Origin of the sequence: Micromonospora sp. NPDC049662 (assembly GCF_040675055.1) — a bacterium.
Taxonomy (GTDB): Bacteria; Actinomycetota; Actinomycetes; order Mycobacteriales; family Micromonosporaceae; genus Micromonospora.
Genome location: NZ_JBFAOC010000004.1, coordinates 123,040 through 179,138, shown reverse-complemented (window position 1 = coordinate 179,138; position 56,099 = coordinate 123,040). Strand labels below are relative to the sequence as shown.

Here is a 56,099-nt window from a genome sequence, read left to right as displayed (position 1 = left end):
GATCGGCGTGCAGGTGGTGCTCTACGTCGCCTTCGCCGCGCACTTCGCGGCGGCCGGGATGATGATCGGTAACGCCGTGTCCTACCTGGCGGCGGCGTTCGCCTCCGCGTGGCTGCTGCGCCCCCGGATCGGCCGGATCGGGATGGGCGCCATCCTGCGTACGCTCGGCCGGGTCCTCGTGGCCGCGTTGGGGGCCGCCCTGGTCGGCCTGCTCGTGGTGAGCCTGCTGCCCGGCGGCGACACGCCGAGCTGGATACAGGCCGTCCTTCAGCTCGTGATCGGTGGCGCCGTGATCGGCGGGACTTACCTCGGGCTCGCCATGGCGCTGCGGATCGGAGAGATCACCGAGGTTGTCGGCATGGTCCGTCGGCGTCTCGGTCGTTGAGCCACACCCACAGTCTCGGCCACACGGAACGTGACCGGCGATCACCAGCCTGGGGATGTCCCTGTGGATAACTCCGCGATTCACCGGTCAGCCGCCGGATCGGCCTGTGGATAACCAGCCGTACGGCTGAGCGTAGGCGTCCGATCGGCGGGAAACCGGCTGGTGGACGAGGGCGGCACGCCCGGCCCGGCCCCGACGTCGGTCACTTGTGGTGAAGCCGTAGATTAGCTAGTACATGTGCCAGCAACGTGGCTGACAACGGTCGTAACCGGACGACTTCCCCGATCCCCGGCACCCCGCCGGGTACGGCAAGAAGATGACATGTCGGGGAGACGGGCAACCCGGGTAAGGTCGCTCTCGACGGGTACGGCAGGCGCCGACACCGGTTGGCCGGTTCCTTCAACGGCAGAGCGGGAAGCCACATGCCCAGCAGTACGGGTCCATCGATCGACACGATCACCGAGGGAGGACGGGTGACCCAGGTCGGCGAGGGTCAGGAGGCGGACGAGAGCGCTCCTCCGATCATGACCTTCGGTGCTCCCACGGCCGGTGAGATCCTCGCCGAGCGTTACGAGCTGGTCGAGCACATCAACAACGACAGCGCGGGTCGGCTGGTCTGGCGCGGGGTCGACGTCATCCTGCGCCGCCCTGTCGCGGTGGTGCTGCGCTACCCGGGTGGCGACTCCGCCACCGAGATGCTTCAGGCGGCCGTCGCGGCCAGCCGGGTCATCCACCCCAACCTCGTCGGCGTGTACGACGCCATCGACGAGGCCGAGCGGGCGTACGTGGTCCGCGAGTGGGTGGACGGGCAGTCGCTGCGCGATCTGGCCGCCGATGGTCCGCTGGACCCGGCTCGCGCCACCGCTGTCGGCAACGCCGTCGCCAGCGCGCTGGCCGCGGTGCACGCCACCGGCATGGTGCACGGCAACGTCCACCCCGGCACCGTCATGATCAGCGATGATGGCCGCGTGGTCCTGGCCGACGCCCGCACCGACGGCGACGACAGCCAGGAGAGCGACATCCGGGCGGTCGGCGGCGTCCTCTACTTCGCGCTGACCGGTCACTGGCCGCACACCGAGGCGCCGCTGCGCGGGGCCACCGCCGGTCACGGGCGGGCCGCCATCCCCGACGCCGTCCGGGACGCCGGAGCCGCCCTCGCGGCGCCCCGCCAGGTGCGGGCCGGTGTGCCCGCGTACCTGGACGACCTGACGATGGACCTGCTCGACGCCGACATCGCGCCGCCGTCGTCCGACGTGCTGGCGGCCGAGTTGGCCCGGCTGGACGTGCCGGCCGAGGAGGAGCACTACCTCGACAACGGCGGGCCGCTGCGGTTCACCGCCGAGACCGGGGAAGAGCCGTCGCCGCTGGCCGCCGCGGGCGGTCGCAAGGTCGCCATCGGCATCGCCGGTCTGCTGGCGGTCGCGCTGGTCGGCCTGCTCATCGGCATCAGCGCGCTCGGCGGTGACGACAAGGACCCGCAGGAGACCGCCGGGGCGACGCCGAGTGCCAGCGCTCCGGCCGGCGAGGCCACCCCGGCCGCCGCCACGGTGCGCAATCTCAAGGTGCAGGACATCCGGATCATCGACCCGGACAGCGCCCCGCGGGACGAGCTCGACGGCGCCAAGAAGATGACCGATGGCGACAACGACAAGGGTTGGGAGACCGACCGCTACCCGAACGCCACGTACGGCAACCTCAAGTCCGGCATGGGTGTCTGGCTCGACCTGGGCGCCCCGCACACGGTGAAGTCGGTACAGGCCGTGCTCTCCGGTCGAGGCGCCACCGCGAAGCTGCTCGCCGGCACGACGACCTACCCGGCGACCTCCAACGGCGACAAGTCGATGGTGTCGAACTACAAGACGGAGATCGGTGTCCTCAAGGAGCACGACGGCACCACGATGACCTTCAACGGGTTCGACGCCGACCAGAAGTACCGGTACCTGCTGCTCTGGTTCACCGAGTTGCCGCCCAACGGCGACGACGGCGGCTTCAAGCTGGGAGTGCAGGAGATCACGGTCCAGGGTTCGTGAGCCGCACGGCACGCCCCGGACACCGCATCAGCCGGACGCGGTGATGGACGGGCGCGACGCGGCAACGGATCTGGAGCTGCTGCGCGCCCACGTCGCCGGCGACCGGGACGCCTTCGCGGCCCTGTTCCACCGGCACCGCGATCGGCTCTGGGCGGTGGCCCTGCGGACCCTCGGCGACCGTGAGGAGGCCGCCGACGCGCTCCAGGACGCCCTGCTGTCGGCGCACCGCGCGGCGGCCCGCTTCCGTGGTGACTCCGCCGTCACCACGTGGCTGCACCGGATCGTGGTGAACGCCTGCCTGGACCGCATCCGCCGCCGGCAGGCGCACCCCACGGTGCCGCTGCCCGACGGCAACCGGGCCGACGGGTCGGGCACCGGCGGCGTCGAGCCGGCCGCGCCCGTGCAGGACCACGACACCGCGCTCGTCGTTCGCGCGGCGCTCGCCGCGCTTCCGGTCGAGCAGCGGGCCGCCCTGGTACTGGTGGATGTGCAGGGCTACCCGGTGGCCGAGGTGGCCCGCATCCTCGGGGTCGCCGAGGGGACGGTGAAGAGCCGGTGCGCCCGGGGCCGGGCCCGGTTGGCGGTGCTGCTCGGGCACCTCCGCCCCCCGCCGACGCGCCCCGGACCGGTCGAACCGGACGTGCCCGACGTCACGACGGGGAACCCACGCCCGGCCGAGGGCGTCGGATCGGGGTCGGTTCGCATCCGGCAGGACGCCAATCAGGAGGACACGTGACGACCGAGGAGTTCCGGGAGGTCGACGCCGACCTGCTCGCTGACTACCTCGGCGGAGCGTTGGACGGCACCCCGCAGCAGGCCCGGATCGCCGAACTGGTGTCCACGGACCCGGCCTGGGCTGAGGCGTACGCGCTGCTGGCCTCCGCGGTGACGCAGGTCCGCAGCGACCTGACCCGGTGGGCCGAGCCCGCACCGGAGCTGCCGTCCGCCGTGGCCGAACGAATCGCCGCCGCGCTGGTGGCGGCGGACACCCCGCCGGCCGACGCCACACCGGTGACCGTGCCGGCGCAGGGTGGACGTCGGCCCACCACCTCGTTCCCCGCCGAGTCGGGGCGCGGCCCCACCGGCCCGGGTCGTCGGCGGCGTCGCTGGGTCCGCGCCGCCACCCCGGTGGCCGTCGCGGCCGCCGCCGTCGTCGCGGTCGGTCTGGGGCTCAGTCACCTCTCGACCAACACCGCGGACAGCGGTGCCATGGAGCGTCCGGTCAACGCGCCTCGTGACCTCGCCGCCGGCGGGACGGTCCGCACGTCCGGCCCGACCCTGCACAGCGGTACCGACTACACCCCGCAGAGCCTCGGCGGCACGCCGAGCCCGTCGTCCCCGTTGCTGGGTTCGAGCGGCAGTGGCCCCCGTGAGCAGCCCGGGGCGGACACCGGAGGTGAGCGACGACCTTCCCCCGACGGGTCGAATCAGCTCGCCCGGCTCACCACCGAGGCCGCGTTGAGCACGTGCCTGTCGTCCGTGGCGGCGGAGCACGGCTCGGGTCCACTCGCCGTCGAAATGATCGACTACGCGCGGTTCCAGGGCGAGCAGGCGCTCGTCATCCGGTTCACCGACGCGACCGGATCGCGCTGGGCCTGGGTGAGCGGCGCCGAGTGCGGCGTACCCGGGTCCGGCTCGGACAGCCGGTATTCCGCGCGGGTAGGGTGAATCCGCAGCACGATGAGCGTCCACGTGACCTGACCCACCGGTTGCCCGGTTCGGGAATCCCCGCTTCGTACGATGACGTTCTGGAAGTCAGCTGCCGGCACCCCCCAGGCGTCGGCACTCGGATCAGCATCGGTGCGCGCGCCGACGCCGAACACACACAACTCGGGAGACGGCAGTGGACGAGGTCCGCAACCTGATCATCATCGGCTCCGGCCCGGCCGGTTACACGGCGGCGGTCTACGCGGCGCGCGCCAACCTCAAGCCGCTGATCATCGAGGGCTCGCAGTCCGGCGGCGCGCTGATGACCACGACCGAGGTGGAGAACTTCCCCGGCTTCGCCGACGGCATCCTCGGCCCCGAGCTGATGGACAACATGCGCAAGCAGGCCGAGCGGTTCGGCGCCGAGTTCCTGACCGACGACGTGACGCGGGTCGAGCTGGTCGACACCGGCGACGCCGGCTCGGGCGCGACGAGCACCGTGTGGGTCGGCGAGACCGCCTACCGCGCCCGCGCCGTGATCCTCTCCACCGGTTCGGCCTGGCGTCCGCTGGGCGTGCCGGGCGAGCAGGAGTACCTGGGCCACGGTGTTTCCTCGTGCGCCACCTGTGACGGCTTCTTCTTCCGCAACCAGCACATCGTCGTCGTCGGCGGTGGTGACTCGGCGATGGAGGAGGCCAGCTTCCTCACCCGCTTCGCCGACTCGGTGACCATCATCCACCGACGCGACTCCTTCCGGGCCAGCAAGATCATGGCCGACCGGGCGCTGAGCAACGAGAAGATCAAGGTCGAGTGGAACAGCACCGTCGAAGAGGTCCTGGGCGCTGACGGCAAGGTCACCGGCGTACGGGTCCGCAACGTACACAGCGGCGAGACCAAGGTGCTGGACGTGACCGGCGTGTTCGTGGCCATCGGCCACGACCCCCGCAGTGAGCTGTTCCAGGGCCAGGTCGAGCTGGACGACGAGGGCTACGTGAAGGTCCAGGCCCCCAGCACCCGGACGAGCGTGCCCGGCGTCTTCGCCGCCGGTGACGTGGTCGACCACACCTACCGCCAGGCGATCACCGCGGCCGGCACCGGCTGTGCCGCCGCGCTCGACGCCGAGCGGTTCATCGCGACGCTCAGCTGAAACAGGAAACACATCCCGGAGGAGGGCAATAGTGGGAAATACCAAGGCGGTCACGGACGCGAGTTTCGTCGCCGACGTGCTGCAGGCCGACAAGCCGGTGCTGGTGGACTTCTGGGCCGAGTGGTGCGGGCCGTGCCGTAAGGTGTCGCCGCTGCTCGAGGAGATCGCGGGCGAGATGGGCGACCAGGTCACCATCGTGAAGCTCAACATCGACGAGAACCCGGAGACCGCCCGGGCCTACCGGGTCATGTCGGTGCCGACCCTCACCGTCTTCAAGAACGGCCAGCCCGTGCAGTCGATCGCCGGCGCCAAGCCGAAGGGTGAGCTGGTCCGGCTCATCGAGTCGGCCCTCTGATCAGCGCAGACACCACCGAACCCCGTGCCCGCTCGTCGGGTGCGGGGTTCGGTGTTTTTCCCGGCCCGAGCCCGTCACCGGTCCGGAACGCATAGCCTCAAGCTCAGGGCCGCCGCCCGGCCAGCCAGACTCGTGCAGAGGGGGTCGTGCGTGCGTCCGATCCGACCCGGAGACCGGGGACCTGCGGTCACGGAGATCCGTACCATCCTCACCGGCCTCGACCTACTCGCCGCCGCCGGCCCGCACAGCGACGAGTTCGACCTGGACACCGAACGCGCGGTCCGCGCGTTCCAGCAGTCGCGGGGGCTCAGCGTGGACGGCCGGGTCGGCTCGGAGACCTGGGGCGCGCTGGAGGCCGCACGCTGGCGACTCGGTGCCCGCACCCTCTACCACGCGGTCCCCGAGCCGCTCACCGGCGAGGATGTCCGGTCGCTGCAGGAACGGCTGCTGGAGATGGGGTACGACGTCGGCCGCGCCGACGCCATCTACGGCATCCGGACGTCCCGGGCCGTGGCCCAGTTCCAGCGCGAGGTGGGTCTCACGCCCGACGGCTCCTGCGGCCCGCACACGATGGACGCGCTGCGCCGGATCGGTCGCAAGGTCGTCGGCGGTCGCCCCCAGTGGTTGCGCGAGTCCGACGCGATCCGCCAGTCCGGACCGGCGCTGGTCGGTAAGACGGTGGTCATCGACCCCGGCCACGGTGGCACCGACCCCGGGATGGTGGTGCCGGACGGCCCGCTGCGCTGGACGGAGGCCGACCTCGTGCACGACCTGGCGAGCCGGCTGGAGGGACGACTCGCAGCGTCCGGGGTCCGGGTTCAGCTCACCCGGGGTCCGGCGCCCGACGCGTGCCTGCCGGACACCGACCGGGCGTTGCTGGCGAATTCGCTCGGTGCCGACGTGTTCATCTCCCTGCACCTCGACGGGCACGCCAACCCGGACGCGGAGGGGGTGGCGACCTACCACTACGGCACCGACAACGGGGTGACCTCGGCGACCGGTGAACGGTTGGCGGGTCTGGTGCAGCGGGAGATCGTGGCGCGGACCGGGCTGCGGGACTGCCGTACGCACGCCAAGGCGTGGGACCTGCTGCGACTGACGAGGATGCCGGCGGTCCGGGTCGAGGTCGGCTACCTCACCTCGCCCGTGGACCGCGCCCGGCTCGTCGATCCCCGCTTCCGCGACCGGGTGGTGGAGGCGATCGTTGCCGCCGTCCAGCGGATGTACTACCCGATCGAGCGGGACGTGCCGACCGGCTCGCTCGACGTCAGCGAACTGCGTGCGGTCGTGGCCGCCGGCACCGTGGTCGACTGATCCCGCTCAGCCACCGGTGGAGCGGGTGGCCGGGGCGGGCCGGACCGGCCGGAGCAGCGTCTCCGGGCTCATCGAGCCAAGCAGCTTCTCCAGCGCGTATTCGACGTCGGACTTCCAGCTCAGCGCGGTACGCAGTTCGAGGCGCAGCCGGGGAAAACGGGGATGCGGACGTACCGTCTTGAAGCCGACGGAGAGGAAGAAGTCGGCCGGTGCCACGCAGCCGCCGGCCGGATCGTCGGCGTCACCGAACTTGGCGTCGCCGAACGCCTCGATCGCCTTGATGCCACGCTTCGTCAGGTCCCGTGCGACACCCTGCACCAACATCCGGCCCAACCCGCCCCCGGCGAACGCGGCGACCACGTTGGCGGTCATCAACAGCGCGGCATCGGCCGAGACCGGCGACGTCGGGAACGCCATCGAGCGGGGAACGTAGGCGGGTGGCGCGTACATCACGAAGCCCGCCGGCATCCCGTCGACGTACGCGAGCTTGCCGCAGGACCCCCACTCCAGCAGGGTCTGGGAGACCCACGCCTCCTTCTCCAGGCCCGGGTCACCGGCGGCGCACGCCCGGTCCGCGGAGACCGGATCAAGCTCCCAGTAGACGCACTGGCGGCAGGGGCGCGGAAGATCCTCCAGCGTGTCGAGGGTCAGGCTGACCAGACGTCGCGACATATGGCGCATCCCCACAATAGGCTCGGTGGTGAGACCGGCACGGAACGACAGCGCCGCCTTCCTGCCCCCGACGAGCGATCGTACGCCGCCGATCGACCGTACGGGAGGGGATGCGCAGATCCCCACCCCCGGCCGCAGGGTCCGCCATGTGGTCGATCCGTTCCGGCACGGCGGCAACCAGGCCTCGGCGGACTAGGATCGACAATCGGTGTGCCGCCGCCATGGACACGAGCAGGCGGGGTACCCGGGGCGGTAGCCACCCGAGCAGTGATCGAGGTGAGGTCATGACCGGCACGACACTCGACGACTACACCGACCGGTATGCCCGGCGCGTGCGCGGGATGACCGCCTCCGAGATCCGAGCACTCTTCGCGGTGGCCAGTCGACCGGAGGTCGTGTCGCTCGCCGGCGGCGCCCCGTACATCGCCGCGCTGCCGCTCGACGCGGTCGGCGAGATGCTGGGCAGGCTCGGCTCCGAGCACGGGGTCACCACCCTCCAGTACGGCATCGGCCAGGGCACCCTGGAGCTGCGCGAGCGGATCTGCGAGGTGATGGCCCTCTCCGGCATCGACGCCGCGTGCGGCGCCTCCCCCGAGGACGTGGTGGTCACGGTCGGCGGTCAACAGGCGCTCGACCTGGTCGCCCGGCTCTTCCTCGACCCAGGCGACGTGGTGCTCGCCGAGGGCCCGACCTACGTGGGCGCGCTCGGGGTGTTCCAGGCCGCCCAGGCACAGGTGGCGCACGTGCCGATGGACGCCGACGGGCTGATTCCCGAGGCGCTGGAGACGGCCATCGCCGACCTCGCCCGGGCCGGCCGACGCGTCAAGTTCCTCTACACGATCCCGACCTACCAGAACCCGGCTGGCGTGACGCTCAGCGAGGAACGCCGCGAGCGCGTACTCGACATCTGCGAACGCGCCGGCCTGCTCGTGGTCGAGGACGACCCGTACGGCCAACTGGGTTTCGAGGGTGAGGCCCCGGCGCCGCTGCGGGCCCGGCGGCGCGACGGCGTCTTCTACATCAGCACCTTCTCCAAGACGTTCGCTCCCGGCCTGCGGGTGGGCTGGATCCTGGCGCCGCACGCGGTCCGCGACAAGATCGTCATCGCCAGTGAGGCGCAGATCCTCTGCCCCAGCGTCTACGCCCAGTCCGCCGTCTCCACCTACCTGGGCACGATGCCGTGGCGGCAGCAGCTCAAGGTCTACCGCGAGGTCTACCGGGAACGCCGTGACGCCCTGCTCGACGCGTTGGCCGATCTGATGCCCGAGGGCACCAGCTGGACCACCCCGGCCGGCGGGCTCTTCGTCTGGGCCACCCTGCCCGAGGGCCTGGACTCCAAGGCCATGATGCCGCGCGCCATCGCCGCCCGGGTCGCCTACGTGCCCGGCACCGGCTTCTACGCCGACGGCACGGGCACCGACGCGATGCGGCTGAACTTCAGCTTCCCGCCTCCGGAGCGCATCCGCGAGGGCGTACGCCGGTTGGCGGGCGTCATGGAGCAGGAACTCGCGACGCGGCGCGTCTTCGGTGCCGTCGGCGGTGTCGCCGGCCGCCGCGGCCGGCCCGGCTCCGACGTGCCGGGTCCCGACTTGGCATGATGCCGGCATGGGTACGACCGCTGCCGAGCGCTTCTCCGTGACCGATTCCGCCGTCGCGGCCGACCTGCGAGTGCTGGTCCTCGCGGGCGGACTCTCCTACGAGCGGGACGTGTCGTTGCGCTCCGGTCGGCGCGTGCTCGACGCCCTGCGCGCCGTCGGCGTCGACGCCGAACTGCGGGATGCCGACGTGGCCCTCCTGCCGTCCCTGACCACCGATCCGCCGGACGCCGTCGTGATCGCTCTGCACGGCGCGACCGGCGAGGACGGCTCACTGCGAGGAGTGCTGGACCTGTGCGGCATCCCGTACGTCGGCTGCGACGCCCGGTCCTCCCGGCTCGCCTGGGACAAGCCCTCGGCGAAGGCGGTGCTCCGCGAAGCTGGCATCCCCACCCCCGACTGGGTGGCCCTGCCGCACGACCGTTTCTCCGAACTCGGGGCGGTCGCCGTGCTGGACCGCATCGCCGACCGGCTCGGCCTGCCGTTGATGGTCAAGCCGGCGCAGGGTGGCTCCGGTCTGGGCGCCGCCGTGGTCCGGGACGCCGCGTCCCTCCCGGCCGCGATGGTCGGTTGCTTCGCGTACGACCCGACGGCCCTCGTCGAGCGGTACGTGCCCGGGATCGACGTGGCGGTCTCCGTGATCGACCTGGGAGACGGTCCGCAGGCGCTGCCACCGGTGGAGATCGTGCCGCGCAACGGCGTGTACGACTACGCCGCCCGCTACACCGCCGGCCGCACCACCTGGCACGCTCCGGCCCGGTTGGAGCCGGAGGTGGCCGCCTCGGTGGCCGACGTGGCGCTGGCCGCGCACACCGCGCTCGGTCTGCGGGACCTCTCCCGGGTCGACGTGATCGTGGACGCTGAGGGCCGTCCGCACGTGCTGGAGGTCAACGTCTCGCCCGGCATGACGGAGACCTCACTGCTGCCGCTGGCCGTCCAGGCGGCCGGCCTGGACTTCGGCCGCCTGCTCGGCTCACTGGTCAGCCGGGCCGCCGCCCGCCACCCGTCCTGACCCGACCGATCGGGTACCTTCGGGCACCCCTCGTGACACCCTGCACGCCCGTGAACCTGGTCCTCGATCGCGCACGGGGTAGGTGAGCAGGCACCTGGTGGAGAGCCGGAGCGGTACCGGCTGGTGGCGGCGTTCGCGGCGGCCGAGCGCGCTCCAGGCAGCAACCGGTGAGCAGCGTCAGAGATCGTCGGGTTCGTGTCGGCTGATCCGCGTCGCCTGGTCCTCCTGCACGTGGCGGGCAGTCTGCAGGAAGTGAAGGATCGTGGCGAGCTGGTCGAGGCTGTACTCGGCAAGCGCTTGCGCTCCGGCGACACCGACCGGTGCGTATATGTCTCGCTCAGCGGCGCGAGCCGCGTCGGTCGCGGCAACGAGGACGCGTCGTCTGTTGTTCGGGTCGGAGATCCGGTTCGCGAATCCGGTGCGCTCAAGTCGGTCCATGACAGTGGTTGTGGCGGCCGGGCTGAGTTTCAGGGCCTGGCTGAGTTCGCCAGCCGACAGGCAACCCTCGCCGGCCAGAAGCAGGTCCAACGCTCGCAGGTCCGTTCGGTTGAGCTTGAGGGTGGTGGCGGCGGCCTCGTCGAAAGCGTCGAAGCTCTGCTGCAGCAGCCGAAGTTCGGCGGCCACCAAGCCGACCAGTTCATGTTTCGACACTCGAAGACTCCTGCTATCGTAAGGTTCGACCATCGAATAATACTAGAGGGGTGTAGCCATGGCTACCGAAGACCACGAGATCACAGCTCTCTTCCACCGCCTCAAGCAGGCCTGGACGGACAACGACGCTGTCGCCTACGCAGCCTGCTTCACCGAAGACTCCGACTACGTCTCGTACGACGGCACCCGCGCCATCGGGCGAAAGCCGATGCAAAGCGCCCACGACCAGCTCTTCCGGGGCGTGCTCGCCGACTCGGCACTCGTCGGTGACATCGAATCCATTCGCTACCTCAGCCCCGACATCGCCATCGTCCATGGCACCGCCTCGGTCCAGATGCCGTGGCGTTCTCGACTACCGAAAAGGCGCCTGTCCCGCCAGACTCTCGTTGCGGTCCACACGCCCGAGGGATGGCGGTTCACCGCGCTGCACAACGGCCGCGTGCGACCGGTCACCATCCCAGCCCCGGACTCCGTGCCTTCCCGACTCGCCCGAACCATGGTGAGGCTCACCCGTGCGCTCGGCATCGGCAGCAAGGCTGCGGTCCACGCAGATTAGGCAGGCAACCACCTCGACGGAGTCCCGACATGAGGGTCGTGAGTCACCGCCGGCACTACCGAGGCCATTCGGATCTCCGCGATCCGCGCGTCTGACGCTGTAGTCAAGCGTCGCCGTCCGCCCGCGACGGGTCAGCGGGGCGCGGTGTCGAGAGGCGGCTGAGTGTCCAGCGCGAGAGACGTAACTTGGCGGCTCGGGTTTGTCCGGCACCGAGCCGGATGCGAGCGTCGGTGATCTGCTCAGGGCTCGGCGCGCGAGGGCATTTCCGAGCGTTGGTCCGCACCCGGCATTGCCGCCGCCCGCCGCGGCGAGCGTGGGGGTGGCTCGACATCCGGACTGTCGTCCGCCAACCCCCACGCGCAACCGGTGATCAGCGCGGTGCGCTCACGCCGGGCGGGGTGGCTCCGCCGTCGCTGGCGTCGTCGGCGGGGGGCCTCCGCTGGGCTGGGACGACCGGAATCCCCGGTGCCGGATCCTCGGCGTCGCGTTCCGGCTCCGAGGTCGTCGTGCCGTCGGCGACCGACTCGACCGCAGGGGCATCGAGTACCGGGCTGACGGGCGACTTCGGCTCGGACGCTGTGGCGGCTGTCGACCCGTCGGCGTCGTCAGCGACGGCCGTTACCGGGTCGTCGCTGTCCACAGACTGGTCCTCCGCCGCAGCCGGCGACTCGGAACCGAGGTCGCCATCGACGTTGCCGTCTGCGTCCTCGACTGGCTCGGGGATCTCCTCGGCCGCCTCGATGACAGACACGGCGTCATCCTGAGCGGCTGCGGCATGCGCGGCCGCCGCCGCGGACTGGGCCAGCAGACTCGACGGGGCCTGCCACTGGATGCGGGGCGGCTCGGCCAACGGTCGGCCACCGAACTCGGCGAGCCAGGCGGCGACGAGCGCCAGATTCTCCCGCCACTGCTCCTCGGAGATCGGCGGCAGGATGGAGTCCCACAGGGACAGGAAGGTTCCCCGTAGTTGGAGCCGACCGTACGGCCGGGCGAGGAACCACATGTGCAGGTGGGCGGAGCCGTCGCCCCACCGGTTCACGTGCACCCGCGCCACGCCGTCCAGCGACCGGATGGCCCGCTCGAGACGAACCGTCATCACCCCCAGCTCGGCGGCGAGCAGGTTCGGCAGGTCACCCAGGTCCAGGTGGCTCCGCGATTCGAGGATGAGCACCATCGGCAGGCCGGTCGGCCGGTCCATGGCACGGACCCGCCACCGCTCTCCCACCCAGATGTAGGCGTCGTCGGGTGCGTTGCAGGCGGTGCATTCCCGGAGACCCTCGCCCTTGCGGGGCGGTTCGACCGGGACCGGTTCTTCGAGCTGCTTCACCCGCAGCTCGCCCTCGAAGGGAAACGAGGGCCACTGGGTGAAGTCCGGGACTGAGGGAGGGGTGTCGCGCACGACGCTGACCCTAACCGAGTCTGGCACCGCTGTCCCTACCTGTTCGACCGGTTCCAACCGCCACGATCAGCGTCCGACGTCGATCGCCGGGGCCCGTCGTCGTCGGCCGGCGAGTCGATATCCACAGGCTGCCGAGGGCGTCCATACATGCGGTCATCCACAGGCTGTCACCCGCTTTCACGCGGCGTTTCACGTGAAACGGGGGGTGCCTGTGGACAACGGGTGTGGATAACTTTTCGGCCCCTCGATCGTTGCCCGCCCGCCGGCCGGTCGCGCTCAGGACCACCACTCCCGGCGGTGCCGGCATGCGTGGGTGCCCTCGCCCGCCGAGGGGCGTTTCACGTGAAACGCGATGACTTACCCGCGGAGCCGGACGCCGCGACCCGGGCCCCGCAAGCGGTGGCCCGCGCGCCGCCTGAGCGGGTCGCTGCCGCCCTCGGGCGGCAGAGGGGACCTCCCGGCTCACCCGGCCGTCTGGGACGCCCTCGTGGGCCGTGGCGGGTGAACGCGTTCGGCCGGCACCTCGGCGACGCCGGGTCGAGATCCAAGAGCCGCTTCGGGCGCCGGTTTCACGTGAAACGAGGCCGTACGCGCGAGGGCCGCGCCCCCCTGGAGAGGCGCGGCCCTTGACAGAAGGTCGCGGACGTCAGTCCTGCGACCCCTCCTCCGGTACGCCGATGATGCCGACGATCCGTTCCAGATCATCCACGGTGGCGAACTCGATGGTGATCTTGCCCTTGCTCCGACCGATGTCGACCTTCACCCGCGTGTCGAAGCGGTCCGACAGACGGTCAGCGAGATCCGACAGGGCGGGCGCGTGGGGCTTCGGTCGCCGCTTGGCGGCCGGTCCCTTCGCCGGGCCGTCGTTCAGCGTCAGAGCCACGATCTCCTCGGTCGCCCGTACCGACAGCCCTTCGGCGACGATCCGCAACGCCAGCTGTTCCTGGGCCTCGGAGTCGTCGAGGCTGAGCAGAGCGCGGGCATGGCCGGCGGAGAGGATGCCGGCGGCAACCCGGCGCTGCACCTGGGCCGGCAGGTTGAGGAGCCGGATCGTGTTGGAGATCTGCGGCCGGCTGCGGCCGATCCGACGGGCCAGTTCCTCGTGGGTGGCGCCGAACTCCTCCAGCAACTGCTGGTACGCGGCGGCCTCTTCCAGCGGGTTCAGGTTGGCGCGGTGGATGTTCTCCAGCAGCGCGTCCCGGAGCATGGCGTCGTCGCGGGTGTCCCGGACGATGGCCGGGATATTGTCCCGTCCCACCGCCTGGGCCGCGCGCCAACGGCGCTCGCCCATCACCAGCTCGTACTTCTCGTCGTCGAGCTGGCGCACCACGATCGGCTGCAGGAAGCCAACCTCCCGGATGGAGGTCTTCAGCTCCTCCAACGCCTCCTCGTCGAAAACCTGGCGCGGCTGCTTCGGGTTCGGCATGATCGCGTCGACCGGGATCTCCGCGAACCGAGCGCCCGGCACGGGGCTGAGCTCGGGCTCCGGTTGGTGGGCGACGGCGCCTACCGGGGCCGTGTGGAGGGCAGTGGGGGTCACGCCCTCGTCAGCGTCGACGCTCCCGTTCTCCGGCTCGGCAGTCACGGTGCCGGCGGCACCCGGCACGGGCCCGGTCGGGATGAGAGCCCCCAGGCCCCGCCCCAGACCGCCCCGAGGGCGGTTCTTCATGCCACGCCTCCCAGCGACTCGTCCCCACTACGCATTCCGGCCCACCGGCTCCTTGACGCCCCGCTCGGCGATCTCCTGGGCGGCCTCGAAGTAGCTCGTGGCGCCCCGCGAACCGGGATCGTAGGTCATGACCGACTGGCCGTAGCTGGGTGCCTCCGACACCCGCACGTTGCGGGGGATGACCGCCTGGAGCACCTTGTCGCCGAAGTGGTTCCGGACGTCCTGCTCGACCGCGTCCGCGAGGCGGGTACGACGGTCGTACATGGTGAGCAGGATCGTGGAGACGTCGAGCTTCGGGTTGAGGTGTTGCCGTACCAGGTTGATGTTGTTGATCAGCTGGTTGAGGCCTTCCAGCGCGTAGTACTCGCACTGGATCGGAATCAGCACCTCCTGCGCGGCGACCAGGGCGTTGACCGTCAGCAGGCCGAGCGAGGGCGGGCAGTCGATGAAGACGTAGTCGAACTGGCCCGGGTAGGCGGCGATGGCACGGTCGAGGCGCGACTCGCGGGCCACCACGGACACCAACTCGATCTCCGCCCCGGCGAGGTCGATCGTGGCCGGTACGCACCACAGGTTGGGGATGCCCTCGACCGCCTGCGCCACCTCGGCCAGCGGCACGCTGTTGATCAGGCAGTCGTAGACGTCTGGAATGCCGGTGTGGTGGGGCACGTTCAGACCGGTCGACGCGTTGCCCTGCGGGTCCAGGTCGACCACGAGCACCCGGTTACCGTGCAGGGCGAGCGCCACCGCGAGGTTGACCGTGGTCGTGGTCTTACCCACGCCACCCTTCTGGTTGGCGACGCACATGACCCGGGTCCGGTCCGGTCGAGGCATGGTCACCTCGCCACTGGGATTCAGGATCTGCACGGCGCGCATCGCCTCCATAGCCAACGGTGGGTCATCCTCTTCGCGCGTCGGGGTTTCACGTGAAACGTACGTGGGGTCGGTCGCGACCGCCGCCAACGACTCGGTCGACGCGACCGGTACGTCGGGAACCACCGGCGTGGCGTCGCGCGCCGCTGCGGCGGTGGGCTGGTGGGGCACGGCGGACTCGAAGCGCACCGCCGCAGCTCTGTTCCGCCGGCCCGGCGTCTGCCGCACGTCGGCGGCATTCGCGGGTCGACTCGGTCCGTCGGCCGCCCGCCGACCGATCGTCGGCTCCGGCCCGATGGTCGGAGCCACCGCCTCGTCCGGTGCGGAGAACACATCGTCGTCCACCGGAACGGACGCTCCGGCGACGCCGGGGGACCAGCTCGGGTAGTCGGTTTCACGTGAAACAGGGTCGCTGGTTGACCCGGTCACGCGTGGATCGTCGTACCTGCCGTCGTCATGCACCTGTCATCCCTGCCCGCTTCGGATGGTCGGTCCGCGCCCCGGTCAACTTGGCCACACCCGCTCTCGCACCCCGGAGCGTACGGCCCCTCGGGAGCGGTCGGAGTCCGCGACGTCCGTCGGCCGCTCCACATTATCGACGCGCGGCCAGCCTACGGCGGACGGGCGTGGCCGGTCCACGTCGGGTTCTCATTCCGTCGTCCATCCGTACCGATACAACGAGGCAAACCGTCGACCGGACGCCCGATGGCGCCATGGTCAGCGGCGGCGAGTCCGCCCGCCGCGCGAGCGCTTGCTCGCCGCCGGTCGGGCCGGGCCGACCATCCGCTCCCGGACGATCTCCACCACCGTGGTGGGTGGGTCGATCACGCCGACGCCGCAGAGGTGCACGGCGGCCTCCCCGCCGCCGAGCCGTTCCACGACGGCAGCGTGCTCCTCGATCTCGGCCGCTGCGGACGATCCCTTGAGGGCAAGCAGTCGTCCACCGCGCACGGCGAGCGGTAGGCACCAGGCGGCCAGTCGGTCCAACGGCGCGACGGCGCGGGCGGTCACCACGTCACCGCTGATCGGGTCCCGGCCGCTCGACCCACTGGCGGCCTCGTCGGCGCGGCCACGGAACACCCGCACCGATCGGGTCAGGCCGAGCCGCTCGACGATCTCGATGAGGAACGACGTGCGCCGCGCGAGCGGCTCGATCAGCGTGACCGTCAGGTCGGGACGCGCGATGGCCAACACCAGACCGGGCAGCCCGGCGCCGGAGCCAACGTCGAGCACGCTCGCGTCGCTCGGAATGCGCTCGACCACGGCGGCACAGTTGAGGAGGTGACGGTCCCAGATCCGGGGCGCCTCCCGCGGGCCGATCAGACCGCGGACCACGCCGTCGGTGGCCAGCAGTTCGGCGTACGCGGCGGCGATGTCGAGCCGGTCACCGAAGAGGGTCAGCGCGGCCGGAGCCAGTTCGGGCGGCAACGCGGCATCGGCCGGCGACGGCGGACTCCCGTTCGCCGCGTCGTACCCCGCCGGGCTGTCGCTCCGGACAGCCGACGGCCCGGACGGCGTACCGCCCGGGCCGGTCACGGCATCAGCCGCGGTGTCGTCGTGGGTCAACGGAGTCAGTCCGCCGGCCGTACGACGATGCGACGGTTCGGCTCGACGCCCTCCGACTCGCTCGCCACGCCGGCCATGGCGTTGACCACGTCGTGGACGCACTTGCGCTCGAACGCGTTCATCGCCTCCAGGCGCACGGGCTCGCCGTACTCCTTCACCTTCTCGACTGCGTTCTTGGCAACGGCGGCGAGCTCCTTGCGACGGTTCGCCCGGTAGCCACCGACGTCGAGCAGCAGGCGGCTCGGCGTACCGGTCTGCCGGAAGACGGCGAGCCGGGTCAGCTCCTGGAGCGCATCCAGGGTGGCGCCACGCTGGCCGACCAGGTTCTGCAGCCGGGAGCCGACCACCTCGACGACGGGACGGCCGCTGGCCACCAACTCGTCGATGTCGCCGTCGTAGTCGAGGATGTCGAGCAGTCCCTCGACGTAGTCGGCCGCAATCTCGCTCTGCCGGAACAGGTCGCTCTCGCCCGCGCTCTTCTTCTCACGACCACCGGCCGGGGCCTCGGTGGCGTCGTCGGCCTCGGTGTCGTCGCCGTCCACCTCGATCGTCGCGGTCTCCTCCTCGTCCAGGGACTGGTCGGCGCGGGGGATGCTGGTCTCGGTCACGGTCTCATCTCCGTACTCGCTCGGCCGGACCGTCGGGTCCGCTGGTTTCCCGGGGCCGGCGGGAGGTCGCCGGTGCCCACGGGCACGTCTGTACGGGCAGTGTCGCCCGTGACCGCGCCGTGCGCGGCCGGTTCCGCCCGGCGCCGGCCATACGGCGGCTGCGCGGTGCGGGGCCCGGGCCGTCGCCGGTTGCCCGGCGACGGCCGCACGGCGGTCAGCCCTGCCGCTTGGCGGGGCGGCTCTTCTTCGGGTTGGCGGGCTTGGCACCCGGCTTCGGGCCGGCAACCTTCGGCGCGGCGGCCTTGACGGGCGCGGCCGGGGCGGCCTTGCCACGCCCGAAGAGCCCACCCGACTTGGCGGGCTGCACCGGATTGCGGCTGGCCGCGGGGGCGGTGGCCTTCTTCGCGGTCACCGGCGGCGGGAACTTCCGCAGCACCCACTGCTGCTGGCCGAGGGTGAAGAGGTTGTTCGTGACCCAGTAGATGATCACGCCGATCGGGAAGATCGCGCCCGAGATCAGCAGCGAGGCCGGGATGCCGTAGAGCATCAGGCGCTGGATCATCCGCTGCTGCGGGTCCTCGGCCCAGCCGGTCTTGAGGATCATCTGACGGCTGGTCAGATACGTGGTGGCGATCATCACCAGGACCAGGACACCAGCAATGATCTTCGTGGTGTTGCCGTTGGCGTTGAGCCGCGCCAGTTCGTCGGCGGTGGAGCCGAACTTGCCAGCGAGCGGGGCCGTGAAGAGCTTCGCGTGAGAGGCGCTATTGAACTGATCGACGGTCCAGCCGTAGATCGTCTTCTTGTCCTCGGGCTTGAACGGGTCGAGCCGCCGCAGCACGTGGAAGAGGCCGAGGAAGACAGGGATCTGGAGGAACATCGGAAGGCAGCCCATGAGCGGGTTGGCCTTTTCCTTCCGGTAGAGCTCCATCATCTCCTTCTGGAGCGTCTCCCGGTCACCCTTGTGCTTCTCCTGCAGCTCCTTGACCTTGGGCTGGAGCGCCTGCATCGCCCGCTGCGACTTGATCTGCTTGACGAAGACCGGGAACAGGATCACCCGGACGGTGACCACCAGGAAGATGATGGACAGGATCCAGGCGAAGTTCGTGCCGACCACCGCGCCGACCGGCACCCCGATGGCGTCCCACGCCGAGTGCCAGGTCAGCAGGATCCACGAAATCGCGTAGTAGATCCAGTCGAGACTCAGACTCAATTCGGGGCTCCAGTCACATCAGCACGACGGCGGCTGCCCGGCTCCGGAACCGGGTCATGTCCACCAGGGTGAAAGGGGTGGCAGCGCAGCAACCGGCGGACCGCCAGCACGACTCCCCGGAACGGGCCGTGCCGCACGAGCGCCTCCTGGGCGTACGCACTGCACGACGGGTAGAACCGGCAGCGTGCCGGCAGTGCCGGACTTATCCACCGACGGTACGCGATGATGGGCGCGATCAGCACCCGGGCACCTGTCGACGGCGGGCGTGTGGCGGTCGGATCGGCACTCACCGGGGCCGCCTCTCCCGTGGCGACCGGGCAACCGCGATGGCGGCGTCCAGGTCGGTGGTGAGCCGGGCGTACGACGCCTCGGCCGCGGCGGGCAGTGCTCGGACGACCAGGGTGCTGCCGTCGGGCAACGCGTCCAACCGTTCCCGGACCAGCGCCCGAAGTCGGCGCCGGACCTTGTTGCGGACCACCGCGTTGCCGACCGCCTTGGAGACGACGAAGCCGGCGCGGGCCGGAGCGGAGGGCTGCTCCGCGCCAGGCTCCCGCGCCGGCTCCGGCGAGGTCGTTGTGCTGTGGTCGGTGGCCGAAGGCATGGTCAGGTGGACCACGACGGCACCTCGGCCGACGCGTCGGCCACCGCGAACCGCTGCGGCGAAGTCAGTGCTGCGCCGCAGTCGCTGTGCGGCGGCCAGCACGACTGCCCACGTCCCCCGGACCAGCCCGGTCGGCTCAGGCCGACAGGGTGGTACGACCCTTGGCGCGGCGGCTCGAGAGGATGGCACGGCCGGCACGGGTGCGCATGCGCAGCCGGAAGCCGTGGGTCTTCGCGCGCCGGCGGTTGTTCGGCTGGTAGGTGCGCTTGCTCACGTCAGGCTCTCCGTTTTCGTACGCGCCCCGCGCGACGGGATCGCCGGGGTCGTGGGGTGGTCCAGGCCACCTCGACGATGGCCACCGTTCGGCGCTGCCCGGCGGAGCGGGACCGACGGTGCGGGGAAACGACCGCGGGCAGCAAGCACCCATCACCCTAGCAGAGGGCGAGAGAGCAGCCGCTCCAGCCTACGCAGGGGTGCAATGACCGTCAAACATCCACAGCGAGGAGGTCGGGACGCGCCCGGGACCGAAGGGGCGGTTTTCGCTGATGCCGACAAGGTCGCTGGGGCGTCGCCGGTTGATGGGGCAGGGACAACGCTGTTACCGTGCCCGATTGCGGTGAGCGTCGGATGCTCCGGTCGTCGCGCGCAGGCAAGACCGGACACGCTGGTGAATCGTTCGGCACGGTGAACCCGCTTCAACGGCCGTCCAGGCAGGGGCAGGTCCCGCGCCCGGGGGCGGCCACAATCGGTCGGTGCACAGGCTGTGGATAACCTGTGGACGAGCGCTGGTCAGTTGTCCGGGTGGGTGATGTTCCACCCGTGCACGCGGCGGGCCCGGGACGGGCGGCTGGCAGACAGCGGCGGCCGGGAGCAGAGGCGAGGGGGTGGCACGACGGTGGCCGGTACGACCGACCTTGCCGCGGTGTGGTTGGCGGCGACCGACGAGCTCGCCGACGAGATCATCTCCGCCCAGCAGCGCGCCTACCTCCGGTTGACCCGGCTGCGGGCGATCGTCGAGGACACCGCGCTGCTCTCGGTACCGGACGCGTTCACCCGGGACGTGATCGAGTCACGGCTGCGCCCGGCGATCACCGAGGCGCTGACCCGCCGACTCGGCCGGCCGATCCAGGTTGCCGTGACCGTACGCGTGGCGGAGGACGCCGCCGGCCGCCCGGCCGGCACCGTCTACCGCAGCACCCCGGAGCCTGGACCACTCGACGTCGACGAACCGCAGTCGGGCCCGCTCGGGAACGAGTACGCCGGACGGTCCGTGGCGAACGAGGGCATCGGTGACCAACTCGGGCCACGGCTGCCCGAGACCGCCGCCCCGCCGGCGCCGGCGGGTCCACCCCCCGCGCCGGTCGTCGACGCGCACCGGCCGGGGCTGATCCCGGCCAGCCGGGACGGGCAGGAGGCACTGTTCAGCACCGCCTTCGTCGAGCCGACGCGGTCGCCCCGACCGGCGCACGAGCGGCGCGGGTACGACGAGCAGGCGGCCCGACTCGATCCGCCCGGCCCCGACACCCGGCCGTACGAGCCCCGCTACCGCGAGGACGCCACGTCCCCCCGGGACCAGCACGTGATCCGTCCCCTGCCCCGCGACGGCGGAACGGACAGCGGCCCGGGTCGCAGCGGGATGGATCATCGTCCCGGCGGGCGTGACGAGCGCCGACTGCCTGGCGCCGACACCGGTGGCAACCGGTTGAACCCGAAGTACATGTTCGAGACGTTCGTCATCGGCTCGTCCAACCGGTTCGCCCACGCGGCGAGCGTGGCGGTGGCCGAGTCGCCGGCGAAGGCGTACAACCCGCTCTTCATCTACGGGCACTCCGGATTGGGCAAGACGCACCTGCTGCACGCGATCGGGCACTACGCCACGACGCTCGGCAACGCCCGCTCGGTCCGGTACGTCTCGACCGAGGAGTTCACCAACGACTTCATCAACTCGCTCCGGGACGACAAGACCAGCGCGTTCCAGCGGCGCTACCGCGACGTCGACATCCTGTTGATCGACGACATCCAGTTCCTGGAGAACCGCGAGCGTACGCAGGAGGAGTTCTTCCACACCTTCAACACTCTGCACAACGCCAACAAGCAGATCGTCATCACCTCCGACCGGTCGCCGCGTCAGCTCGCCACCCTGGAGGACCGGATGCGAACCCGGTTCGAGTGGGGACTGCTGGCCGACATCCAGCCACCGGATCTGGAGACGCGGATCGCGATCCTGCAGAAGAAGGCGGCACAGGAGCGGATGTACGCCCCGCCTGACGTGCTGGAGTTCATCGCCTCCCGGGTGTCGAACTCGATCCGGGAACTGGAGGGCGCGCTGATCCGGGTGACGGCGTTCGCCAGCCTGACCCGGTCGACTGTCGAGCTGTCCCTGGCCGAGGAGGTGCTCCGGGACTTCATGCCCGACGGCGCCGGGCCGGAGATCAACGCCGACCAGATCATGGCGTCCACCGCCGACTACTTCGGGGTGAGCCTGGAGGATCTGCGTGGCCAGTCCCGCTCGCGCGTCCTGGTCAACGCCCGCCAGGTCGCCATGTACCTGTGTCGTGAGCTGACCGAGTTGTCGTTGCCGAGGATCGGGCAGGCCTTCGGTGGCCGGGACCACACCACTGTGATGCACGCGGACCGCAAGATCCGCCAGCAGATGGCCGAGCGGCGCTCGCTCTACAACCAGATCGCCGAGCTGACCAACCGGATCAAGCAGAACACCTGAGGGGTACGACGCCGCACGACTCCCGGGACACGCCCGGCCGGATCTCCGGCCGGGCGTTCTTCTTGACGCCGCAACGCCGCGACCCGACTCCGGACGGTGCTCGCTTCGGCATCGGCGGCACCGATTTCGCCGCCCGACGAGGGCTTCGGCTTGACCCTCGACATGGTGTAGGCCACAGGATCGGTGCCGTGTCCACCTCGAAGCTCACTCGTTGTCCACAACTCGTTATCCACCGTCGGTGGATAACTACGGTCGGTCCCGCCTCAGTTACCCACAGGCTGTGGAGAAACCCTGTGTACGACGCTGTGGACGCCTGGGGACAACGCCGAAGTTATCCACCGATGATCGTCGAGGTGTGTACGAGCTGTTGAAGGTTCTGGGGACAACGCCAATGGTGATCTTCTCGGCTGTCCACAACCTTGGGGAGAAAGTCGGTGGATTACCGGTGGACAACCGGTGGACAACGGTGGACAACCGGCCCGCGCCGCCGGGTTGTGGACAGGTGACGCGGTTTCACACCCGGTTCTCCACAGCCAACCCACCGGTGGATAACCTGTCTGAGCTGCGCAGACCCGAGTTCTCCACAGTTTGCACAGGTGCGATGAAGACGATGGGTTATCTCTTCTAAGAGAACAAAAACCAATCATCACCGTTGGGCTTTCTGTGGATCGGGCCGAACGCTGCCGGACAGGCCGGTCAGCATCGACACGATCCATGGGGTCGGGCGCACAGCCGATGTCCCCGCGCCCTAAGGTGCGATGGACACCCGCACGGTCGGGCGGGACGGTAGGCAGCGGTCGGCATGAGAGAGTTGTCGCTGACGTCGACGCGGAGGCATTGATGAAGTTCCGAGTGGAGCGCGACGCGCTCGCCGAGGCCGTGGCGTGGACCGCGAAGAGCCTGCCCAACCGGCCGTCCGTACCGGTGCTCGCCGGGGTGATGCTCCGCGTCACCGACGGCAACCTGCGGGTCTCCGGTTTCGACTACGAGGTCTCCAGCCAGGTGACCGTCGAGGTGCAGGGTGACGCCGACGGCGCCGCGCTGGTCTCCGGCCGCCTGCTCGCCGAGATCACCAAGGCGCTGCCGGCCAAGCCGGTCGACATCGCCGCGGTCGGCGCCCACCTCGAGCTGGTCTGCGGCAGCGCGCGGTTCACGCTGCCCACCATGCCGGTGGAGGACTACCCCGCCCTGCCCGAGATGCCGCAGAGCGCCGGCACCGTCGACGCCGCGGCCTTCGCCACGGCGGTCGCCCAGGTGGCCATCGCCGCCGGCCGGGACGAGACACTGCCGATGATGACCGGCGTCCGCGTCGAGCTCTCCGGCAGCACGCTGTCGATGCTCGCCACCGACCGGTACCGGCTGGCGCTGCGCGAGATCCAGTGGCGACCCGACGACCCCGAGGTCAGCATCAACGCGCTGGTCCCGGCCCGCACCCTGAACGACACCGCCAAGGCTCTCGGTCCGCTGGGCGGCGAGGTCACCCTCGCCCTCGCCCAGGGCGCGGCGGGTGAGGGCATGGTCGGCCTCGCCGGTGGCACCCGTCGCACCACGAGCCGGTTGCTCGACGGCGCCAACTACCCGCCGGTGCGCTCGCTCTTCCCAGCCACCCACAACGCCGAGGCGCGGGTGTCGGTGAGCACGCTGATCGAGGTGGTCAAGCGGGTCGCCCTGGTGGCCGAGCGCACCACGCCGGTGCTGCTCAGCTTCAGCGCCGACGGCCTGGTGGTCGAGGCCGGCGGCTCCGAGGAGGCACGGGCGAGCGAGGCGATGGAGGCCACCTTCACCGGTGACGCGCTCACCATCGGCTTCAACCCCCAGTACCTCATCGACGGCCTGGCAAACCTGGGCGCGCAGACCGCCATGCTCTCGTTCGTCGACGCTTTCAAGCCGGCGGTGATCTCACCCGCTGGCGAGGATGGTGAGGTCATTCCGGGGTATCGGTACCTCATCATGCCGATCCGCGTCTCTCGCTGATCGGCCCAGCAACACCAGATCCACGGAGGTAGGAACAAATGCAGCTCGGCCTGGTAGGACTCGGCCGGATGGGCGGCAACATGCGCGAGCGGTTGCGGGCTGCCGGCCACGAAGTGGTCGGATTCGATCACAACCCGCAGCTGAGCGACGCGGCTAACCTCGCCGAGCTGGCACAGAAGCTCGAATCGCCGCGTGCCGTATGGGTCATGGTGCCCGCCGGCGTCACCGATGCCACGATCGACGAACTCGCCGAGGTGCTCGGGGACGGCGACATCATCATCGACGGCGGGAACTCCCGCTTCAGCGACGACGCTCCCCGTGCCGAGCGGCTGAACGCGCGCGGTATCGGCTACGTGGACGTCGGCGTCTCCGGAGGCGTCTGGGGCCGGCAGAACGGCTACGGCCTGATGGTCGGCGGCGCCCAGGAGCACGTCGACCGGCTCATGCCGATCTTCCAGGCGCTCAAGCCCGAGGGCGAGTTCGGCTTCGTGCACGCCGGCCCCGTGGGCGCCGGCCACTACTCCAAGATGGTGCACAACGGCATCGAGTACGGCCTCATGCACGCCTACGCCGAGGGCTACGAGCTGCTGACCGCCTCCGAGCTGGTGACCAACGTGCCCGGCGTGTTCAAGTCGTGGCGCGAGGGCACGGTCGTCCGCTCCTGGCTGCTCGACCTGCTGGACCGCGCTCTCGACGAGGACCCGGAGCTGGCCGACCTGAGCGGCTACACCGAGGACACCGGCGAGGGGCGCTGGACGGTCGACGAGGCGGTCCGGCTCGCCGTACCGCTGAACGTCATCACCGCCTCCCTGTTCGCCCGGTTCCAGTCGCGACAGGACGACTCGCCCGCCATGAAGGCCGTCTCCGCGCTGCGCCAGCAGTTCGGCGGCCACGCCGTCCACAAGCGCTGAGCGGTATCCACACCCTGTGTATGTCCGCCGGCTGGAACTTGTCGACTTCCGCTCGTACGAGCGGGTCGCCGTCGACCTCCAGCCGGGGGCGAACGTCCTGATCGGCGCCAACGGTGTCGGCAAGACCAACCTCGTCGAGGCGCTCGGTTACGTGGCGACCCTGGACTCGCACCGGGTCGCCACGGACGCGCCGCTGGTCCGGATGGGCGCCTCCTCGGCGGTGATCCGCTGCGCGGTCGTACACGACGGGCGCGAACTCCTGGTCGAGCTGGAGATCGTGCCGGGGCGGGCCAACCGCGCCCGACTGGGCCGATCGCCCGCGCGACGGGCGCGCGACGTGCTCGGGGCGCTGCGGCTGGTGCTGTTCGCCCCGGAGGACCTGGAACTGGTCCGGGGCGATCCGGCCGAGCGTCGCCGCTACCTCGACGACCTCCTGGTCAACCGGCAACCCCGCTACGCGGGCGTACGCGCCGACTACGACCGGGTGGTCAAACAGCGCAACGCCCTGCTGCGTACGGCGTACCTCGCCCGCAAGACCGGCGGCTCCCGCGGCGGCGACCTGGGCACCCTCGCGGTGTGGGACACCCATCTGGCCCAGCACGGCGCGGAGCTGCTCGCCGGCCGGCTGGAACTGGTCGCCGCGCTCACCCCGCACGTCGCCAAGGCGTACGACGCGGTGGCCGCCGGCCGGGGCGCGGCCGGCATCGCCTACCGGCCGACGGTCGAACTGGCCGAACCGACCACCGACCGGGCCACGCTCGCCGAGGCGCTGGCCGCCGCGCTCGCCGCCTCGCGGTCCGCCGAGATCGAACGGGGCACCACGCTCGTCGGGCCACACCGGGACGAGCTGGCCCTGTCGCTCGGCCCGCTGCCGGCCAAGGGGTACGCGAGTCACGGCGAAGCCTGGTCGTTCGCGCTCGCGCTGCGACTGGCCGGGTACGACCTGTTGCGCGCCGACGGCATCGAACCGGTCCTGGTGCTCGACGACGTCTTCGCCGAGTTGGACGCCGGTCGTCGGGAACGGCTGGCGGAACTGGTGGGCGGGGCGAGTCAACTGCTGGTCACCTGTGCCGTGGACGACGACGTTCCGGCCGCGTTGCGGGGCACCCGTTACCAGGTCGGCGAGGGGACGGTACGACATGTCGGATGAGCCAGAGACCCGGCCGGCGCGCGGCACGTCCACCGGCAGCGGCCGGCAGGCCGGGGATGCCGCCGGCGGGCGTACTCCACCTGCCGGGGCGACCGACGGGCAGCCGGAGGGGCCCAGCGGCCCGGAGTTGGCGCGGGCGGTGCTCGACGCCGCGCTGTCCCGCCGCCAGGCGGCGGCGCGCACCCGGCGTACCTCCGGCGGTGGCGCTGGCGCCGACGGCGCTGGCGGCTCGGGACGGCGGCTGCGTGGCTACTCGGGCCCGGGGCCTGACCCGCGCGACCCGCAGCCCCTGAGCGCGGTGCTGAACCGGCTGGTGAAGGCGCGGGGCTGGCAGCAGCCCGCGGCGGAGGCCACCGTGTTCGGCGCGTGGGAGCGGGTGGTCGGCGCGGAGGTCGCCCAGCACAGCCGGCCGGTCAAGCTGGAGAACGGCGAGTTGACCGTGGAGGCGCGCTCGACGGCCTGGGCCACCCAGTTGCGGCTGCTGGCCGGCTCGTTGCTCAAGCAGATCGCCCAGGAGGTCGGCCACAACGTGGTGCGCAAGCTGCACATCCACGGGCCGGCCGCGCCGTCCTGGCAGAAGGGTCCACGGCGGGTACGCGGGCGGGGACCGCGCGACACGTACGGCTGAGCCGGCCTGCTCAGCGCCGCCGCTGCGCCTCCCGGGCCGCACGCTTTCGCTCGCGCTGCTCCTGCGTGTAGCGCTTGCGCTCGGCCAGGTCACGTTTCCACGCCTCGCGGGCGGCCGTCGAACCGCCCTGCACCGCGCCCTGCACGCCGTCGGCCGGCCCGGCGAGGTGCCGGAAGGCCCAGCTCAGGAGTCGACCGCCCTCGCCGGGTGCTCTGGTGGTAGCGCCGTCCTCGCTCATCTGCCGCCCCTCCCACGTGCCGTCGCTCTAAGGTTGCCGCACCAATGGTTGGTGTACCAACGATCGGTACGATAGTTGCCGTGCGCGAGGAGAGCAACCGATGAGCGACCAACCGCAGGGCACCGATCCGCTGGCGCTGGAGCAGCAGGTCTGCTTCGCCCTGTCGGTTGCGGCCCGCAGCGTGGTGGCCGTCTACCGGCCCCTGTTGGAGCCGATGGGCCTGACCCACCCGCAGTACCTGGTGATGCTGGCGCTCTGGCAGCACGCCCCGCTGTCCGGCCGTGACCTCAGCCGCCTGTTGCAGCTCGACCCGGGCACCCTGTCACCCCTGCTCAAGCGGCTCGAAGCGGCCGGCTACCTGCGCCGGGAACGGGACGCCGCCGACGAGCGCAGCCTCGCCGTCACCCTCACCGCCAGCGGCATGGCCCTGCGCGCCCAGGCCGAGCGGATCCCGGCCGCGATCGTCCAGCGCCTCGGACTGCCCGTAGAGGACCTGCAACACCTGCACGCGGCGCTCACTCAGGTGATCGCCGCCGCCAACCGCCCCGCCGGCCCGGAGGTTCAGGCGTCGGCGTAGACGGCGAAGCCGCGCTCGGCGCACCGCCGGTAGAACGCCGCCAGCACGCCCAGCTCCGCACAGGTGAAGTTCCACTGCGGCGGATCACCGCTCTCGTCGCGCAACGCGTCGAGCCGGGTGTCCAGCCAGCGCAGCTGCTGCTCCGCCAGCCGACCGTCGCCGAGCAGCGACCGCAGCACCGTACTCACCGAGTCGAAGGTGACCGTCTCGCCGTACTCCCGGTGCCCGGCCACGAACCGTTCGATGCCACCGGCGATCCAGGCGCAGCCGTCCGGGTCGATCACCGGGTCCTCGTCCTCGGCCGCGGCGTCTGTGGCGTACAACACACCTTCGAGGCCGAGCAGGAGATCCACCAGCTCGGTGTACGCGGTCGCCCGGACGGTGCCGGTCTTCGCGATCAGCTCGGCCAGCGCCGCCGTCGGCGCGGAGATCCGTGGCAGGTCGACGATCTCGCCGAAGTCGACGAACTCGGCCGGCGCCACCGGATCGTAGAAGCGGCCGGTCCGCGGCCACTGCACCGCGACGTTGTCCAGCCCCATCTGTCACCTCTTAGAGAGCACGTGTCGGGTCGATCGGGTCGATCGTCCCGGTTCCGGCCGGTAAAGATCAAGGCCGCTTCCGGGGCGCCGCAAACGTACGGCACGGACGATCCGACCGCGACCCCCGACCCGCCCGAGCGCGGGTCAACCTGTCTGGGGGCGGCGCGTCCGAACAGGGCGTGGCGTGTGGGGGGAGTCGAGGGTAACGGGGTTCTGCCGGCTACGGACATCTCAGCCGCCTCGTTGAGGGTGCCGAGTGGTGGTTCTGTCCCCCGCGCACAGTAGGATTGACAGCGAGACGAAGACCCGGTGCGGGCGAGCGACGGGGCCGGTGGCCCCAAGTCATTCTCCACCCCGGGTCGAGCCGATCGCGATCCGCGGGCGACCGCGGCGACCGGCGCGTTCGACCCGCTGTCCGGAGATCTCCGGCACCGGTCCGCGCGCCGACGTCGCGTCATGTCCCGCCGAACCCGCGCCCGACGCGCCCCACCGGCGCCGACGACGCGAGAAAGTGGCCGAGGGTGGCAGCGCAGGACAAGCAGGAGTACGGCGCAGAGTCGATCACCGTTCTCGAGGGGCTGGAGGCGGTCCGCAAGCGGCCCGGTATGTACATCGGGTCCACCGGCGAGCGCGGTCTGCACCACCTCGTCTGGGAGGTCGTCGATAACGCGGTCGACGAGGCGATGGCCGGCTACTGCGACACCATCGACGTGGTGCTGCTCGCCGATGGTGGGGTCCAGGTCACCGACAACGGCCGTGGCTTCCCGGTCGACCTCCACCCGAAGCTCAAGAAGCCGGGCGTCGAGGTCGCACTGACCGTGCTGCACGCGGGTGGCAAGTTCGACGGCAAGGCGTACGCGGTCTCCGGCGGCCTGCACGGCGTCGGCGTCTCCGTGGTGAACGCGCTGTCGACGAAGATGGCAGTGGTGATCCACAAGTCCGGCTTCGTCTGGCGGCAGCAGTACACCAACTCCAAGCCATCCGCGCTGGAGAAGGGCGAGACCACCGACCGCACCGGCTCTGCGGTTTCCTTCTGGCCCGACGCGGACGTCTTCGAGACGATCGACTTCGACTTCCAGACCATCTACCGACGCCTGCAGGAGATGGCCTTCCTCAACCGGGGCATCACCATCCACCTGCTCGACGAGCGGGTCCCGGAGGACGAGGACGGCAAGACCCGCGAGGTCACCTTCCGCTACGACGGCGGTATCGCCGACTTCGTCCGACACCTCAACGCCTCCAAGAACCCGATGCACAAGACGGTGGTCGAGTTCGAGGCCGAGGAAGAGGGCATGTCCCTCGAGATCGCCATGCAGTGGAACGAGTCGTACGGCGAGTCGGTCTACACCTTCGCCAACAACATCAACACGCACGAGGGCGGCACCCACGAGGAGGGCTTCCGGTCCGCGCTGACCAGCGTGGTCAACCGGTACGGCACCGATAAGAAGCTGCTCAAGGGCGACGAGAAGCTCTCCGGCGAGGACATCCGAGAGGGCTTGGCCGCGATCATCTCGGTCAAGCTGACGAACCCGCAGTTCGAGGGCCAGACCAAGACCAAGCTGGGCAACACCCCGGTGAAGAGCTTCGTGCAGCGGGTCTGCAACGACCGGCTGGTCGACTGGTTCGACCGCAACCCGGCCGAGGCCAAGACGATCATTCAGAAGGCCTCCCAGGCCGCCCGCGCCCGGATCGCCGCGCAGCAGGCCCGCAAGCTGGCCCGACGCAAGTCGCTGCTGGAGTCCGGCTCGATGCCGGGCAAGCTGGCCGACTGCCAGTCCACCGACCCGCGCGAGTCCGAGGTCTTCATCGTCGAGGGCGACTCGGCCGGTGGTTCGGCCAAGCAGGGTCGCGACCCGCGCACCCAGGCGATCCTGCCGATCCGCGGCAAGATCCTCAACGTGGAGAAGGCGCGGATCGACCGGGTCCTCAAGAACAACGAGGTCCAGGCGCTGATCACCGCGCTCGGCACCGGCATCCACGACGACTTCGACATGGAGAAGCTGCGGTACCACAAGGTGGTGCTGATGGCCGACGCGGACGTCGACGGCCAGCACATCCAGACCCTGCTGCTCACCCTGCTGTTCCGCTTCATGCGTCCGCTGGTCGAGCTGGGGCACGTCTACCTGGCCGCCCCGCCGCTCTACAAGATCAAGTGGAACAAGAAGGGCGACGACGCTCAGTACGCCTACTCGGACCGGGAGCGGGACGGGCTCATCGCGCTGCGCCAGCAGAAGAAGCCGAACGCCAAGCCGGACGACATCCAGCGGTTCAAGGGCCTCGGCGAGATGAACTATCCCGAGCTGTGGGAGACCACGATGAACCCGGCGACCCGCACCCTGCGTCAGGTCACGCTCGACGACGCTGCAACCGCAGACGAGTTGTTCAGCGTCCTGATGGGTGAGGACGTCGAAGCCCGCCGGTCGTTCATCCAGCGCAACGCCAAGGATGTGCGGTTCCTGGACATCTGACGGACGTCGACGGGCCAGCCGGGCAGCACCTGGCTGGCCCGCCGGTCCACAGAGTTATCCACAGCTTGACGGCTATCCACAGCCGTTATCCACAGCACGAAAACGACTCTGAGTCTGATAAGGGTATACAGTGACCGATTCCCCCGAGTCCACACCGAACGAGCCCGAGGTCCCCACCGAGGCCATCGCCGCGGTGGTCGCGCACGACCGGATCGAACCGGTCGGGCTCGAGGTGGAGATGCAGCGCTCCTACCTCGACTACGCGATGAGCGTCATCGTCGGGCGCGCGCTGCCGGACGTCCGGGACGGGCTCAAGCCGGTCCACCGCAAGATCCTCTACGCCATGTTCGACTCCGGCTACCGGCCGGACCGCGGCTACGTGAAGTGCTCCCGCGTCGTCGGCGACGTGATGGGCCAGTTCCACCCGCACGGCGACTCGGCGATCTACGACGCGCTGGTCCGGATGGCGCAGCCGTGGTCGCTGCGCTACCCGCTGGTCGACGGCAACGGCAACTTCGGCTCGCCGGGTAACGATCCGGCTGCCGCCATGAGATATACCGAGTGCAAGCTCGACCCCCTCGCGATGGAGATGCTGCGGGACATCGACGAGGACACCGTCGACCTGCAGGACAACTACGACGGCCGGGCCAAGGAGCCCACCATCCTGCCGTCCCGGATCCCCAACCTGCTGGTGAACGGCTCCGAGGGCATCGCGGTCGGCATGGCCACCAAGATCCCGCCGCACAACCTGCGCGAGATCGGCGCGGCGGTGCAGTGGTGCCTGGAGCACCCGGAGGAGGACGAGGAGACCACCCTCGAGGCGCTGCTCGGCATCGTCAAGGGCCCGGACTTCCCGACCCACGGTCTGATCGTCGGCACGACGGCGATCCAGGACGCGTACCGCACGGGTCGTGGTTCGATCCGGATGCGGGCCGTGGTGGAGGTCGAGGAGGACAAGCGGGGTCGTCCCTGCCTGGTCGTCAGCGAGCTGCCCTACCAGGTGAACCCGGACAACCTCGCCGAGCGGATCGCCGAGCTGATCAAGGAGGGCAAGCTCGCGGGGATCGCCGACATCCGCGACGAGTCCTCCGGTCGTACCGGTATGCGGATCGTGCTGGTGCTCAAGCGCGACGCGGTCGCCAAGGTGGTGTTGAACAACCTCTACAAGCACACGCAGCTTCAGGAGACGTTCGGCGCCAACATGCTGGCGCTCGTCGACGGGGTGCCGCGCACGCTCAACCTGGCACAGTTCATCAGGTACTACGTCGAGCACCAGATCGACGTGATCCGTCGGCGGACCGCGTACCGGCTGCGCAAGGCCGAGGAGCGGGCACACATCCTGCGCGGCCTGGGCAAGGCGCTGGACGCCCTGGACGAGGTGATCGCCCTGATCCGGCGGTCGCCGACGGTGGACGACGCCCGGCAGGGCCTGATCCGGCTGCTGGAGATCGACGAGATCCAGGCGACCGCGATCCTGGACATGCAGCTGCGCCGGCTCGCCGCCCTGGAGCGGCAGCGGATCATCGACGACCTGGCGAAGCTTGAGATCGAGATCGCCGACCTCAAGGACATCCTCGCCAAGCCCGAGCGGCAGCGGAAGATCGTCTCAGAGGAGCTGGGCGAGATCGTCGCCAAGTGGGGCGACGACCGGCGTACGCAGATCATTCCGTTCGACGGCGAGGTCTCGATGGAGGACCTCATCGCCCGGGAGGACGTGGTCGTCACGATCACCCGGACGGGGTACGCCAAGCGGACGAAGGTCGACCTGTACCGCTCGCAGCGGCGGGGCGGCAAGGGCGTCAGTGGCGCCACGCTGCGGCAGGACGACATCGTCAGCCACTTCTTCGTATGCTCCACGCACGACTGGATCCTGTTCTTCACGAACAAGGGCCGGGTGTACCGGGCCAAGGCGTACGAGTTGCCGGAAGCCAGTAGGGTAGCCAAGGGCCAACACGTGGCCAATCTGCTCGCCTTCCAACCGGATGAGCAGATCGCGCAGATCATCGAAATCCCGGACTACCAGGTAGCCCCCTATCTGGTACTGGCCACGAAGAACGGCCTGGTGAAGAAGACGCGGCTCGAGGAGTTCGACTCCAACCGTTCCGGCGGCATCATCGCGATCAACCTGCGCGATGAGGACGAGCTGGTCGGTGCTGCTCTGGTGGCGCCGGAGAACGACCTGCTGCTGGTCTCGAAGAAGGCGCAGGCCATCCGGTTCAACGCCTCGGACGAGGCGCTGCGGCCGATGGGTCGGGCCACCTCGGGCGTGATCGGCATGCGCTTCACGGACGACGATGTCCTACTCGCCATGGAGGTCGTCCGGGACGGTCTGGACGTCCTGGTGGCCACGAACGGGGGATACGCGAAACGTACCCCGATCGAGGAATACCCGGTGCAGGGCCGGGGAGGTAAGGGCGTGCTGACTGCGAAGATCACCGAACGGCGCGGTGGTCTGGTCGGTGCGGTGGTGATCGACCCGGACGACGAGTTGTTCGCGATCACCAGCAACGGTGGTGTCATCCGGACTCCGGTGAAGCCTGTACGCCGTACGCGTGACCGGAACACAATGGGGGTCAAGCTGATGGACCTCCCGGACGGCGTGACTATCGTGGCGATTGCTCGCAATGCCGACGAGCCTGACGAACAGGACTAGTTGAATGACGGAGACACAGGCGAAGTCGGGGAACACGGGGACCTCGGCCAACCCGGTCGACGAGGAGGCCGCCAAGGGCGGCACACCAGCGACCGGCCGCGCGGCCGTGGGCCGGGCCACGGTTCCCGCCGACGCGCCTGCCCCGAAATTCACCCGGGCTCCCGGCATGACACCCCCGCCGGAGCAGCCCGGCGAGGACGCGGGATCGGGTGACACCAAGGCCGAGAAGTCGGCCGGTGAGGCAGCGACGTCCACCGGGGCGGCCCCCACGGCGGCCGCCCCGAACCCGGCGCGGCCGACGACCACGCAGCCGATCAGCACCCGACCCGGTCAGGCGACATCGACCGGGGCTACTGGCACGCAGCCCCGGATCACACCGGGCATGACGCCGCCGGATCCGGGGCGTACGTCCACCGGTGGTCGCCCCGTGAGCGGTGGCGGTCTGCCGCCGGGGATCGGCAACCCGTCGGCCGTCGGGGCTGCCCGGGTCGGCGAGGCGGTCCGCGCCGCGCGGAGCTCGGTCAGCTCCGCGGCGTCCCGTGGGCCGCGCCGGGCCCGGCTGAACCTCAAGCGGATCGACCCCTGGTCCGTGATGAAGTTCGCGTTCGCCGTCTCGGTGGTGCTGTTCATCGTCGTGGTGGTCGCCACGTCGGTGCTCTACCTGGCGCTGGACGCGATGGGCGTGTTCCAGAGCGTCAACGACAGCCTCAGCGACCTGGTCAACGCGGGTGGTGGGCAGAGCACCAGCGGGTTCCAGATCACCGCCAAGGGCGTGATCCTCAGCTCGGCGCTGATCGGCCTGGTCAACGTGGTGCTGTTCACCGCGCTGGCCACGCTGGGCGCGTTCGTCTACAACGTCTGCGCCGACCTGGTCGGCGGGATCGAGCTGACGCTCGCCGAGCGGGACTGAGTGTGACCGGGGCGTCGGGGCCTCCGCGGAATGCGGTCGCTCCGACGCCCCGTACTCAGGTAGGTTTTGCGGGCGGCGACGACCCGGATCGCGCAGTCGGACCCCGATTTGGGGCCGGCGCGGCGGATGGGTTAATCTTGCTCGTCGCTACGCGGGGCTATAGCTCAGTCGGTTAGAGCGCAGAGCTGATAACTCTGAGGTCGATGGTTCGATTCCATCTAGCCCCACCGCACATCGTCCGACGGTAGTCGAGCGCAAGGGGTTGCCCCATGTTCAAGAAGCTGCTGATCCTGGCCGGCGTCGTCGGCGTGGCTGCCGTCGTCTTCAACAAGGTCAAGGCCGCCAACGACGAGCGCGCCCTCTGGCACGAGGCGACCACCGCGCCCGACCTGCGCTGATATCAAGATGGCGGCGATTTGGTCGCCGTCGTTGCGGGGCCCTAGCTCAACTGGCAGAGCACTGCCTTTGCAAGGCAGGGGTTAGGGGTTCGAGTCCCCTGGGCTCCACCAGCGCTTTCTTCGGCTGATCTCGGCCCTCGGTACAGCCAACCGGTCTGCGCTACGGTGCTCGCTGTGATCCGGCAAACCATGGCGGCCTCCGTAGACAAGCCGAGCGAGGTCGAGGCGGCTGAGGCCTGGTTGAACGCCAACCGAGACGCTCTCACCCACGCCGAAGAGGATGGCGGCTGCGGCTGCTGCGTCCGGGCCTGGAAGTTGGAAGGGCCTGCCGAGCTGTTGGCGACGATCCCCTACGAGGTCTCGGCCTCCTCCGACTGGGATACGGCCTAGCCGCTTCCTGGAAGCAGACCGACGGGTCGCGTCGCGGGCCCTACCACGACTCCCCGGCTGCGCCCGGCGGGAAGCGCCGCCCACCGCCACGCCGCCTCAGGCAGTCGAACCCTTTGACGTCTCACCGTGAGTGGTCATGGGTCGACGTGTGAGGTCCATTGCCTCGACTGCCGTTACCAGTGGCGCCAACTCGGGGTTCTTGGCGGCGTCGTCCAGCGCTTTCCGCAGGGCGGTGTCGTTGGTCGGCCGGGCCTCCCGCAGGAGCTTCAGGCCGGCGTCGGTGACGTCGGTGTAGATGCCGCGGCGGTCGGTCGGGCACAGGTAGCGGGAGAGCAGGCCACGGTCCTCCAGACGGGCGACCAGGCGGGTGGTGGCGCTCTGGCTCAGCACCACGGCGTCGGCGACCTGCTTCATCTGCAGATGGCCGCCTGCGCGGTCGTGCTGGCGGCTGAGCACGTCGAGCAACGAGTACTCCCGCACGCTGAGGTCGTGCGCGGACTGCAGAGCGCGCTCAAGGTGTGCCTCGATCCTGCCGTAGAGGAGGGAGAGGGCTGCCCATCCGCTGGCGAGGGCGGTTAGCGCGGGATCCGTGGCGGTCATGGTCCGGGTCTTCCTTTGGGGCGGGAGTTTCAGGGTAAGCCTGTTCCGGGAATGTCAGCTAGCGCCTACATCAGGCCCTTGCAAGCAAGTTTGGTGGCCGTCGCTGGATTCTCCACCCGGCCGCCGAACCGATCAGCCTGGTTCCTCGTGGAGCCGCCCGAACCTGGGCGTACCCGTTGAGGTGCCGGGCCACAGCGAAAGGTGCGTCATGACCGTCTCCGGCACTCCGATGAACCTCACCCGGGCCGCCCACGTCGGGATCTCAGTCTCGGATCTGGACGCCTCGATCGCGTTCTATTCCGCTCTCACCGGGCGGGAACCTGTGGCGGAGGGGACCATGGGCAGCGTGCGGTTCGGCATTACGCAAGGGCTGCCTACCGCGAAGCTGCGATACGCGACGATCAACCTGGACGGTCTCGGCATCGACCTGATCGAGTTCCAGGAGCCGGTCGGGGAACGCACGAACGGCATGGCGAACCGCCCCGGCTCCATGCATCTCTGCTTTCGGGTCGACGACTTCGACGCCGTGTACCAGCGGATGAAGGAAGCCGGCTACGACTTCCTCGGCGACGACTACACGTTCATCGCGGGCGAGGTCACCCCTGAGGCGGCGCTCGGCACCAAGGTCGCCTACTTCTCCGATCCGGACGGCACGAACCTGGAGATCATCGAGCCCAAGGGCGGCTTCGCGGGCTAGACAGCGGGCCCGCACCTCGCCGCCGATGGTCATCCGGTGCGCGGTTCACGGCAGGCGGGACTCACCTCTGGACGTCCGGAGGCGGGTCCCGCCTGCCGTATGGGCGACCCGCAGGATAATCGCCGCCGTCGGCGAGGGCCGTTCCCACAGTGGATCCTCGCCTGGGCGCCTCGACGAACTCTTCGGGCCTACCGCCAATTTGGCCGCTGACGACGACTCCGGTGGCCGCAACGGGTCGCTGACCTGCGCAAAGAAGCGCCGGCCCGACGATGTGTCGGGCCGGGCGCGTCCGGATCGAGCTACGCGACGAAGCGGGAACGGCGACGGCGTGCGATCACGAAGCTCGCGCCGCCGACGAGCAGGAGCGCGCCGCCGATGCCGGCCACTGTCGCGGTGTCGGCGCCGGTCACGGGCAGTCCGCCACCATCACCGCCGGCGGCGACCGGGCTGGTGGAGGTGGCCGCAGTCGGCGCGACGGTCGACGTCGCGCTCGCCGTGGGGGTGGGCTGCGTCGTCGGCGACGTCGTCGGCGTCGGGGTGGGCTGCGCCGCGCAGTCGAGCGCACGGGCGGCGTACAGGCCCTCGTTCAGGTAGGCCAGGTAAGGGTCGACTGTTTCGGCGTCGAGCGTCTTCTGCGCGGCCTCCTTCACCTTGGGGCCGGCGCCGGTCATCGTCTGGCCAACCTTGATCCGCAGATCGATCGTCCAGACGGCCTGTGCGTCGTTCTTGAGCCAGGCGCGCAGATCCGCCGAGGTGCCGTCCAGCCGCTTCTGAATGACGTCGGGCAGGGTGGGCAGGGCTTCGTTGTTTGCGGCGAACAGGATCCGGTTGGCCAGCAGCCGTAGCTGGCTGACATTGGCGGTGTCCAGGTCGAAGGTGAACAGCTCACGGATGTCCGTGAACGTCTTGCGCTCGACCGTCTGGCAGTTCTGGTCGAGCCCGGGCGACGCGCTCTGTGCCATCGCCGGCGCGGCCGGAACCATGAAGGCCAGCGCTATCGCGATGCCGGCCGGGATCTTGCCTCGCATGTGGATCGTCCTCCCCGTTGTAGATCAAAGCCTGCGGATACTACCGCCCACGGGCGTAGCGCATGGCCCCGCGTTTACCGGGACGGGAGGCGGGGATCCGCGATCGTGCGCATCGACGTGAACGAACCGAACTCGGCCGAGAATTTCTGGGAAGGGATGCGGGAGGTGGCCGCTGCCGCTACCCGGCACCAGGACGACGACCTGCTCGCAGCGGTCGTCAAGATTGGCAGAGCCGCGCTGGCCCAGGGCGTCGAACTCGTGCCATCCTCCGGATTCTTTCTCGCGTGTCCGGTGTGCAGCGCCGCGTCGGGGCAGCGCTGCATCAATTCGCCCGGTCACCCCCTTGGCGACGACAGACTTCATCCGGAACGCATCGAGTTGGCCGAGAAGGCGATGCGGGGCGAGGTGCCGCTCCCCGGACCGCTCCGGTAACGACGTGTCGGCCCGGGGGTCGTCCTTGTCAGGAGCGGGAGCGCCGCGCGCGCGTCAGCCGTTGGAAGCGCGGACCTGCCCGGAGCCACAGGAGCGACACCGCCAATCCGATGGCTCCCATGGCGACGATGACCCCGCGGGGCAGTTCGGTGTTGACCGGTTCCGGCATGCACCGGGACGGGGTGTAGTCGATGGTGAGCTGCTGGTGCAGCGGCGGTAGCCGCCGGTCGGGAAACGACCGTTCGTAGATGCCGCAGGTGGCGGGCCCATCGACGGCGTCTACCCGCAGCAGGACGTAGGGGCCGTCGGTGGTCCGGGCCGGTTCCACCGCGATCACCGTCGCCGGCGTCAGCACGCCGTCGGGTGGGGGCGGCTCGCGGTCGTCGGTGACACCCAGCAGTATCAGCAGGCCGCAGGGCAGCAGCAGCGCCAGCGGAAGACTTGGCCAGGCTTTCGGACGAGTTCCGTTGGCCAGGAACGACGGCATGCCGCCAGGCTAGTCAGCGAGATCAATGATGCCCGAGCCACCGGTCAGCGCTGCCGTCAGTCGCCGTCGACGGGCTGGGCGAGGTCGGGTCGGGCTGCCGGGAGATGCGCGACCAGCCTGGTGAGCGCGCCGTTGGCGAGGGTGGCGCCGAGCGCCGATCCGGCGCCGATGGTCCAGCCCACCGGCCCGAGCGGGGTGCAGCCGAAGAACTGACTCACACCCGGCGTCTGCACCACCACGACGAGCACTCCCAGCGACGCCGCCGTGGACGCCAGCACCGCCGGGCTGGTGCCGCCGGCCAGGATGGTCTGGCCGAGTTGGGTGCCGACCAGGGAGACGAGAGCGACGGTGCCGGCCCGGCGCTGCCGCCCGGTGTACCGGGCCAACGTCCAGCCGACCGTCGCGCCCAGCGTGGTGGACGCCGCGCGCAGGCCGATCTCCCTGCTGAGGGTCTCACCGAGGGACGCGTCCGGGCCCTCCCGAAGCAGTCCGTCGGTGCGGTCCGAGGCGGGTGGCCGGACCGCGATGGCCAGCGCCGGGGCCAGGTCGGTGAGCAGGTTGACCAGCAGCAGTTGCCGGCCGGTGAGGGCCGAGCGGCCGGTCGCCGCGGCGCTGAGCACGCTGAACGCGATTTCGCCGAGGTTGCCGCCGACGAGGATGCTCAGCGCGTGCCGGACCGAGGACCACATGGCACGCCCCTCGACCAGGGTGGCGATGATGGTCTCCAAGCGGTCGTCGGTGACCACCAGGTCGGCGGCCGCCCGGGCCGCCGGTGTGCCACGTTGGCCGAGGGCGATGCCGACGTCGGCCAGCCGGATCGCCGGGGCGTCGTTGGCGCCGTCGCCGGTCATCGCCACGGTCCGCCCGCACTTCTGCAACGCCTGGATGATCCGTACCTTGTGCGTCGGGGTGCAGCGGGCCACCACGTCGGTGGTGGCGAGCCGTTCGGCGAGCGCCTCGTCGTCCAGTTGGTCGAGTTCGGCGGCCGTGACCACCCGCTGCTCGTCGTGCTCGCTGATGGTGGCCGCGATGGCCTCGGCGGTGGCCGGGTGGTCACCGGTGATCATGATGGTGTGCACGCCCGCCTGCCGGATGCGGCGTACCGCCGGGGCGGCGCTCTCCCGGACCCCGTCCGCGAGCGCCAGGAACCCCACGAAGGTCAGCCCCTGGACCTCGGAGTCGGTGATCTGCGCGGCGTCCACCTGGCACTCGGCGACAGCGAGGATCCGGTGCCCGGCGCCCGCCCGGTCGGCCAACACGCGCTGAAGTTCCGCGCGGCCGGCGTCGTCCAGCGGCTCCCGTCGGCCGTCGGTACGCCGGTTCACGCACCGGGGCAGCACCGTCTCGGGGGCGCCCTTGACGCTCAACAGCAGGCGTCCGTCGGTCTCGCCGACGGTGGCGTGGTAGCCGCGGGACGGCTCGAACGGCAGCCCGCCGACCGCGCGCCAGCCGGTCGCCCCGGTCTGCTCGACAACCTGAGCCGTGGCGGCGCCCCGCCGAACCGCCCGGTCGGTCTGCAACGCCAATTCTTCCGGATCGGCCGCCGCCGGGGTGGCCCGCAGCGCGGTGGCGAGGGTCGACCGTAGGCGGTCATCGAGCCGGTCCACCGGCGCGTACCGGTCGCCGACCCCGTCGCCGACCCCCGCGAGGAGCAACTTGCCCTCGGTGAGGGTGCCGGTCTTGTCGAAGCAGAGCACATCCACCCGGCCCAACGCCTCGATGGTGCGCGGATTGCGGACCAACGCGCCGTGCTCGGCGAGGCGTCGGGCCGCCGCCAGTTGCGCGGCGCTGACCAGGAACGGCAGCCCCTCCGGCACCGACGCCACGGCCAGGTTCGCGGCGGTCGCCGCCGTTTCGGCCAGGGGTACGCCCCGGAGCAGTCCCGCCCCGGCGACGGCGATCGCCGAACCGGCGGCCAACGGGATGGCGGCGCTGGTCAACGAGCCGAGTCGAGCCTCCACCCCGCTCGTCGGGGGCGCCTGGCGGACCAGCGCCAGACTGCGGCCGGACTCGGTGTCGGCCCCGGTCGCCACCACGACGGCGGTGCCGTGGCCGGCGGCGACGGTGGTGCCCTCGTACAGCATCGAGTGGCGGTCGGCGATGGCCGCGGCGACGACCGCCCGGTTGCTCTTGGCGACCGGCAGCGACTCGCCGGTCAGCGACGACTCGTCCGCCTCCAATCCCACCGATTCGAGCACCCGGCAGTCGGCCGGTACCGAGTCACCCGGTTCGAGGGTGATGACGTCGCCGAGCACCAGGTCCTCGGCCGCGACGACCTGCTCGGCTCCGTCCCGGCGGACCCGGGCGGTCACCGCCGAGCGCGACAGCAGCTCCGCCAGCGAACGTTCGGTGTTGCGCTCGTGCACGGCGCCGACCAGTGCCGACCCGCCGACGACGCTGCCGACCAGCGCGGCGTCGACGAGCGAGCCGAACGACGCGGACAGCACCGCCCCGGCCGCCAGCACGGGTGTGAGTGGGTTGGACAGCTCGTCCAGGAACGCCCGCAGCAGCCCACCACCGCTGGGCGTGCCGCCGCCCGTGCCGTTGTCGTCATGCCGGCGGTGCGCCTCCGCGCTGGTCAACCCGTCGGGTGTGGTGTCCAGGTGGTCCAGCACGGTCCGTACCGGCATCAGGTGCCAGGCGGTCGCCACCGGCGCCGGCGCGTCCGACCGGTCGGGTAGCCGGTGGGCCCGCCAGACCCCGTTCGCGAACGCCAGCGCGGCCGCGCCGTTGACCGCCACGAGGGCCCGATGTGGCAGTTGGGCCGGCGGCGCGGTGAACGCGCCCAGCGCACCCAGTCCGGTGCCCGCCATGGCGAGCCGGATGTTCTGCTGGGTCATCCGCCGGGCTGCCCCGGTCGCCTCGACCAACAGTGCCACCACCCGAAGGTCGGCGCCGACCAGCAGGTGCGCTCCCCACGGGGGCAACTCCTCGGCGGCCGACATGCCGAGCCCGCAGTCGGACGCGCCGAGCGCCGCCCGGTCGCCGGAGACCAGCATGACCACCGCGCCGTCGCGCTGGAGCGCGCGTACGGAGTCGGCCAACCGGTCTCCACCGGGCAGCAGCGTGTCGGCGAAGTCGTACCGCTGCTCGTCGCCCCCGGCCACGACCAGCCTCAGTCCGGCGTGCCGCGCGGCGGCGGGTAGACCGTCGACTCCGGGCGCGGGCTCCGGTTCGACCCGCAGCAGCGCGGCCAGTCGTCCCGCGTTGGTCAGCCCGAGCAACTGCCCGCCCGCCGTACGCAGCCGCTCGCCGTCCGGTACGTCGCCGCGGGCGTCCTCGGGCAGCCGGTCCAGGGGTGCGAGCCGCCAACCGTCGGACTCCCGCGCGGTGGTCGGGTCGGCGGGGTCGAACAGCTCGAACGCCCGCTCCGCCACCTCGTCGACGTCCGCGTCGGCGGCCGGGGCCAGATCGGCGAGTACGCCCCGCTCCGACCCGAGCATTGCGGCGTCCAGCACCAGCGTGTCGATCCGGTCCAACTGCCGCAGCACACTGCGGTCCATCGCGATCACCCCGCGCCGGGCGAGGACTCGGCCGAGCTGCGCCGCGTACCCCTCCCGCCCGCTGCCCGGGGCCTTCGGTAGCGCGGAGAGTCCCAGCGCGGCGGCCCGTTTGGGTCCGGCGAGCGGCGTCGCCGCGGCTGCCGCCGCCGCGCCCGCGGCGAGCACCCGGTTGATGTAGCGCTCGACCGGGCCGTCCGGTTTCGGGCAGGGGCGCTCTACCGCCGGCCACCGGGCGGTGGCACGTTCCGGGTCACCGGTCAGCCGTGGCTCGGCCTCCTCCCAGGCGGCGAGCTGGGCCCGCGCCTCGCCCCACTGCACCATCCGTTGGGCGCCGTCGAGGACTATCCCCGTCCACCTGCCGGTCAGGCCCTGCACGACGGCTTCGGCCAGCGGGAAGATGACGTCGGCGCGGGGGTCGGAGCGCAGTCGTCTACCGACGAAGGCGTGCAGTTTCGGTTGCAGGTCGGCGGCGGCCAGCAGGCCGGCGACCTCACCGGGCAACGGTGTGAACGGCAGGATGCGGGTGGCCGCCGAGATGGTCAGACCCAGCGCGTCCGAGGCGAGCGCGCCGAGGGTGCGCGGCGTACGCGGCCCCTCTTCCGGCGGGTGCGGGGGTGGGATCTCCGGGTCGGGCTCGTGGTCACAGGTCCGCTCGACCCGGCTGATGGCGGCGATGAGGTCGCGCAGCCTCGGCTCGGGGGCCTGCACGGCCACCACGACCCGACCCGAGGGTGCGTTCACCCGGGCCCAGGCGACTCCGGGAAGCCGTTCCAGCGCGGCCTCGACCTGCCGGGCCAACCGGTCGCCGCCGTCCTGGCAGACACCGTGTACCTCGATGTGGTGGCGGCCCGGGCGCGACCAGACCCGGCGTCGGCTGAGGCCGGCGGTCCGGGCCAACCGGGTCGCGGCCGACCCGACGGTCCGGGACGCCTCACCGACCAGGTGCGGTACGCCGATGGACGGCAGGAGGCGGCCGGCGGCACGACCCGCCGCCGTCATCGAGGCGTACGGCCGGACGGACGCCGACCCGACTCCCCGTTGCCGATTGTTGTGCCGTCGGTCATCTCGTCCTCCCGCCGCCCTCGCGTCCGGCGGCCTGGCTTCCCGACCTGGCGTCCGTTATGCCCCTCGGCGGACCGGAACTTTGCGCGGCGGGCTGCGCATGGACGGGGTGGCCGGTGGAATCCGACGACCAGCACCGGACACGGGGAGGCCGGAATGAGCACGCTGACGCGACACCTCAACGGTTCACGCGAGAACGTCCAGATGTACAGCCGGCGGGTCGAGCTGCCCATACTGGGCGAGGTGGCCGTACCGCCACCGGACAAGGTCGCCTACTACGCCGGGCTCGGGGTCCTGGCCGCGTTGCAGGTGATCGAGTGGCCGCTCGCCTTGGTGATCACCGCCGGGCATCTCCTCGCGGACCAGCACTTCTCGGGACTGGTACGCGGCGTCGGGGAGGCGATCCAGGAAGCCTGACGAGATCCGGGTCACGCCCCGGTTGACATGAATCCGGGTTGAGGTCGCAGGCTCGGTGCATGTCGAGCCGAACCGCCACCCTCGCCCCAGCGCCCGTCGGGCTGTTCACGTCTCGGCTGCGGGCGATGACGGTCGGCAGCGTGGCGCTGGTGTCGCTGCTCGCCTTCGAGGCGCTGGCGGTGGGCACGGCCATGCCGACCGTGGCGCGCAGTCTGGACGGCCTGGCGTTGTACGGCATCGCGTTCGGCGGCCCGTTCGCCGCCGGTGTGCTGGCCATGGTCGTCTCCGGCATCTGGTGCGACGCGCGGGGACCCCGGGGGCCGATGTGGCACGGCGTCGCCTGGTTCGTGGTGGGACTGCTGATCGCCGGTACGGCGCAGGCGATGACGGCACTGGTGGTCGGCCGGGTGGTGCAGGGCTTCGGCTCCGGGCTGCTCTCGGTCGCGCTCTACGTCATCGTCGGGCAGGCGTACCCGGAGGAACTGCACCGGCGGATCTTCGCCGCGTTCGCGGCGGCGTGGGTCGTACCCTCGCTGGTCGGGCCGGCGCTGGCCGGGCTGATCGTCGAGTACCTGGGCTGGCGGTGGGTCTTTCTCGTGGTGCCGGCGGTGGCCGTCCCGGCGGTGCTGCTGATCCAGCCGGGCCTGCGGTCGCTCGACGCGACCGTGCGGACCCGGCCGCCGGTCGGCGCGGTCGCCCGCATCGGTTGGGCCTGCGGGGCGGGCGCGAGCGCCGCACTGTTGCACATCGGGGGGCAGCAGCGTGGCGTGGCGGCCCTGACGGTGATCGCGCTCGCCCTGGCCGGTCTGGTGATCTGCGCTCCGCGCCTGCTACCAGCCGGGTTCCTCCGGGCGGGCCGGGGGCTGCCCACCGTCGTCGGTCTGCGGGGTCTGGCGTCGGCGGCGTTCGTCGGCGCCGAGGTGGTCATCCCGTTGATGCTGTCCCGGGAGCGGGGACTGTCGCCGACCGCCGCCGGGCTGGTCCTCACCGTGGGCGCGCTGGCCTGGTCGGTGGGCTCCTGGATACAGGGTCGAATTCCGGTGCCGGCCTCCCGGGCCAGCCTGCCGCGCGTCGGCCTGTGCGCGATCACGGCCGGTACGGCGACGGTGGCGCTGGCCGTCCGACCCGAGGTGCCGGTGGCCGTCGCCGTGCTGGGCTGGGCGGTCGCCGGGCTCGGCATGGGGCTGCTCTACCCGTCGTTGTCGGTGCTCACGTTGGAGCTGTCCGCATCCGGTGAGCAGGGCCGCAACAGCTCGTCGCTGCAACTGGGCGACTCCCTCTTCGCGGCGACCGTGCTGGCGCTCACCGGCGCCGTTCTGGCTGCGGGGAGCGCGCCCGGCCCGTCGAGCTATCTGGTGACGCTCGTGGTGGCGGCTGGTCTGGCGTTGTTCGGCGCGTTGCTGGCCGGCCGGGTGGTGGTGCCGGGGAGTACCCGGCCGGGCGGGTGATCCACCGCCGATTCCGCGCATCGGTCCCGGTCGGGCGTCAGGATGGCAGCGGTGAGCTTCCTGACCGTCCTGCCGCTGGCCGTGGTGATGGTCGCCGGGACCCAACTGGTCGTGGCGATCTTCCTCGCCTCGTCCGACCGGCCCCGGGCCGCGTCGTCCGGCTTCCTCGCCGGCGCCGGACTGGTGGTGGTCGCCGGCGTGACGGTGAGCTGGTTGCTGACCCGGGTGCTGGGCGGGCTGGCGAACGACGCCAGCACGGCCGCCCGCAAGGTCGACAGTGGTCCGGCCATCGACCTGGTGGTCCTCGCGCTGCTGGTGGTCATGGCCGTGGTGATCTGGGTACGCCGCGACCGCTCCGGGCCGCCACGATGGCTGGGCAGCGTCAGTCACGCCGATCCGCGCTGGGCGGCGCGTACGGGCGCGCTGCTCTTCGTGGTGACACCCACCGACGACCTCACCATGGCCACGGTGGGCGCGACCGTGGCCCGGCACGACCTTCCGTGGTGGCACCTGGTGCCGTTCGTGCTGCTCACCGTGCTGCTGCTCGCCGTGCCGCTGCTGGCGCTGGTGCTGCTCGGGTCGAAGGCCGCGCGGGTGCTCGCCCGGATGCGGAGCTGGGCCGAGGGGCACGCGTGGATCGTCAACGAGATCGTGATCGCGTTCTTCGCGCTGCTCACGGTGTTGGACCTGGTCAAGTCGAGGTGAGGTCCCGGTGCCCCGGACACGTACGGGGGAACCGCGCGGAGATGAGAGATGCGCCGGTTCACGTTCGTCTTACGGTGACGCCATGTTCGTTGTCGTCACCACGGTGATCCTCTACGTCTTCGGTTTCGTGTTCCTCTACGGCGTGATCCGGCTGGGCGTCCGGCACGCGTTGGAGGACCTGGAGCTTCAGCGGGCCCGGGCCCGACGCGAAGAGGAGCTGGCGGCCGACCGCGACCGCTCGTTCATGCGCAACAACGCGTTCCTCGCGGGCAGTTGAGCCGCGACGTGGACGTGGCGTCGCGGGACGTCGCCGGTGTCGACGGGCGATCCGGCGGCACGGGTGCGAGGATCGCATCCGTGATGGGAACGTTGAAGACCGAACCGGCCCGTGCCCGCCTCGATCTGCTCGCCCCGCCGGTCGCGGAGGCCATCGCCCAGTGGCCCGCCGAAGCGCCGGTCGACGTCGACGACGTGCTGGTCGCGCCGATCGACGCCGACCTCGCCGACACGGCGGAGTTCTGTGCCGCGTACGAGGTGGGGTTGGACGTGTCGGCCAACTGCGTCGTGGTGGCCGGCAAGCGCGAGGGTGTGGTCCGTTACGCGGCCTGCATCGTGCTGGCGACCACGCGGGCCGACGTGAACGGGGTGGCCCGCAGGGCGCTGGACGTCCGCAAGGCGAGCTTCGCCCCGATGACCGACGCGGTCGAGTTGACCGGCATGGAGTACGGCGGCATCACCCCGATCGGGCTGCCGGCGCAGTGGCCGATCCTGGTGGACGCGCGGGTGATCGCCACCCCGCACGTGATCATCGGGTCCGGCGTACGGCACAGCAAGATCGCGCTGCCCGGACCGGCGCTGGGCGCACTGCCCGGCGCGCAGGTGGTGGAAGGCCTGGCCAGGCCGGCCTGACCAGGCATCAGCATCGATACCGTTGCACGTGAAACATCACGCCTGACCGGCAGCGGCCTCCCGCTGTTCGACCTCGGCCAGCGCGGCGAGCAGCGTGGACGTCTCCTGGGCGCCGCTTACCGCGTACTTTCCGGCCAGCACGAACGTCGGCACGCTGGTGATGCCCAGGTCTCGGGCGGCGGCCAGGTCGGCGGCGAGTTCCGCGGTCCGCTCGTCGGAGTCGAGGAACCGGCGGGCGTCGGCGGCGTCCAGGCCGATCGAGCCGGCGATCGTCGCCAACACCTCCCGGGAGCCGATGTCGAGACCCTTCGTGAAGTGCGCCTGGAACAGGGCGTCCACCATCTCGGCGGCCCGGTCGCGCTCGGTGGCGTAGCCGACGAGCCGGTGCGCGTCGAAGGTGTTCGCGGCCACCGCGTGGTCGTAGTCCAGCCGGAGCCCGTCGCCCGCCGCGACCTGGACCACCCGCTCGACCATCTGCCGCGCCCGGTTGGGACCGCCGAACTTGTCGGCCAGCGCGTCGACCACCGGGAGCGGTTCGGGCACCGGCGACGGGTCGAGTTGGAACGGCCGATAGCGGACGGTCACCTCACCGTCGTAGCGGGCAAGTGCCTCGTCCAGGCGGCGCTTGCCCAGGTAGCACCACGGGCAGACCACGTCCGCGTAGATCTCGATCTCCATGATCGGTGGCAACTGCCCGCTCAGCCGAGTTGTTCCCGGACCTGCCGCTTGAGCCGGCCCAGGATCGCGGTGCCCCCGCGTACCCGCAGCGGACTGATCGCCTGGGCCAGGCCCATCCGCTGGTAGAGATCGTCCGGAACCGCCAGCACCTCCTCGGCGCTCGCGCCGGCCAGCCCCTCGGCGAGGATCCCGGCGAATGCCCGGGTGGTCGGCGCCTCCGGCGGGCAGTCGAAGAGCGTCTCGACCACCCCGTCCGGCGTCACGGTGGCGCGCAGGAAGAACGCGGTCTGGCACTCGGGCACCTGCTCCATGCCCTCGCGCGCGGTGTCGTCGTCCGGCAGCAGGGGAATGACGTCCGCGTACTCCAGCAGCATCTCCAACACCAGGTCGCGCGGCGCGGCGGCGAACTCGTCGACGATCTCGGCCAGTCGGGCCGGCATGTCAGCCATGAGTCGAGGCTACCGCCGGCGCCGACGGCTCACGTGGTCGGCGACTGTTCGCTGATCTCACTCAATGCGCTGGTCGGGTCGAGCTGCATGGCCAGGTCACCGAGCGAGACGATGCCCACCAGCTTGCGGTCGCTGTCGCAGACCAGCACCCGCCGGATACCCCGGTCCCGCATGAGCGCCGCGGCCTCCCCGGCCGTGCAGTGCTGCTCGATCATGACCACCTCGCGGGTGACGATCGAGCCGATGGTGGTCGACGCCGGAGACGCGTTCTCGGCGACCGCCCGGACCACGATGTCCCGGTCGGTGAGCATGCCGGCGAGGGTGGCGCCGTCGGTGACCACCACGTCGCCGATGTCCGCCTCCTTCATCACCCTGGCCGCCTCGTCCAGGGTGGTCTCCGCCGACAGGTACACGACCTGCTTGGTCATCACGTCGCTGACCCGGTAACCGGTCATGAGATCCTCCGAAGACGCTTCACCCGATCCGACTGCACTACCCCGTGACGCGGCGGCTACACCAGGTTCGCACGCTCGCGGCCGACCTCGTCGACGATCCGCTCCACCACGGCGTCCACCGGCAGTTCCGTCCGCCGGTCACCGGCCCGCTCGCGCAGCTCGACGTACCCGTCGCTCAGACGGCGGCCGACCACGACGGCGCGCGGGATGCCGATCAGCTCGGCGTCGGTGAACTTCACCCCGGCCGAGACGTGCGTGCGGTCGTCGACCAGCACGCGCACGCCGGCGGCGGCCAACCGCCCGCCGAGGTCCAGCGCCGCGTCGAGCTGCGGGCCCTTGCCCGCCACCACCAGGTGTACGTCGCACGGCGCGACCGCCGCCGGCCAGCGCAGCCCACGCTCGTCGTGGTGCTGCTCGGCGATGGCCGCGACCGCTCGGGAGATCCCGATGCCGTAGCAACCCATGGTGGGTCGGACCGGCTTGCCGGCCGGCCCGAGCACGTCGACGGCGAACGCGTCGGTGTACCGGCGACCGAGCTGGAAGATGTGCCCGATCTCGATGCCCCGCCGGATGGTCAGCTCGCCGTCGGCGCAGTCGGGGCAGGCGTCGCCGGCACGTACCTCGGCCGCCTCGATCGTGCCGTCGGGCGTGAAGTCCCGGCCGCAGACCACGTCGGTGGCGTGCCGACCCGGCTCGTTCGCGCCCGTCAGCCATGCCGAGCCGGTCACCACCCGGGGATCGACCAGGTAGCGGATGCCCAGCTTGGCGAGCACCTGCGGGCCGAGGTAACCGCGTACCAGCTCCGGATGGTCGGCCCACTCCTCGAAGACCGTCACCTGCGCCGGCTCCAGCGCGGCGGCGAGCCGCTTCAGGTCGACCTCCCGGTCCCCGGGCAGCCCGACCACCAGGGGTTCGGCGCGGTCCGCCCCGGGCTGACGCACGGTCAGGACGACGTTCTTCAGGGTCTCGGCGGCGGTCCAGTCGTCGCGGTCACCCAGCCGCCGGCTGTTCGCCAGCTCGACCAGGCTGGCGATCGTCGGAGTCTCCGGGGTGTCGTGCACCTGCGCCGCCGGCTTGGCGTCGGGGTCGCCCGCAGCGGGCGCGCGGGTGACGACCGCCTCGGTGTTCGCCGCGTAGTCGCAGGCGGTACAGCCGACGAAGGTGTCCTCGCCGACCGGCGTCGAGGCCAGGAACTCCTCCGACGCAGAGCCGCCCATCGCGCCGGACATCGCGTGCACCACCGTGTGGTCCAGGCCCAGCCGATCGAAGATCCGCTGGTACGCCGCCCGGTGCCGGGCGTACGCATCCCGCAGGCCCGCCTCGTCCAGGTCGAAGGAGTACGCGTCCTTCATCAGGAACTCCCGGCCGCGCAGCACACCGGCCCGGGGCCGCGCCTCGTCGCGGAACTTCGTCTGCACCTGGTAGAGCGTCACCGGGAAGTCCCGGTACGAGGTGAACACGTCCTTGACCAGCAGCGCCGCCATCTCCTCGTGGGTGGGCGCCAGCAGGTGCTCGGCGCCGCGCCGGTCGGCGAGGGTGAAGAGGAGGTCGCCATACTCCGTCCACCGGCCGCTGGTGCGGTACGGCTCGGCGGGCAGCAGCGCCGGGAAGTGCACCTCCTGGTCGCCGATCGCGTTCAGCTCTGCGCGCACCACCTCGGTGATCCGGTCCAGCACCAGCTTGCCCAGCGGCAGCCACGTGTAGCCGCCCGGCGCGGCGCGGCGGATGTACCCGGCGCGCAGCAGCAGCCGATGGCTCGGCACCTCCGCGTCGGCCGGATCCTCGCGCAGGGTCCGCAGCAACAGGGTCGACATGCGTAGCAGCATTCGCGCAGCCTAGGGCCGGGCTGATCGTCCAGGCGACCCAATTCGCCCAGCGCGCCACCGGCCGGCCAGTCTCGTCGCGGTCGTCGAAACTGACCCGTCCGGGCGGCAACCACCGTTGCCCAGGGCGACGTCTGGAGAAGCATCATGTCTCTCCCGCACCACTACCCCAAGGATCGGCACGTGTGGACCCTCTGCTGAGTGAGTTCGACTCGTTCGTCCGTACCCGTACCCCGGCGCTGTTGCGCTCGGCCTACCTGCTCACCGGCGACCAGCACCTGGCCGAGGATCTCGTCCAGTCGGCGTTGGCCCGGACCCACCGCTCCTGGAGCCGCCTGCACCACAGCGGCAACGCCGAGGCGTACACCCGCAAGACCATGTACCACCTGCAGGTGTCCTGGTGGCGCCGCCGTCGGATACCCGAGTCGATGCCGGGCGACCTGCCCGAGCCACGCGGAGGCGGCTCGACCCCCGACCACGCCCACCAGACCAGCCTGCGACTCACCCTGCGGGCGGCGCTGGCGAAGCTCTCCCCGAAACAACGTGCCGTGCTGGTGCTGCGGTTCTTCGAGGACCGCACCGAGGCGGAGGCCGCCGACCTGCTCGGTGTCACGGTCGGCACCGTGAAGAGCCAGACGGCCAAGTCCCTGGCCAGGTTGCGCGCCGTGGCACCCGAGCTCGCCGAGCAGTACGTCCTGGAAGGAAGCAACCGATGAACGACGAGCGCCTCCGGCTCGACCTGGCTGCCCTGGCCGACGAGGTCACCTCGGTCGACCTGCGGGACCGTACGCTGCGCACGTCCCGCCGGCTCGGCGTCCAGCGCGCGGTGGCCACCTCGGCCGCTGCTCTGGTGCTGATCGCGGCGGCGGCCGGCACCGCGTTCGCCATCCGGCCGGACCAGTCCCCGAACCCGCTGCCCGCGGACGGCCCGTCGGTCACCGCAGCGCCGAGGCAGTCGCCCGCCCCGACGCCGTCAGTCAGCGTCGACGCCCCCGGCAGCCCGCCGCCCAGCAGTGGGTCCGGCACGAACGCCTCGGCCGTAGAGTTCGGGAAGCTCTTCTACGGCCGCTCCTCGGGGGTCGACGCCAGGAACGCGAATCTACGGTCCTGGCGCCCGGGGGACAGTGTGGTGCGACTGGCGGCTCTGCCGGACCCCGCGGCGTCGATCCGCGCGAACATCTCGCCGAACGGGCACCGGGTTGCCTGGGTGCAGCTCGACGCCGACGGCAACACCAACCTCTACACGGCCAACGTCGACGGCTCAGACCGGCAGCAGATGCGCAAGGAGGTCGAGCAGACCTGCGTCAACCCGGTCTGGTCGCCGGATGGGCGGTACCTGCTGTTCCGCGAGTGGGATCCGACGGTTGGGCCTGGCCGGGTTGGGGTGCTGGACACGCAGTCACCCAAGAAGACCGTGCGCTGGTGGGCCAACAAGAACACGGGATGTGGTGCTCGTTGGTCGTCTGACGGCGAGGTCATCGCGATGATCAACACCGATGGTGGTGTGACCCTCTTCGACAGCAGCGGCAACCGGAAGCGGGACATGCCGGGGCTGGGCCCGACGGGCACCTGGCGAAACGGGGACGTCACCAGCCTCTCGCCGAATGGCGATCGCGTCGCCCTGTACCAACCCGACCCCGGCAGCGAGTACGGGAACGTCGGCGTGGTGCGCGATACCCGAACGGGCGAGGAGATCCGACTGCCACTCGAGGGCCGAAAGTCGCGGCAGGTGTTCTTCCGCACTGACGGTTCGATGGTCGTGCGGGTCCAGTCCGGCAGCGGGTACGCCGTGCTGTTGGTGGACGAGAACGGCAAGAAGATCGCCGAGACCGCCGAACCGGCCAGCCTGAAGGACATTCGGATCCTCGCCGTCGTGAACTGACGACGGGCGGGAAAGGGCGGGTCATCCTCGGGTGGCCCGCCCTTTTGAGGTCCGCGTGACGGTCGTCGTCACGGCGTTGATCACGGCTGGTGAGCTGCCTCTCCGCGCTGTCATCCGGTGCCGGGAAGGCGGCCCTCGCAGCGCACGTCCGGATCGACCACCGGCCGGCGGGGCATCATCCAGTCCAGGGCGGTCTCCTCCACCGGCCAACCGCCCACCGATACGAGGCTGTACGGCACCGCCGCCGCCTGCGGGCAGAGGACCTGCGACTCGACCCAGTCGTTGGGCAGGAACCGCACGGCGGCCGTGCGGTCCAGCACGATCGTCGACGTGTCGGTGACCGTGATGAGCGCCCCGAGCACCACCTCCCGGCCGCCCTCGGCCGTACCGTCGCGGGCCGCGGTGCCAGCGCTCGCCGCCGGGGACGTCGAGGCAGGCGTCGGGCTCGTGGTCGGGCTCGGGGTCGCCGTCTCGGTGGTGTGCTTCGGAAGCACCTCGATCGCGGCGGTGGGCAGCACCGGCACCCGGAGGAAGACCGCGCCCATCACCACGGGGAGCACGGCGGCGACCGTGAACGCCAGGCCGTGGGTCAGCGTCGGGGCGATCCAGTCGGGGATCGGGCCGGTGAGCAGCAGGGTGGCGGCGGGCGGGACCGCCAGCAGGGCGGCGGTGGCCAGCTCGCCCTCCCGGTACGCCGTCCAGATCGCCGGGCCGAGCACGCTGTACGCCAGGACCGCCGCCGCCAACGGCAGGGCCACGCTGACGAACAGGATGCGCATTGGCTGATCCGGGTGCAGGTAACGGGTCCGCAGCGCCAGCAGCCAGAGGCCGAGCATCAGCAGCGACGGTAGGAAGCGGAGCTGCCAGGTGAGCGCCCCCAGCGCGACCGCCGCGCTGATCACCCACCCGGGGGTACGTGCCGTCCCCGAGGCGAGCAGTGAGCGTTCCGGGTCGAACCGGTCAGGAGCGCTGAGCCGGAGCAGTCGACCGAGGACGCCGAAGGTGAGCACGACGACGGGGAACGCCCACACCAGGGCGATCAGGAGGGCGCTGAGCAGGCCGAGCGGGCTGACGTACTGGACCAGCAGCAGCATCGTGGACATGTCCTGCTGGCTGAGCTGCCAGAGCCGCAGCACCAGCAGGAGGACGGGGAAGGCGGGTAGGAGGGTCAGCAGCCACTGTTGCGCCTGCCGCGCCCCCGCCATCCGACGCGGGCGAACGGCCCAGTGTGAACCGGTGACGACCCGGGGTGCGCCGGGGGCGGCAGGGCGATCCTCTCCCACGGCCACTGTCGCACCTCCACCTTCCTCGGATCGGGTTGCTGCTGCTCCGCGACCGGCTGCGGGAGGTTGTATCCCTGCTGCCATCGGAGGTTGGCGTTGAACGCGTTCTCCCAGGCCGAGTTCTCCTCGTCCTTGGCCGACTCGTAGAGAGCCAGGTCGACCAGGTCGAGCAGGGCCTTGTTGGGGCCGGTGTTGACGCCCCACCGCTCCTGCGGCGACGAGCCGATGTCCCAGTGCCGCAGCGGTTTGACGTTCTTCAGGGTCACGGTGAACCGCTGGCCGTCGTCGCCCGGCCGGTCACCGGTGACGAAACCGGCGAGGATCGCCGCGTCGGTGGTGACCGCCTGCACCTTGCCGTCGTACATCTCCTGGATGCACTCGCTGATCCGGTTCCGGCCCACCGGCGTCGCGCCGGCCTCGGCGAGGCGCTGGATGGACGTCGAGGTCGTCAGCGAGCAGACGGTCAGGCCGCGCAGGTCCTCCAGGCTGCTCACCTGGCCCTTGAAGTCCTCCAACGTCACCACCGACTGCTCGGTATGCAGGTACGCGGCCGAGAAGACCGCGCCCTCCTCCCGGCGCTTGTCGTTGATGCTGTACGAGGCGATGACCAGGTCGACGGTGACGAAACCCTCGCCGTCCTGGGCCTGCCGGCGGGCCCGGTCCTCGCTCTCGATCGGCACGAAACGCACCTGCGAGTGGTCGAAGCCGAGATAGCTCGCGATCATGTACGCGATGTCGACGTCGAAGCCCTTCCAGACGTTGTTCGGAAGGCGCTGTGAGATGCCCGGCTGGTCGTCCTTCACTCCGATGATGAGCTGCTGCTTGCCCTTGAGGTGCGCGTCCTCCAGCAACTCGTCCCGGGTCGGCGGACCCATGGCGAGGACGATCGGGACCAGGGCGGCGGCCAGCACGGCCAGCGCGACGACGAGCCCCACGAGTCGGATCTGACGGGTCCGCGTGGTGCGCGACGGTGTGTCCGCCGCCGGTGCCGGCCCGGCGGGGCTCGGCTCGCTTGCCTGACTCAACTAGGCCCTCCCCGCTACCCGGCCCGGTGACCGGCCCTCCATTGTGGGGCCTGCTGGCGAGCGAGGGCACCCCGACATCCGCCGGATTGGCGACACCGTCCCGGGCCGCAGTTGCGGTTGATCGACACGAGTTCGCCGAAGTCGGGGTATCAACTCGACTCCGATACCCCAAATCAGCGACCTCGTGTCGATCAAGGCGGTCGAGCCCGGCGCTGGGCTCAGGCACGGCCCTCGATCGAGGCGCGCGCATGACCTCCGCCACGTCGGCCGGTCGGGGCACCGGCCGACGCGCCTGCGGTGAAAGACTGTCGCCGCAGGCAACGGGTGGCGTGAGGGGGCGCGGGTGCGCTGGCGCAGTTTTGTCGCGGTCGGGGACAGCTTCACCGAGGGTATGGACGACGCGTACCCGGATGGCACCTTCCGGGGTTGGGCCGACCTGGTCGCGACCCGGCTCGCCGCCGAGGCGGGCCCCGACTTCCGGTACGCGAACCTGGCCATCCGGGGTCGGCTCTTCCCGAGCGTGGTCGCCGAGCAGGTGCCCTCCGCGGTGGCGATGAGGCCCGACCTGATCAGCTTCGCGGCCGGCGGCAACGACGTGCTGCGCCGCACCTTCGATCCGGAGACGCTGGTCTCCCGCTTCGACGATGTCGTCCGGCAGCTCCGCTCGGGCGGCGCGGACGTGCTGCTCTTCCGATTCGCGGACGTGATGGCACGCCTGCCCGGCCAGCGTCTCGTCGCTCCCCGGGTGCAACTGCTCAACCAGGCGGTCGGCGAGACCGCCGCGCGGCACGGCGCGATCCTGGTCGACCTGTACGCCGACGACACGTTCCTCAACCCGATGCTGTGGAGCACCGACCGGCTGCACCTCTCCCCGGCCGGTCACCGACGGGTCGCCGGGCAGGTGTTGAACGCGCTCGGCGTGGGCTGTGACGAGGAGTGGCTGCTGGTCCCGCCGCACCCGGCGCCGTCGCCGTGGCTCGCCGCGCGTGCGTCCGACCTGCGCTGGGCCGGGCAGTACCTGGCCCCGTGGATCAAGCGGCGGCTCACCGGCCGGTCGTCCGGCGACACGGTGACCGCGAAGCGCCCGCTGCTCGGGCCGATCGTCGACTGAAACGTGCGCACGTTGCACACCGCGCCGCTGCTGCGCCGCGAACGGGACGGCGAGCCGGTGCCGGAGCACGGCGTGCTGGTCAGCGGCGACCGTATCGAGGCGGTCGGCTCGCTGGCCGAGTTGACCGAGGCCCACCCGGAGGTACGGGTCCGTCGCTGGCCCGGCACGCTGGGGCCGGGCCGGCTGTGGGCCGAGCCCTTGCCGGCAGCGCCCACCCCGCGCGAGCGGGTGCACGCGCTGCTGCGTACCGGAGTGACGGCGGTACTGGCCGACCGTCTGGCCGATCCGGCACTACGGGGCGCCGTCGACCGCAGTGACCTGCTGGTGCTGGCCGGACCAGTGGCACCGACCCTGGTGACCGGTGGTCGGGCGGACCTGTCGGTGCACGACGTCGACGGAACCTGCCTCGCGACCGTGGTCGCCGGCCGGATCGTGCACCGACGCGCCTGAACGCGCGGCGTTAGCTGCGACACCCCTGACCCCCCCGATCCCCGATGGCGGACCGCCCGGCGGTGTCGCGGCGTACCTTGGGGCTCATGTCTGTGCCGAACGATCCTGATCCCCGCCTCCAGTCGTACGCCGACCCGCGGCGGCTGGTCACCACCGACTGGTTGGCCGAGCACCTGGGCGACGAGGGCCTCGTCGTGGTCGAGTCCGACGAGGACGTCCTGCTCTACGAATCCGGTCACCTCCCCGGCGCCGTCAAGGTCGACTGGCACCTCGACCTGAACGACCAGGTCACCCGGGACTATCTCGACGCGACCAGCTTCGCCGAGATGTGCGCCGCGAAGGGCATCGGTCGGGGCGACACCGTCGTCTTCTACGGCGACAACTTCAACTGGTGGGCCGCGTACGCCCTCTGGGTCTTCTCGCTCTTCGGCCACGCCGACGTGCGGCTGCTCGACGGCGGCCGGCAGAAGTGGGTCGCCGAGGGGCGAGAGCTGACCCGCGACAAGCCGGCCCGGCCCCGCGCCGACTACCCGGTGCCGCTGCGGGACGACGCGCCGCTGCGCGCGTTCCGCGAGCAGGTGATGGCCCACATCGCGGTGGGCCGGCCGCTGGTCGACGTCCGGTCCCCGGGCGAGTACACCGGCGAGATGCTGCATATGCCGGACTACCCGCAGGAGGGCGCGCTGCGGGGTGGGCACATCCCGGGCGCGGTCAACAAGCCGTGGAAGTCCGCCGCGAACGAGGACGGGACGTTCAAGTCCGCCGACGAGCTGAAGGCGATCTACGCCGACCAGCTCGGGCTCA

57 protein-coding genes and 2 tRNA genes (2 of these 59 only partly in view) are annotated in these 56,099 nt (G+C 70.9%); 36 read left to right on the top strand and 23 right to left on the bottom strand.

What is annotated here, in order from left to right:
- The 7 genes from murJ to AB0J36_RS05170 all read left to right on the top strand — a co-directional run.
- Nucleotides 1-385 carry the end of a murein biosynthesis integral membrane protein MurJ gene (gene murJ / locus AB0J36_RS05200; RefSeq protein WP_357171755.1) on the top strand. The gene continues 1,373 nt to the left of window position 1, outside the view, so 385 of the gene's 1,758 nt are visible here — the last part of the coding sequence; its start codon lies off the left edge, out of view; it ends in the stop codon at nt 383-385.
- Between the two features lie 422 nt (nt 386-807).
- Complete coding sequence (locus AB0J36_RS05195) at nt 808-2,415, top strand: protein kinase family protein (protein WP_357131326.1); 1,608 nt, start codon at nt 808-810, stop codon at nt 2,413-2,415.
- 43 nt (nt 2,416-2,458) lie between these two features.
- A complete protein-coding gene (gene sigM / locus AB0J36_RS05190) occupies nt 2,459-3,151 on the top strand; it encodes an RNA polymerase sigma factor SigM (protein WP_357131323.1) in 693 nt (230 codons plus the stop codon).
- Complete coding sequence (locus AB0J36_RS05185; protein ID WP_357392250.1) at nt 3,148-4,083, top strand: hypothetical protein; 936 nt, start codon at nt 3,148-3,150, stop codon at nt 4,081-4,083. Before sigM ends, AB0J36_RS05185 begins: the two co-directional genes overlap by 4 nt.
- Before the next feature lie 175 nt (nt 4,084-4,258).
- Nucleotides 4,259-5,209, top strand: a complete 951-nt coding sequence (trxB, locus tag AB0J36_RS05180; protein ID WP_357131317.1) for a thioredoxin-disulfide reductase — start codon at nt 4,259-4,261, stop codon at nt 5,207-5,209.
- A gap of 31 nt (nt 5,210-5,240) precedes the next feature.
- Nucleotides 5,241-5,564, top strand: a complete 324-nt coding sequence (gene trxA, locus AB0J36_RS05175) for a thioredoxin (RefSeq protein WP_007453873.1) — start codon at nt 5,241-5,243, stop codon at nt 5,562-5,564.
- 150 nt (nt 5,565-5,714) lie between these two features.
- A complete protein-coding gene (locus tag AB0J36_RS05170) occupies nt 5,715-6,878 on the top strand; it encodes an N-acetylmuramoyl-L-alanine amidase (protein WP_357131314.1) in 1,164 nt (387 codons plus the stop codon).
- Between the two features lie 6 nt (nt 6,879-6,884).
- Here AB0J36_RS05170 and AB0J36_RS05165 read toward each other — a convergent pair whose 3' ends face one another.
- The gene (locus AB0J36_RS05165; RefSeq protein ID WP_074315552.1) at nt 6,885-7,550 is read right to left on the bottom strand and encodes a GNAT family N-acetyltransferase; all 666 of its coding nucleotides are present in this window, start codon (nt 7,548-7,550) and stop codon (nt 6,885-6,887) included.
- A 284-nt stretch (nt 7,551-7,834) separates the two neighbouring features.
- Between AB0J36_RS05165 and AB0J36_RS05160 the strand changes: the two genes are divergently transcribed.
- Together AB0J36_RS05160 and AB0J36_RS05155 are read left to right on the top strand one after the other, a co-directional pair.
- Nucleotides 7,835-9,148, top strand: a complete 1,314-nt coding sequence (locus AB0J36_RS05160; protein WP_357131310.1) for a PLP-dependent aminotransferase family protein — start codon at nt 7,835-7,837, stop codon at nt 9,146-9,148.
- A gap of 7 nt (nt 9,149-9,155) precedes the next feature.
- Entirely contained in the window at nt 9,156-10,157 is a 1,002-nt protein-coding gene (locus AB0J36_RS05155) for a D-alanine--D-alanine ligase (RefSeq protein WP_357131307.1), read from the top strand.
- Nucleotides 10,158-10,334: 177 nt separating this feature from the next.
- On the opposite strand, the gene AB0J36_RS05150 is transcribed toward AB0J36_RS05155, so the two are convergent.
- Nucleotides 10,335-10,841 (bottom strand): MarR family transcriptional regulator, encoded by a 507-nt coding sequence (locus AB0J36_RS05150; protein WP_357392248.1) that lies wholly within the window; start codon nt 10,839-10,841, stop codon nt 10,335-10,337.
- 25 nt (nt 10,842-10,866) lie between these two features.
- Between AB0J36_RS05150 and AB0J36_RS05145 the strand changes: the two genes are divergently transcribed.
- The gene (locus tag AB0J36_RS05145; protein ID WP_357392245.1) at nt 10,867-11,364 is read left to right on the top strand and encodes an SgcJ/EcaC family oxidoreductase; all 498 of its coding nucleotides are present in this window, start codon (nt 10,867-10,869) and stop codon (nt 11,362-11,364) included.
- Nucleotides 11,365-11,734: 370 nt separating this feature from the next.
- Here AB0J36_RS05145 and AB0J36_RS05140 read toward each other — a convergent pair whose 3' ends face one another.
- The 9 genes from AB0J36_RS05140 to rpmH form a co-directional block, all read right to left on the bottom strand.
- Nucleotides 11,735-12,763, bottom strand: a complete 1,029-nt coding sequence (locus AB0J36_RS05140; RefSeq protein ID WP_357131298.1) for a hypothetical protein — start codon at nt 12,761-12,763, stop codon at nt 11,735-11,737.
- 646 nt (nt 12,764-13,409) lie between these two features.
- On the bottom strand, nt 13,410-14,432 hold the full coding sequence (locus AB0J36_RS05135) for a ParB/RepB/Spo0J family partition protein (protein WP_357392243.1): 1,023 nt from the start codon (nt 14,430-14,432) through the stop codon (nt 13,410-13,412).
- Nucleotides 14,433-14,459: 27 nt separating this feature from the next.
- Nucleotides 14,460-15,767 carry an AAA family ATPase gene (locus AB0J36_RS05130; protein WP_357131292.1) on the bottom strand — a complete coding sequence of 436 codons (1,308 nt, stop codon included), beginning with the start codon at nt 15,765-15,767 and terminating at the stop codon, nt 14,460-14,462.
- Nucleotides 15,768-16,022: 255 nt separating this feature from the next.
- Nucleotides 16,023-16,733, bottom strand: coding sequence for a 16S rRNA (guanine(527)-N(7))-methyltransferase RsmG (gene rsmG, locus AB0J36_RS05125; RefSeq protein WP_357131794.1), 711 nt, complete (start codon nt 16,731-16,733; stop codon nt 16,023-16,025).
- Nucleotides 16,734-16,876: 143 nt separating this feature from the next.
- Complete coding sequence (locus AB0J36_RS05120; protein ID WP_357131289.1) at nt 16,877-17,479, bottom strand: R3H domain-containing nucleic acid-binding protein; 603 nt, start codon at nt 17,477-17,479, stop codon at nt 16,877-16,879.
- Nucleotides 17,480-17,693: 214 nt separating this feature from the next.
- Entirely contained in the window at nt 17,694-18,686 is a 993-nt protein-coding gene (gene yidC, locus AB0J36_RS05115; RefSeq protein ID WP_357131790.1) for a membrane protein insertase YidC, read from the bottom strand.
- Nucleotides 18,687-18,688: 2 nt separating this feature from the next.
- Nucleotides 18,689-18,982: a membrane protein insertion efficiency factor YidD gene (gene yidD / locus AB0J36_RS05110; RefSeq protein WP_357131286.1), complete on the bottom strand. Its 294-nt coding sequence runs from the start codon at nt 18,980-18,982 to the stop codon at nt 18,689-18,691.
- Nucleotides 18,979-19,395 carry a ribonuclease P protein component gene (gene rnpA, locus AB0J36_RS05105; protein WP_357131283.1) on the bottom strand — a complete coding sequence of 139 codons (417 nt, stop codon included), beginning with the start codon at nt 19,393-19,395 and terminating at the stop codon, nt 18,979-18,981. Before rnpA ends, yidD begins: the two co-directional genes overlap by 4 nt.
- 34 nt (nt 19,396-19,429) lie before the next feature.
- Nucleotides 19,430-19,567 carry a 50S ribosomal protein L34 gene (gene rpmH, locus AB0J36_RS05100; protein ID WP_007453904.1) on the bottom strand — a complete coding sequence of 46 codons (138 nt, stop codon included), beginning with the start codon at nt 19,565-19,567 and terminating at the stop codon, nt 19,430-19,432.
- A gap of 621 nt (nt 19,568-20,188) precedes the next feature.
- On the opposite strand from rpmH, the gene dnaA reads away from it, so the two are divergent.
- From dnaA to AB0J36_RS05070, 6 genes are all read left to right on the top strand, one after another.
- The gene (dnaA, locus tag AB0J36_RS05095; protein WP_357131280.1) at nt 20,189-22,015 is read left to right on the top strand and encodes a chromosomal replication initiator protein DnaA; all 1,827 of its coding nucleotides are present in this window, start codon (nt 20,189-20,191) and stop codon (nt 22,013-22,015) included.
- 355 nt (nt 22,016-22,370) lie between these two features.
- Nucleotides 22,371-22,643, top strand: a complete 273-nt coding sequence (locus AB0J36_RS05090) for a hypothetical protein (RefSeq protein WP_363660121.1) — start codon at nt 22,371-22,373, stop codon at nt 22,641-22,643.
- A gap of 212 nt (nt 22,644-22,855) precedes the next feature.
- Entirely contained in the window at nt 22,856-23,989 is a 1,134-nt protein-coding gene (gene dnaN / locus AB0J36_RS05085) for a DNA polymerase III subunit beta (protein ID WP_357171746.1), read from the top strand.
- Nucleotides 23,990-24,027: 38 nt separating this feature from the next.
- Nucleotides 24,028-24,900 carry a phosphogluconate dehydrogenase (NAD(+)-dependent, decarboxylating) gene (gene gnd / locus AB0J36_RS05080; protein WP_357129275.1) on the top strand — a complete coding sequence of 291 codons (873 nt, stop codon included), beginning with the start codon at nt 24,028-24,030 and terminating at the stop codon, nt 24,898-24,900.
- A 16-nt stretch (nt 24,901-24,916) separates the two neighbouring features.
- Nucleotides 24,917-26,050, top strand: a complete 1,134-nt coding sequence (recF, locus tag AB0J36_RS05075) for a DNA replication/repair protein RecF (protein ID WP_357171744.1) — start codon at nt 24,917-24,919, stop codon at nt 26,048-26,050.
- Complete coding sequence (locus AB0J36_RS05070) at nt 26,040-26,678, top strand: DciA family protein (RefSeq protein WP_357129281.1); 639 nt, start codon at nt 26,040-26,042, stop codon at nt 26,676-26,678. The genes recF and AB0J36_RS05070 overlap by 11 nt, the downstream gene beginning before the upstream one ends.
- A 10-nt stretch (nt 26,679-26,688) precedes the next feature.
- On the opposite strand, the gene AB0J36_RS05065 is transcribed toward AB0J36_RS05070, so the two are convergent.
- Nucleotides 26,689-26,916, bottom strand: a complete 228-nt coding sequence (locus tag AB0J36_RS05065; RefSeq protein ID WP_357129284.1) for a hypothetical protein — start codon at nt 26,914-26,916, stop codon at nt 26,689-26,691.
- Between the two features lie 100 nt (nt 26,917-27,016).
- On the opposite strand from AB0J36_RS05065, the gene AB0J36_RS05060 reads away from it, so the two are divergent.
- Nucleotides 27,017-27,493 (top strand): MarR family transcriptional regulator, encoded by a 477-nt coding sequence (locus AB0J36_RS05060; protein ID WP_357129287.1) that lies wholly within the window; start codon nt 27,017-27,019, stop codon nt 27,491-27,493.
- Here the strand turns inward: AB0J36_RS05060 and AB0J36_RS05055 are convergent.
- A complete protein-coding gene (locus AB0J36_RS05055; RefSeq protein ID WP_357129290.1) occupies nt 27,478-28,032 on the bottom strand; it encodes a hypothetical protein in 555 nt (184 codons plus the stop codon). The genes AB0J36_RS05060 and AB0J36_RS05055 overlap by 16 nt on opposite strands.
- A 521-nt stretch (nt 28,033-28,553) precedes the next feature.
- Here AB0J36_RS05055 and gyrB point away from each other — a divergent pair.
- The 7 genes from gyrB (at nt 28,554) to AB0J36_RS05020 (ending at nt 34,851) form a co-directional block, all read left to right on the top strand.
- A complete protein-coding gene (gene gyrB, locus AB0J36_RS05050; protein WP_357129293.1) occupies nt 28,554-30,500 on the top strand; it encodes a DNA topoisomerase (ATP-hydrolyzing) subunit B in 1,947 nt (648 codons plus the stop codon).
- A 130-nt stretch (nt 30,501-30,630) separates the two neighbouring features.
- Complete coding sequence (gene gyrA / locus AB0J36_RS05045; RefSeq protein ID WP_357129297.1) at nt 30,631-33,153, top strand: DNA gyrase subunit A; 2,523 nt, start codon at nt 30,631-30,633, stop codon at nt 33,151-33,153.
- 4 nt (nt 33,154-33,157) lie between these two features.
- Nucleotides 33,158-34,063, top strand: coding sequence for a DUF3566 domain-containing protein (locus tag AB0J36_RS05040; protein WP_357129300.1), 906 nt, complete (start codon nt 33,158-33,160; stop codon nt 34,061-34,063).
- A 153-nt stretch (nt 34,064-34,216) separates the two neighbouring features.
- A tRNA-Ile gene (locus AB0J36_RS05035) sits at nt 34,217-34,290 on the top strand.
- 42 nt (nt 34,291-34,332) lie between these two features.
- Nucleotides 34,333-34,461: a DLW-39 family protein gene (locus AB0J36_RS05030; RefSeq protein WP_007453934.1), complete on the top strand. Its 129-nt coding sequence runs from the start codon at nt 34,333-34,335 to the stop codon at nt 34,459-34,461.
- 35 nt (nt 34,462-34,496) lie between these two features.
- Nucleotides 34,497-34,572, top strand: a tRNA-Ala gene (locus AB0J36_RS05025).
- 78 nt (nt 34,573-34,650) lie between these two features.
- Nucleotides 34,651-34,851: a hypothetical protein gene (locus tag AB0J36_RS05020; protein ID WP_357129304.1), complete on the top strand. Its 201-nt coding sequence runs from the start codon at nt 34,651-34,653 to the stop codon at nt 34,849-34,851.
- Between the two features lie 96 nt (nt 34,852-34,947).
- Here AB0J36_RS05020 and AB0J36_RS05015 read toward each other — a convergent pair whose 3' ends face one another.
- The gene (locus AB0J36_RS05015; RefSeq protein ID WP_357129307.1) at nt 34,948-35,451 is read right to left on the bottom strand and encodes a MarR family transcriptional regulator; all 504 of its coding nucleotides are present in this window, start codon (nt 35,449-35,451) and stop codon (nt 34,948-34,950) included.
- 208 nt (nt 35,452-35,659) lie between these two features.
- Here AB0J36_RS05015 and AB0J36_RS05010 point away from each other — a divergent pair, with 208 nt between their 5' ends.
- Complete coding sequence (locus tag AB0J36_RS05010; RefSeq protein ID WP_357129310.1) at nt 35,660-36,148, top strand: VOC family protein; 489 nt, start codon at nt 35,660-35,662, stop codon at nt 36,146-36,148.
- A gap of 299 nt (nt 36,149-36,447) precedes the next feature.
- On the opposite strand, the gene AB0J36_RS05005 is transcribed toward AB0J36_RS05010, so the two are convergent.
- The gene (locus AB0J36_RS05005) at nt 36,448-37,176 is read right to left on the bottom strand and encodes an LPXTG cell wall anchor domain-containing protein (protein ID WP_357129313.1); all 729 of its coding nucleotides are present in this window, start codon (nt 37,174-37,176) and stop codon (nt 36,448-36,450) included.
- A 105-nt stretch (nt 37,177-37,281) separates the two neighbouring features.
- Here AB0J36_RS05005 and AB0J36_RS05000 point away from each other — a divergent pair, with 105 nt between their 5' ends.
- On the top strand, nt 37,282-37,608 hold the full coding sequence (locus tag AB0J36_RS05000) for a hypothetical protein (RefSeq protein WP_357392229.1): 327 nt from the start codon (nt 37,282-37,284) through the stop codon (nt 37,606-37,608).
- 28 nt (nt 37,609-37,636) lie between these two features.
- Here the strand turns inward: AB0J36_RS05000 and AB0J36_RS04995 are convergent, their stop codons facing one another.
- Together AB0J36_RS04995 and AB0J36_RS04990 are read right to left on the bottom strand one after the other, a co-directional pair.
- Nucleotides 37,637-38,095 (bottom strand): hypothetical protein, encoded by a 459-nt coding sequence (locus tag AB0J36_RS04995; protein WP_357129319.1) that lies wholly within the window; start codon nt 38,093-38,095, stop codon nt 37,637-37,639.
- Between the two features lie 56 nt (nt 38,096-38,151).
- On the bottom strand, nt 38,152-42,597 hold the full coding sequence (locus AB0J36_RS04990; RefSeq protein WP_363660120.1) for an HAD-IC family P-type ATPase: 4,446 nt from the start codon (nt 42,595-42,597) through the stop codon (nt 38,152-38,154).
- Between the two features lie 219 nt (nt 42,598-42,816).
- Here AB0J36_RS04990 and AB0J36_RS04985 point away from each other — a divergent pair, with 219 nt between their 5' ends.
- The 5 genes from AB0J36_RS04985 (at nt 42,817) to AB0J36_RS04965 (ending at nt 46,139) form a co-directional block, all read left to right on the top strand.
- A complete protein-coding gene (locus tag AB0J36_RS04985; protein WP_357129325.1) occupies nt 42,817-43,077 on the top strand; it encodes a hypothetical protein in 261 nt (86 codons plus the stop codon).
- Nucleotides 43,078-43,136: 59 nt separating this feature from the next.
- Nucleotides 43,137-44,525, top strand: a complete 1,389-nt coding sequence (locus AB0J36_RS04980; RefSeq protein ID WP_363660119.1) for an MFS transporter — start codon at nt 43,137-43,139, stop codon at nt 44,523-44,525.
- A 51-nt stretch (nt 44,526-44,576) separates the two neighbouring features.
- On the top strand, nt 44,577-45,230 hold the full coding sequence (locus AB0J36_RS04975) for a GAP family protein (RefSeq protein ID WP_357129331.1): 654 nt from the start codon (nt 44,577-44,579) through the stop codon (nt 45,228-45,230).
- 82 nt (nt 45,231-45,312) lie between these two features.
- Complete coding sequence (locus tag AB0J36_RS04970; RefSeq protein WP_357129333.1) at nt 45,313-45,507, top strand: hypothetical protein; 195 nt, start codon at nt 45,313-45,315, stop codon at nt 45,505-45,507.
- Between the two features lie 83 nt (nt 45,508-45,590).
- Nucleotides 45,591-46,139, top strand: coding sequence for a YbaK/EbsC family protein (locus AB0J36_RS04965; RefSeq protein WP_357129854.1), 549 nt, complete (start codon nt 45,591-45,593; stop codon nt 46,137-46,139).
- A 36-nt stretch (nt 46,140-46,175) separates the two neighbouring features.
- Here the strand turns inward: AB0J36_RS04965 and AB0J36_RS04960 are convergent, their stop codons facing one another.
- The 4 genes from AB0J36_RS04960 to AB0J36_RS04945 are packed head-to-tail and all read right to left on the bottom strand — an operon-like array spanning nt 46,176 to nt 49,547.
- The gene (locus AB0J36_RS04960; RefSeq protein ID WP_363660118.1) at nt 46,176-46,817 is read right to left on the bottom strand and encodes a DsbA family oxidoreductase; all 642 of its coding nucleotides are present in this window, start codon (nt 46,815-46,817) and stop codon (nt 46,176-46,178) included.
- 20 nt (nt 46,818-46,837) lie between these two features.
- Nucleotides 46,838-47,266, bottom strand: coding sequence for a SufE family protein (locus tag AB0J36_RS04955; RefSeq protein ID WP_357129339.1), 429 nt, complete (start codon nt 47,264-47,266; stop codon nt 46,838-46,840).
- A gap of 29 nt (nt 47,267-47,295) precedes the next feature.
- Nucleotides 47,296-47,721 (bottom strand): CBS domain-containing protein, encoded by a 426-nt coding sequence (locus AB0J36_RS04950; RefSeq protein WP_357129342.1) that lies wholly within the window; start codon nt 47,719-47,721, stop codon nt 47,296-47,298.
- Between the two features lie 56 nt (nt 47,722-47,777).
- Nucleotides 47,778-49,547, bottom strand: a complete 1,770-nt coding sequence (locus tag AB0J36_RS04945; protein WP_363660117.1) for a proline--tRNA ligase — start codon at nt 49,545-49,547, stop codon at nt 47,778-47,780.
- Between the two features lie 182 nt (nt 49,548-49,729).
- Between AB0J36_RS04945 and AB0J36_RS04940 the strand changes: the two genes are divergently transcribed.
- Entirely contained in the window at nt 49,730-50,260 is a 531-nt protein-coding gene (locus AB0J36_RS04940) for a SigE family RNA polymerase sigma factor (protein WP_357129348.1), read from the top strand.
- Nucleotides 50,257-51,426 (top strand): hypothetical protein, encoded by a 1,170-nt coding sequence (locus AB0J36_RS04935; RefSeq protein WP_357129351.1) that lies wholly within the window; start codon nt 50,257-50,259, stop codon nt 51,424-51,426. Before AB0J36_RS04940 ends, AB0J36_RS04935 begins: the two co-directional genes overlap by 4 nt.
- Nucleotides 51,427-51,536: 110 nt before the next feature.
- On the opposite strand, the gene AB0J36_RS04930 is transcribed toward AB0J36_RS04935, so the two are convergent.
- Both AB0J36_RS04930 and AB0J36_RS04925 read right to left on the bottom strand, forming a co-directional pair.
- Complete coding sequence (locus tag AB0J36_RS04930; RefSeq protein WP_357129354.1) at nt 51,537-52,631, bottom strand: hypothetical protein; 1,095 nt, start codon at nt 52,629-52,631, stop codon at nt 51,537-51,539.
- Nucleotides 52,595-53,734 carry a transporter substrate-binding domain-containing protein gene (locus tag AB0J36_RS04925; protein ID WP_357129357.1) on the bottom strand — a complete coding sequence of 380 codons (1,140 nt, stop codon included), beginning with the start codon at nt 53,732-53,734 and terminating at the stop codon, nt 52,595-52,597. Before AB0J36_RS04925 ends, AB0J36_RS04930 begins: the two co-directional genes overlap by 37 nt.
- 343 nt (nt 53,735-54,077) lie before the next feature.
- Between AB0J36_RS04925 and AB0J36_RS04920 the strand changes: the two genes are divergently transcribed.
- The 3 genes from AB0J36_RS04920 to AB0J36_RS04910 all read left to right on the top strand — a co-directional run.
- A complete protein-coding gene (locus AB0J36_RS04920; protein WP_357171732.1) occupies nt 54,078-54,845 on the top strand; it encodes an SGNH/GDSL hydrolase family protein in 768 nt (255 codons plus the stop codon).
- 3 nt (nt 54,846-54,848) lie between these two features.
- Nucleotides 54,849-55,295 (top strand): hypothetical protein, encoded by a 447-nt coding sequence (locus tag AB0J36_RS04915; RefSeq protein WP_357171730.1) that lies wholly within the window; start codon nt 54,849-54,851, stop codon nt 55,293-55,295.
- Nucleotides 55,296-55,381: 86 nt separating this feature from the next.
- Nucleotides 55,382-56,099, top strand: the 5' portion of a protein-coding gene (locus AB0J36_RS04910; RefSeq protein ID WP_357129366.1) for a sulfurtransferase. Its footprint extends 185 nt past the window's final position; only the first 718 of its 903 coding nucleotides appear in the window; its start codon is at nt 55,382-55,384; its stop codon lies beyond the right edge, outside the window.

What these genes read in the sequence shown, in the direction of transcription:
- AB0J36_RS05195 (WP_357131326.1), top strand. Translation starts at nt 808, where the DNA reads ATGCCCAGCAGTACGGGTCCATCGATCGACACGATCACCGAGGGAGGA.
- sigM (WP_357131323.1), top strand. Translation starts at nt 2,459, where the DNA reads ATGGACGGGCGCGACGCGGCAACGGATCTGGAGCTGCTGCGCGCCCAC.
- AB0J36_RS05165 (WP_074315552.1), bottom strand. Translation starts at nt 7,550, where the DNA reads ATGTCGCGACGTCTGGTCAGCCTGACCCTCGACACGCTGGAGGATCTT.
- AB0J36_RS05160 (WP_357131310.1), top strand. Translation starts at nt 7,835, where the DNA reads ATGACCGGCACGACACTCGACGACTACACCGACCGGTATGCCCGGCGC.
- AB0J36_RS05155 (WP_357131307.1), top strand. Translation starts at nt 9,156, where the DNA reads ATGGGTACGACCGCTGCCGAGCGCTTCTCCGTGACCGATTCCGCCGTC.
- AB0J36_RS05150 (WP_357392248.1), bottom strand. Translation starts at nt 10,841, where the DNA reads ATGGTCGAACCTTACGATAGCAGGAGTCTTCGAGTGTCGAAACATGAA.
- AB0J36_RS05145 (WP_357392245.1), top strand. Translation starts at nt 10,867, where the DNA reads ATGGCTACCGAAGACCACGAGATCACAGCTCTCTTCCACCGCCTCAAG.
- AB0J36_RS05135 (WP_357392243.1), bottom strand. Translation starts at nt 14,432, where the DNA reads ATGAAGAACCGCCCTCGGGGCGGTCTGGGGCGGGGCCTGGGGGCTCTC.
- dnaN (WP_357171746.1), top strand. Translation starts at nt 22,856, where the DNA reads ATGAAGTTCCGAGTGGAGCGCGACGCGCTCGCCGAGGCCGTGGCGTGG.
- gnd (WP_357129275.1), top strand. Translation starts at nt 24,028, where the DNA reads ATGCAGCTCGGCCTGGTAGGACTCGGCCGGATGGGCGGCAACATGCGC.
- AB0J36_RS05070 (WP_357129281.1), top strand. Translation starts at nt 26,040, where the DNA reads ATGTCGGATGAGCCAGAGACCCGGCCGGCGCGCGGCACGTCCACCGGC.
- AB0J36_RS05065 (WP_357129284.1), bottom strand. Translation starts at nt 26,916, where the DNA reads ATGAGCGAGGACGGCGCTACCACCAGAGCACCCGGCGAGGGCGGTCGA.
- AB0J36_RS05060 (WP_357129287.1), top strand. Translation starts at nt 27,017, where the DNA reads ATGAGCGACCAACCGCAGGGCACCGATCCGCTGGCGCTGGAGCAGCAG.
- AB0J36_RS05055 (WP_357129290.1), bottom strand. Translation starts at nt 28,032, where the DNA reads ATGGGGCTGGACAACGTCGCGGTGCAGTGGCCGCGGACCGGCCGCTTC.
- AB0J36_RS05040 (WP_357129300.1), top strand. Translation starts at nt 33,158, where the DNA reads ATGACGGAGACACAGGCGAAGTCGGGGAACACGGGGACCTCGGCCAAC.
- AB0J36_RS05030 (WP_007453934.1), top strand. Translation starts at nt 34,333, where the DNA reads ATGTTCAAGAAGCTGCTGATCCTGGCCGGCGTCGTCGGCGTGGCTGCC.
- AB0J36_RS05020 (WP_357129304.1), top strand. Translation starts at nt 34,651, where the DNA reads ATGGCGGCCTCCGTAGACAAGCCGAGCGAGGTCGAGGCGGCTGAGGCC.
- AB0J36_RS05015 (WP_357129307.1), bottom strand. Translation starts at nt 35,451, where the DNA reads ATGACCGCCACGGATCCCGCGCTAACCGCCCTCGCCAGCGGATGGGCA.
- AB0J36_RS05010 (WP_357129310.1), top strand. Translation starts at nt 35,660, where the DNA reads ATGACCGTCTCCGGCACTCCGATGAACCTCACCCGGGCCGCCCACGTC.
- AB0J36_RS05005 (WP_357129313.1), bottom strand. Translation starts at nt 37,176, where the DNA reads ATGCGAGGCAAGATCCCGGCCGGCATCGCGATAGCGCTGGCCTTCATG.
- AB0J36_RS04995 (WP_357129319.1), bottom strand. Translation starts at nt 38,095, where the DNA reads ATGCCGTCGTTCCTGGCCAACGGAACTCGTCCGAAAGCCTGGCCAAGT.
- AB0J36_RS04990 (WP_363660120.1), bottom strand. Translation starts at nt 42,597, where the DNA reads ATGACGGCGGCGGGTCGTGCCGCCGGCCGCCTCCTGCCGTCCATCGGC.
- AB0J36_RS04985 (WP_357129325.1), top strand. Translation starts at nt 42,817, where the DNA reads ATGAGCACGCTGACGCGACACCTCAACGGTTCACGCGAGAACGTCCAG.
- AB0J36_RS04980 (WP_363660119.1), top strand. Translation starts at nt 43,137, where the DNA reads ATGTCGAGCCGAACCGCCACCCTCGCCCCAGCGCCCGTCGGGCTGTTC.
- AB0J36_RS04970 (WP_357129333.1), top strand. Translation starts at nt 45,313, where the DNA reads ATGTTCGTTGTCGTCACCACGGTGATCCTCTACGTCTTCGGTTTCGTG.
- AB0J36_RS04965 (WP_357129854.1), top strand. Translation starts at nt 45,591, where the DNA reads ATGGGAACGTTGAAGACCGAACCGGCCCGTGCCCGCCTCGATCTGCTC.
- AB0J36_RS04960 (WP_363660118.1), bottom strand. Translation starts at nt 46,817, where the DNA reads ATGGAGATCGAGATCTACGCGGACGTGGTCTGCCCGTGGTGCTACCTG.
- AB0J36_RS04955 (WP_357129339.1), bottom strand. Translation starts at nt 47,266, where the DNA reads ATGGCTGACATGCCGGCCCGACTGGCCGAGATCGTCGACGAGTTCGCC.
- AB0J36_RS04950 (WP_357129342.1), bottom strand. Translation starts at nt 47,721, where the DNA reads ATGACCGGTTACCGGGTCAGCGACGTGATGACCAAGCAGGTCGTGTAC.
- AB0J36_RS04945 (WP_363660117.1), bottom strand. Translation starts at nt 49,547, where the DNA reads ATGCTGCTACGCATGTCGACCCTGTTGCTGCGGACCCTGCGCGAGGAT.
- AB0J36_RS04935 (WP_357129351.1), top strand. Translation starts at nt 50,257, where the DNA reads ATGAACGACGAGCGCCTCCGGCTCGACCTGGCTGCCCTGGCCGACGAG.
- AB0J36_RS04930 (WP_357129354.1), bottom strand. Translation starts at nt 52,631, where the DNA reads ATGGCGGGGGCGCGGCAGGCGCAACAGTGGCTGCTGACCCTCCTACCC.